Annotated in this window: 55 protein-coding genes (1 of these 55 running past the window's edge); 28 read left to right on the plus strand and 27 right to left on the minus strand. The window is 66.7% G+C overall.

Annotated features, from left to right (window positions below; all coding sequences use genetic code 11):
• Positions 1-413: 413 nt before the first annotated feature.
• From mnhG to ABZ827_RS28885, 9 genes are all read right to left on the minus strand, one after another.
• Entirely contained in the window at positions 414-761 is a 348-nt protein-coding gene (gene mnhG, locus ABZ827_RS28845; protein ID WP_357243334.1) for a monovalent cation/H(+) antiporter subunit G, read from the minus strand.
• Complete coding sequence (locus ABZ827_RS28850) at positions 758-1,018, minus strand: monovalent cation/H+ antiporter complex subunit F (protein WP_357243337.1); 261 nt, start codon at positions 1,016-1,018, stop codon at positions 758-760. Before ABZ827_RS28850 ends, mnhG begins: the two co-directional genes overlap by 4 nt.
• Positions 1,015-1,578, minus strand: coding sequence for a Na+/H+ antiporter subunit E (locus ABZ827_RS28855; protein ID WP_357243340.1), 564 nt, complete (start codon positions 1,576-1,578; stop codon positions 1,015-1,017). Before ABZ827_RS28855 ends, ABZ827_RS28850 begins: the two co-directional genes overlap by 4 nt.
• Positions 1,575-3,170 (minus strand): Na+/H+ antiporter subunit D, encoded by a 1,596-nt coding sequence (locus ABZ827_RS28860; protein ID WP_357243343.1) that lies wholly within the window; start codon positions 3,168-3,170, stop codon positions 1,575-1,577. Before ABZ827_RS28860 ends, ABZ827_RS28855 begins: the two co-directional genes overlap by 4 nt.
• On the minus strand, positions 3,167-3,547 hold the full coding sequence (locus ABZ827_RS28865; RefSeq protein ID WP_357243346.1) for a Na(+)/H(+) antiporter subunit C: 381 nt from the start codon (positions 3,545-3,547) through the stop codon (positions 3,167-3,169). Before ABZ827_RS28865 ends, ABZ827_RS28860 begins: the two co-directional genes overlap by 4 nt.
• A complete protein-coding gene (locus ABZ827_RS28870) occupies positions 3,544-6,333 on the minus strand; it encodes a Na+/H+ antiporter subunit A (protein ID WP_357243349.1) in 2,790 nt (929 codons plus the stop codon). The genes ABZ827_RS28865 and ABZ827_RS28870 overlap by 4 nt, the downstream gene beginning before the upstream one ends.
• 162 nt (positions 6,334-6,495) lie before the next feature.
• Positions 6,496-8,757: an AAA family ATPase gene (locus ABZ827_RS28875; protein WP_357243353.1), complete on the minus strand. Its 2,262-nt coding sequence runs from the start codon at positions 8,755-8,757 to the stop codon at positions 6,496-6,498.
• A gap of 53 nt (positions 8,758-8,810) precedes the next feature.
• On the minus strand, positions 8,811-9,266 hold the full coding sequence (locus ABZ827_RS28880; RefSeq protein ID WP_357243355.1) for a hypothetical protein: 456 nt from the start codon (positions 9,264-9,266) through the stop codon (positions 8,811-8,813).
• 131 nt (positions 9,267-9,397) lie between these two features.
• Positions 9,398-9,559 (minus strand): hypothetical protein, encoded by a 162-nt coding sequence (locus ABZ827_RS28885; RefSeq protein WP_357243358.1) that lies wholly within the window; start codon positions 9,557-9,559, stop codon positions 9,398-9,400.
• 200 nt (positions 9,560-9,759) lie between these two features.
• On the opposite strand from ABZ827_RS28885, the gene ABZ827_RS28890 reads away from it, so the two are divergent.
• Positions 9,760-10,212, plus strand: a complete 453-nt coding sequence (locus ABZ827_RS28890) for an SRPBCC family protein (protein WP_357243505.1) — start codon at positions 9,760-9,762, stop codon at positions 10,210-10,212.
• On the opposite strand, the gene ABZ827_RS28895 is transcribed toward ABZ827_RS28890, so the two are convergent.
• Entirely contained in the window at positions 10,187-11,233 is a 1,047-nt protein-coding gene (locus tag ABZ827_RS28895; protein WP_357243361.1) for a beta-ketoacyl-ACP synthase III, read from the minus strand. The genes ABZ827_RS28890 and ABZ827_RS28895 overlap by 26 nt on opposite strands.
• Positions 11,234-11,479: 246 nt before the next feature.
• Between ABZ827_RS28895 and ABZ827_RS28900 the strand changes: the two genes are divergently transcribed.
• From ABZ827_RS28900 to ABZ827_RS28950, 11 genes are all read left to right on the plus strand, one after another.
• Entirely contained in the window at positions 11,480-11,740 is a 261-nt protein-coding gene (locus ABZ827_RS28900; RefSeq protein WP_357243364.1) for a GlsB/YeaQ/YmgE family stress response membrane protein, read from the plus strand.
• A 141-nt stretch (positions 11,741-11,881) separates the two neighbouring features.
• Positions 11,882-12,607, plus strand: a complete 726-nt coding sequence (locus tag ABZ827_RS28905; RefSeq protein WP_357243367.1) for a phosphatidylserine decarboxylase — start codon at positions 11,882-11,884, stop codon at positions 12,605-12,607.
• Entirely contained in the window at positions 12,607-13,500 is an 894-nt protein-coding gene (locus ABZ827_RS28910) for a phosphatidylcholine/phosphatidylserine synthase (protein WP_357243370.1), read from the plus strand. The genes ABZ827_RS28905 and ABZ827_RS28910 overlap by 1 nt, the downstream gene beginning before the upstream one ends.
• 59 nt (positions 13,501-13,559) lie before the next feature.
• Positions 13,560-14,327 carry a Clp protease N-terminal domain-containing protein gene (locus ABZ827_RS28915; protein WP_357243373.1) on the plus strand — a complete coding sequence of 256 codons (768 nt, stop codon included), beginning with the start codon at positions 13,560-13,562 and terminating at the stop codon, positions 14,325-14,327.
• Positions 14,328-14,451: 124 nt separating this feature from the next.
• Positions 14,452-14,745 (plus strand): hypothetical protein, encoded by a 294-nt coding sequence (locus tag ABZ827_RS28920; protein WP_357243376.1) that lies wholly within the window; start codon positions 14,452-14,454, stop codon positions 14,743-14,745.
• 577 nt (positions 14,746-15,322) lie between these two features.
• Positions 15,323-16,948, plus strand: coding sequence for a chaperonin GroEL (gene groL, locus ABZ827_RS28925; protein ID WP_357243379.1), 1,626 nt, complete (start codon positions 15,323-15,325; stop codon positions 16,946-16,948).
• Positions 16,949-17,110: 162 nt separating this feature from the next.
• A complete protein-coding gene (locus ABZ827_RS28930) occupies positions 17,111-17,578 on the plus strand; it encodes a hypothetical protein (protein WP_357243382.1) in 468 nt (155 codons plus the stop codon).
• Positions 17,579-17,759: 181 nt separating this feature from the next.
• Positions 17,760-17,933, plus strand: coding sequence for a hypothetical protein (locus tag ABZ827_RS28935; protein ID WP_357243385.1), 174 nt, complete (start codon positions 17,760-17,762; stop codon positions 17,931-17,933).
• A gap of 208 nt (positions 17,934-18,141) precedes the next feature.
• Entirely contained in the window at positions 18,142-20,037 is a 1,896-nt protein-coding gene (locus ABZ827_RS28940) for a VWA domain-containing protein (RefSeq protein WP_357243508.1), read from the plus strand.
• 88 nt (positions 20,038-20,125) lie between these two features.
• Positions 20,126-21,001: a hypothetical protein gene (locus ABZ827_RS28945; RefSeq protein WP_357243388.1), complete on the plus strand. Its 876-nt coding sequence runs from the start codon at positions 20,126-20,128 to the stop codon at positions 20,999-21,001.
• Between the two features lie 138 nt (positions 21,002-21,139).
• Positions 21,140-23,212: a prolyl oligopeptidase family serine peptidase gene (locus ABZ827_RS28950; protein ID WP_357243391.1), complete on the plus strand. Its 2,073-nt coding sequence runs from the start codon at positions 21,140-21,142 to the stop codon at positions 23,210-23,212.
• A gap of 12 nt (positions 23,213-23,224) precedes the next feature.
• On the opposite strand, the gene ABZ827_RS28955 is transcribed toward ABZ827_RS28950, so the two are convergent.
• Both ABZ827_RS28955 and ABZ827_RS28960 read right to left on the minus strand, forming a co-directional pair.
• Positions 23,225-24,085, minus strand: a complete 861-nt coding sequence (locus ABZ827_RS28955) for an alpha/beta fold hydrolase (RefSeq protein WP_357243394.1) — start codon at positions 24,083-24,085, stop codon at positions 23,225-23,227.
• Positions 24,086-24,132: 47 nt separating this feature from the next.
• Complete coding sequence (locus ABZ827_RS28960) at positions 24,133-24,765, minus strand: TetR/AcrR family transcriptional regulator (protein WP_357243397.1); 633 nt, start codon at positions 24,763-24,765, stop codon at positions 24,133-24,135.
• Positions 24,766-25,011: 246 nt separating this feature from the next.
• Here ABZ827_RS28960 and ABZ827_RS28965 point away from each other — a divergent pair, with 246 nt between their 5' ends.
• Both ABZ827_RS28965 and lpdA read left to right on the plus strand, forming a co-directional pair.
• A complete protein-coding gene (locus ABZ827_RS28965; protein ID WP_357243400.1) occupies positions 25,012-25,698 on the plus strand; it encodes a ZIP family metal transporter in 687 nt (228 codons plus the stop codon).
• Positions 25,699-25,797: 99 nt separating this feature from the next.
• A complete protein-coding gene (lpdA, locus tag ABZ827_RS28970) occupies positions 25,798-27,201 on the plus strand; it encodes a dihydrolipoyl dehydrogenase (protein WP_357243403.1) in 1,404 nt (467 codons plus the stop codon).
• 821 nt (positions 27,202-28,022) lie between these two features.
• Here the strand turns inward: lpdA and ABZ827_RS28975 are convergent.
• From ABZ827_RS28975 to ABZ827_RS28990, 4 genes are all read right to left on the minus strand, one after another.
• Positions 28,023-28,568, minus strand: a complete 546-nt coding sequence (locus tag ABZ827_RS28975) for a carboxymuconolactone decarboxylase family protein (protein WP_357243406.1) — start codon at positions 28,566-28,568, stop codon at positions 28,023-28,025.
• A 113-nt stretch (positions 28,569-28,681) separates the two neighbouring features.
• Positions 28,682-29,380, minus strand: coding sequence for a polysaccharide deacetylase family protein (locus tag ABZ827_RS28980; RefSeq protein ID WP_357243511.1), 699 nt, complete (start codon positions 29,378-29,380; stop codon positions 28,682-28,684).
• Positions 29,381-29,494: 114 nt separating this feature from the next.
• On the minus strand, positions 29,495-29,896 hold the full coding sequence (locus ABZ827_RS28985; RefSeq protein ID WP_357243409.1) for a metalloregulator ArsR/SmtB family transcription factor: 402 nt from the start codon (positions 29,894-29,896) through the stop codon (positions 29,495-29,497).
• Complete coding sequence (locus ABZ827_RS28990; protein WP_357243412.1) at positions 29,896-30,552, minus strand: SRPBCC family protein; 657 nt, start codon at positions 30,550-30,552, stop codon at positions 29,896-29,898. Before ABZ827_RS28990 ends, ABZ827_RS28985 begins: the two co-directional genes overlap by 1 nt.
• Positions 30,553-30,832: 280 nt before the next feature.
• Here ABZ827_RS28990 and ABZ827_RS28995 point away from each other — a divergent pair, with 280 nt between their 5' ends.
• The gene (locus tag ABZ827_RS28995) at positions 30,833-32,101 is read left to right on the plus strand and encodes a helix-turn-helix transcriptional regulator (RefSeq protein ID WP_357243415.1); all 1,269 of its coding nucleotides are present in this window, start codon (positions 30,833-30,835) and stop codon (positions 32,099-32,101) included.
• An 18-nt stretch (positions 32,102-32,119) separates the two neighbouring features.
• Here the strand turns inward: ABZ827_RS28995 and ABZ827_RS29000 are convergent, their stop codons facing one another.
• Complete coding sequence (locus ABZ827_RS29000) at positions 32,120-32,959, minus strand: patatin-like phospholipase family protein (RefSeq protein WP_357243418.1); 840 nt, start codon at positions 32,957-32,959, stop codon at positions 32,120-32,122.
• A 222-nt stretch (positions 32,960-33,181) separates the two neighbouring features.
• Between ABZ827_RS29000 and ABZ827_RS29005 the strand changes: the two genes are divergently transcribed.
• Together ABZ827_RS29005 and ABZ827_RS29010 are read left to right on the plus strand one after the other, a co-directional pair.
• Positions 33,182-34,051: a nuclease-related domain-containing protein gene (locus ABZ827_RS29005; protein ID WP_357243421.1), complete on the plus strand. Its 870-nt coding sequence runs from the start codon at positions 33,182-33,184 to the stop codon at positions 34,049-34,051.
• Between the two features lie 172 nt (positions 34,052-34,223).
• A complete protein-coding gene (locus tag ABZ827_RS29010) occupies positions 34,224-36,050 on the plus strand; it encodes an acyl-CoA dehydrogenase (protein ID WP_357243425.1) in 1,827 nt (608 codons plus the stop codon).
• A 64-nt stretch (positions 36,051-36,114) separates the two neighbouring features.
• Here the strand turns inward: ABZ827_RS29010 and ABZ827_RS29015 are convergent, their stop codons facing one another.
• Positions 36,115-36,561 (minus strand): MarR family transcriptional regulator, encoded by a 447-nt coding sequence (locus ABZ827_RS29015; RefSeq protein WP_357243428.1) that lies wholly within the window; start codon positions 36,559-36,561, stop codon positions 36,115-36,117.
• A gap of 55 nt (positions 36,562-36,616) precedes the next feature.
• On the opposite strand from ABZ827_RS29015, the gene ABZ827_RS29020 reads away from it, so the two are divergent.
• The 6 genes from ABZ827_RS29020 to ramB all read left to right on the plus strand — a co-directional run bounded on the left by ABZ827_RS29020 (position 36,617) and on the right by ramB (position 41,592).
• Entirely contained in the window at positions 36,617-37,840 is a 1,224-nt protein-coding gene (locus ABZ827_RS29020) for a multidrug effflux MFS transporter (RefSeq protein ID WP_357243431.1), read from the plus strand.
• Between the two features lie 124 nt (positions 37,841-37,964).
• Entirely contained in the window at positions 37,965-39,209 is a 1,245-nt protein-coding gene (locus tag ABZ827_RS29025; RefSeq protein WP_357243434.1) for an inorganic phosphate transporter, read from the plus strand.
• Positions 39,209-39,490 carry a hypothetical protein gene (locus ABZ827_RS29030; RefSeq protein WP_357243437.1) on the plus strand — a complete coding sequence of 94 codons (282 nt, stop codon included), beginning with the start codon at positions 39,209-39,211 and terminating at the stop codon, positions 39,488-39,490. The genes ABZ827_RS29025 and ABZ827_RS29030 overlap by 1 nt, the downstream gene beginning before the upstream one ends.
• Before the next feature lies 1 nt (position 39,491).
• Positions 39,492-39,830, plus strand: a complete 339-nt coding sequence (locus ABZ827_RS29035; protein ID WP_357243439.1) for a DUF3349 domain-containing protein — start codon at positions 39,492-39,494, stop codon at positions 39,828-39,830.
• The gene (locus tag ABZ827_RS29040; protein WP_357243514.1) at positions 39,830-40,108 is read left to right on the plus strand and encodes a DUF3349 domain-containing protein; all 279 of its coding nucleotides are present in this window, start codon (positions 39,830-39,832) and stop codon (positions 40,106-40,108) included. The genes ABZ827_RS29035 and ABZ827_RS29040 overlap by 1 nt, the downstream gene beginning before the upstream one ends.
• Positions 40,109-40,185: 77 nt before the next feature.
• Positions 40,186-41,592: an acetate metabolism transcriptional regulator RamB gene (ramB, locus tag ABZ827_RS29045; protein WP_357243442.1), complete on the plus strand. Its 1,407-nt coding sequence runs from the start codon at positions 40,186-40,188 to the stop codon at positions 41,590-41,592.
• A gap of 6 nt (positions 41,593-41,598) precedes the next feature.
• On the opposite strand, the gene ABZ827_RS29050 is transcribed toward ramB, so the two are convergent.
• Together ABZ827_RS29050 and ABZ827_RS29055 are read right to left on the minus strand one after the other, a co-directional pair.
• Positions 41,599-42,561, minus strand: coding sequence for a hexose kinase (locus ABZ827_RS29050; protein ID WP_357243445.1), 963 nt, complete (start codon positions 42,559-42,561; stop codon positions 41,599-41,601).
• Positions 42,562-42,658: 97 nt separating this feature from the next.
• The gene (locus ABZ827_RS29055) at positions 42,659-43,660 is read right to left on the minus strand and encodes an XdhC family protein (protein WP_357243448.1); all 1,002 of its coding nucleotides are present in this window, start codon (positions 43,658-43,660) and stop codon (positions 42,659-42,661) included.
• Between the two features lie 841 nt (positions 43,661-44,501).
• Here ABZ827_RS29055 and aceA point away from each other — a divergent pair.
• From aceA to ABZ827_RS29080, 5 genes are all read left to right on the plus strand, one after another.
• The gene (gene aceA, locus ABZ827_RS29060) at positions 44,502-45,791 is read left to right on the plus strand and encodes an isocitrate lyase (protein WP_357243451.1); all 1,290 of its coding nucleotides are present in this window, start codon (positions 44,502-44,504) and stop codon (positions 45,789-45,791) included.
• A gap of 422 nt (positions 45,792-46,213) precedes the next feature.
• On the plus strand, positions 46,214-47,089 hold the full coding sequence (locus tag ABZ827_RS29065) for a 3-hydroxybutyryl-CoA dehydrogenase (protein ID WP_357243454.1): 876 nt from the start codon (positions 46,214-46,216) through the stop codon (positions 47,087-47,089).
• Positions 47,090-47,590: 501 nt separating this feature from the next.
• Complete coding sequence (gene metE / locus ABZ827_RS29070) at positions 47,591-49,897, plus strand: 5-methyltetrahydropteroyltriglutamate--homocysteine S-methyltransferase (protein WP_357243456.1); 2,307 nt, start codon at positions 47,591-47,593, stop codon at positions 49,895-49,897.
• A 69-nt stretch (positions 49,898-49,966) separates the two neighbouring features.
• On the plus strand, positions 49,967-51,019 hold the full coding sequence (locus tag ABZ827_RS29075) for an NAD(P)-dependent alcohol dehydrogenase (protein WP_357243459.1): 1,053 nt from the start codon (positions 49,967-49,969) through the stop codon (positions 51,017-51,019).
• A 571-nt stretch (positions 51,020-51,590) separates the two neighbouring features.
• A complete protein-coding gene (locus ABZ827_RS29080) occupies positions 51,591-52,661 on the plus strand; it encodes a trypsin-like peptidase domain-containing protein (RefSeq protein WP_357243462.1) in 1,071 nt (356 codons plus the stop codon).
• Between the two features lie 32 nt (positions 52,662-52,693).
• Here the strand turns inward: ABZ827_RS29080 and ABZ827_RS29085 are convergent, their stop codons facing one another.
• The 7 genes from ABZ827_RS29085 to ABZ827_RS29115 form a co-directional block, all read right to left on the minus strand.
• A complete protein-coding gene (locus tag ABZ827_RS29085) occupies positions 52,694-53,260 on the minus strand; it encodes a vitamin K epoxide reductase family protein (protein WP_357243465.1) in 567 nt (188 codons plus the stop codon).
• Positions 53,257-54,003 (minus strand): thioredoxin domain-containing protein, encoded by a 747-nt coding sequence (locus ABZ827_RS29090; protein ID WP_357243468.1) that lies wholly within the window; start codon positions 54,001-54,003, stop codon positions 53,257-53,259. Before ABZ827_RS29090 ends, ABZ827_RS29085 begins: the two co-directional genes overlap by 4 nt.
• A gap of 147 nt (positions 54,004-54,150) precedes the next feature.
• Positions 54,151-54,996: a polyphosphate kinase 2 family protein gene (locus ABZ827_RS29095; protein WP_357243471.1), complete on the minus strand. Its 846-nt coding sequence runs from the start codon at positions 54,994-54,996 to the stop codon at positions 54,151-54,153.
• 13 nt (positions 54,997-55,009) lie between these two features.
• Positions 55,010-55,750, minus strand: coding sequence for an ESX secretion-associated protein EspG (locus ABZ827_RS29100; protein WP_357243474.1), 741 nt, complete (start codon positions 55,748-55,750; stop codon positions 55,010-55,012).
• Positions 55,747-56,322: a hypothetical protein gene (locus tag ABZ827_RS29105; protein WP_357243477.1), complete on the minus strand. Its 576-nt coding sequence runs from the start codon at positions 56,320-56,322 to the stop codon at positions 55,747-55,749. The genes ABZ827_RS29100 and ABZ827_RS29105 overlap by 4 nt, the downstream gene beginning before the upstream one ends.
• Complete coding sequence (locus ABZ827_RS29110; protein WP_357243479.1) at positions 56,315-56,731, minus strand: hypothetical protein; 417 nt, start codon at positions 56,729-56,731, stop codon at positions 56,315-56,317. The genes ABZ827_RS29105 and ABZ827_RS29110 overlap by 8 nt, the downstream gene beginning before the upstream one ends.
• Before the next feature lie 176 nt (positions 56,732-56,907).
• On the minus strand, positions 56,908-57,248 hold the 3' end of the coding sequence (locus ABZ827_RS29115) for a methyltransferase domain-containing protein (RefSeq protein WP_357243481.1). 346 nt of this gene lie beyond the right edge of the window; the window shows 341 of its 687 coding nt (coding positions 347-687); the start codon falls outside the window, past its right edge; it ends in the stop codon at positions 56,908-56,910.

Consider the following 57,248-nt stretch of genomic DNA (forward strand, 5'->3'; position numbering starts at 1 on the left):
GTCCCAGCGGCCAAAACCAACGACTGACCAAAACCAACAGGGGTGGGTCCGGATTCCACCGGAACGACCGGGTCACGATTCAACCGAAGTTGACAACCTCGCCACCCGGCCGCACTCACCGTCGCCCCGGGCGCGTTTTGTTCCCCCTACCGCCCGTCCGTCCACATGCAATCCCACCCCAGTTTCCCGCATGCGACCAGTCCACCTTGGTGGTTCGGGGCCCGTCTCGTTCTGGAGCGACCAGAGCGAGGGAGCGCAGCGACTGAGCGCCGGGAGTGAAGAACGAGACCAAGGGGGCCCCGAACCCCGCGGCGCCGGAGGCGACGCCAAAAAACACAGAACCTTCGCGCGCCGGCCTGCTCATAACCTTCGCGAACCGGCCCTGCTCATCACCCTCGCCCCCTGGCGACACCTCACTGCTGCTCGTCGTCCATCTTGTCCCCCAGCTCGTTCACCGCCAGCGGTATCTTGCGGTGCCGCTGCTCCCGATACGCCGTCCGCCCGATCAGATGCGCGATCACCGGCGCCGTGAGCAGCGTGAACAGCCCGACCAGTACCAGCATCCAGACATTCGGATCGTCGTATACCCGCAGGCACGTGCCCGCCAGGACCAGGTTGAGACCGATCACCTGCGGTTTGGTCGCCGCGTGCATACGCAGCAGCGTGTCCGTGAACCGGACGATGCCGATCGCCGCCGTGAGTGCCAGTATCGCGCCCAGGATTATGAGAGTGCCCGAAACCCAGTCCAGTACCGTGCTCATCGGTCGTCCCGGACCCGGTAGCGGGTGACGGCGGCCGACCCCAGGAACCCCACCAGGGAGAGCGCGACGATCGCCGGGACCACACTCGTATCCCGGCTGTAGGCAGCCCACACCGCGAGACCGCAGATCGACATCGCGATGATCGAGTCGATCCCGACCACCCGGTCCAGCGTGTCCGGACCGGCGAGTATCCGGTATGCGGTGATCAACGCGGCCGCACCGAGCAGGACCGCGGCCACCACGGCAACGACGATCACGGCTGCACCTCCTGGGTGGGCTCGGGTGGTAGCGGGGTCGCGCGGCGCTGGAACGCCGCGATCAGTAGCGCCTCCACCTTCCGGATCGTGCGGTAGAAGCTGTCTACGGATTTCTGGCTGCCGATATCGATGACGTGGACGTAGACCTCGCACTGTTCCCGGTCGATTTCCAGCACCATTGTTCCCGGTATCAGGTTCAGCAGGTTGGTGCACAGCACCAGCACCAGATCGGATTTGAACGCGAAGCGCACCCGCAGTACACCCGATTCGGGTGGCGGGCCGGGTCGCAGGGCGAACCAGGCGAGTTGCAGACTCGATTCGATCGCGTAGTACACACTCACCGCGATCAGCTTCACCAGCGGCAGTATCCGCAACTGTCCCCGGACCGGTATCCGGGGCAGCGGCAGAGTCACCATGATCACCGCGCCGATCGCCAGGCCCGCCAGCACATTCGCGATGCTGATCCGTCCCCACAGAGCCACCCATACGACCATCAGCCAGATCAGGACGCCGATACGCAGTACGTTGTCGCGGTTGACCGCGTGGGAGAAACGGTTCATTTCGTTCCCCCGCCGAGTACGGCGCCGATGTAGATGCCGCGGTCCTGTAGTTCCGCCGCTGATCTGTCGGCGATACCCAATACCGGCCCGGCCCAGATCGTCAGCGAGAGCCCCACCGCGACCAGTGCGGCAGTCGGCAGCACCATCATCGTGGGGAGCCGGCCGGGGTCGGTGCGTTCGTCGTAGAGCATGTCGGTGTGGTCCTCCACCAGTGTCGGGAGGGTCGCGGCCACCAGGTGACCGTCCGGTGCCTGCTCGCGTGGCCGCCAGAACGCCTTACTCCAGACCCGCGCCATCACGTACAGCGTGAGCAGGCTGGTCACCACCGATCCGCCGACCAGGATCCAGGCCAGCGCGCTGCCGTCCGCCGCGCCGGCCTGCAGGAGGGTGACCTTGCCGATGAAGCCCGAGAACGGTGGTATACCGCCGAGGTTCAGCGCCGGGATCAGGAACAGTCCGGCCAGCAGCGGGCTCGCCGCCGCCATCCCGCCGACCCGGCGTAGCGAGGTCGAGCCCGCTTGTCGTTCGATAAGGCCGGCCACGAGGAAGAGTGCCGTCTGCACCAGAATGTGGTGCGCGATGTAGTAGATCGCGCCCGCCAGACCGATCTCGCTGGCGATCCCGACACCGAACATCATGTAGCCGATATGGCTGACCAGTGTGAACGACAGCAGCCGGCGGATATCGTTCTGTGCGATCGCGCCGAAGATACCGATCAGCATGGTGAGCAGGCCGGCGATCAGCAGCAGATTGTCGAAGCCGCCGTCCGGGAACATCAGGGTCTGGGTGCGCAGGATGGCGTATACACCCACCTTGGTGAGCAGGCCGGCGAAGACGGCGGTGACGGGTGCGGGTGCGGTCGGGTAGGAGTCGGGCAGCCAGTTCGACAGCGGGAACACCGCCGCTTTGATACCGAACGCGACCAGTAGGACGCCGTACACGGCCTGGCGGATACCGTCGGGAATCGTCTCCATCCGCATCGCGAGCTGGGCGAGGTTCAGCGTCCCGGTGGCGCCGTAGGTGACGGCGATACCGATCAGGAAGATCAGCGACGCCACCATGGACACCATCACATACGAAACACCCGCGCGGATACGTTCCGCGGTGGCGCCCAGGGTCAGCAGGACGAACGAGGCGACCAGCAGGATTTCGAAGCCGACGAAAAGATTGAACAGATCACCGGCCAGGAACGCCATCGCCACGCCGCCACTGAGCACTAGGTAGGTGGGCCAGAAGATCGAGGTGGGCTGACGTACGGTGCTGTCGCCGATATTCTGTCCGGCGCCGTAGACGGCGACCGCGAGCAGTACGATCGCCGAGACCAGCAGCATGGCGGCCGAGAGCCGGTCCACCACGATGGTGATCCCGATGGGCGTCTCCCAGCCGCCGACCTGCACGGCGACCGTGCCGTCGCGATCGGCCAGATACAGCATCACCCCGCAGACCGCGACCGCGGCGGTGAGCGCGACCATGACGACCACCCGCTGGATCCGGGGGCTGCGCCCGACGACGAGGGTCGCGGCGGCGGCCAGCAGCGGTATGAGTACCGGTAGCGGCGCGAGCGCGGGTAGTAGGTTCGCCGGCAGGGTCATTCTTCGGGTTCCTCCCGCTCGCGCGCGGCGATCCCGACATCCTCCGGGTCGTTCTCGACTTTTTCACTGGTGGTCAGGATGTAGGAGCGGTAGGCGAGTGCGAGTACGAACGCCGAGAGTCCCATGGTGATGACGATGGCGGTCAGAACCATGGCCTGGGCCAATGGGTCGGCCATCCGGTCGCGGACGGTATCGGCCGCGCCCTGGATCGGCGGCGCGCCGTCCGGCCCGCCCATGGTGAGGATGAGCAGGTTGACGGCATTGCTGAACAGCAGGATGCCGAGCAGCATTTTCGTCACAGTGCGCTCGAGCAGCAGGTAGACCCCGCAGGCGACCAGGACACCGACGACGATCAGCAGAGTCAGGTTCGCGCTCATGATTGCACCAGCTCGTCGTCCAGGCGCGCGCCGAGGCTGCGCAGTACGTCCAGGACCAGCCCCACGACGATCAGGTAGACGCCGAGATCGAAGAACAGCGAGGTCACCAATTTGATGTGGCCGAGCAGCGGCACCGTCGCCTCGACGATGACCGATTGCAGTGGCGGGGCGCCCAGTAGCAGCGATACGGTCGCGGTGCCGGCCGCCAGGATCAGGCCGGCGCCCAGGAGACGTCCGGCGTCCACCGGTAGTGCCTCGCCCAGTTCGTACTGCCCGCCCGCCAGATAGCGGAGCACCAGCGCCAGGCCGGCGATGAGTCCGCCGGCGAAACCGCCGCCGGGTGCGTTGTGGCCGGAGAAGAAGAAATACACCGACAGCACCATGATGGTGGGGAATACCAGGCGGGTGGTGATCTGCAGGACCATCGACCGTTCCCGGCGGTCCACCAGCCGCCCCGCGGGCAGCCAGCTCACCTTTCCGGGCCGGTAGTTCGGTGCGTCGGCGGCGCGCGGTGGCAGGCCGAAGCGGCGGCTGCGGAACACCAGCGATGCCACTCCGGTGGCAGCCACCACCAGCACCGATATCTCGCCGAGGGTATCCCAGGCGCGGATATCGACCAGCAGTACGTTGACCGCGTTCTTACCGCCGCCGAACTCGTAGGCGGCCGCGGGGATCCGTTCCCAGATCGGCTCGGTACTGCGGGCGGCGGTGGCGAACGCCGCGAGCACGGGCACCGCGATTCCGGCGGCGAGGGCGATCGCGGCTCGGCCGATCTGGAATCCGGCCTGCTGTTCGGGTCCGATTTCGGCGGGGAAGGCCCGCAGCACCAGGACGAACACCACCAGGGTCAGCGTTTCCACCAGGAACTGGGTCAGGGCCAGATCGGGTGCGCCGTGCAGGGCGAAGATCACGCCGCAGCCGTAGCCGGTGAGCCCGACCACCAGCACACTCGCCAGGCGGTTGCGCAGCACCGTGGCGCCCAGCGCCATGGCGATCATGATCGCGCCGATCACCAGCTGCATCGGGCGATCCCAGAGCCGCAGCTCGACGCCCGTGCGGGTGCCGACGGCCAGGACCACCGCCGGCAGGATCACCAGCGTGCCCAGGATGACGGCCTGGGTCAGCGGCAGCGAACCGCGCTGCACCGCGCCCGTCATCCGCAATGAGATCCGGTCCATCGCGCGCAGGGCGGCGTCGTATCCGCGGTCGGCGTTGCCCAGCAGGGTCGCCGATTGGCCGAACCGGTCACGCCATGCGAAGAAGGCGGCGCCGCAGGCGACGATCACCACGGTGAGCAGCAGCGGCCAGGTCAGACCGTGCCACAGTTGCAGATGCGCGGTCAGCGCGCCGGGCAGTGTCGCCGCATACGGCGCGAGCAGACCGTCCATCCAGGGCGCGGCGAGACCGGCGCCGAGCGAACCCAGGGCCAGTAGTGCCGGCGCGGCGATCAGCGCGACCCCGGGCGCGTGCCAATCCCGGACCGGGACGCCGGGTTTATCGGCGAAGGCGCCCCACAGGAAACGTGCGCTGTAGGCGACGGTGAGCATCGATCCCAGCACCACACCGATACAGAGCAGTGCACGGCCCGTACTGCTGAGCGGTTCGGCGTCCAGTACCGCGCTCAGTGCCGATTCCTTCGCCACGAAACCCCATAGCGGGGGTATACCGGCCATACTCAGCGCGGCCAGGCCCGCGGTCGCGAACAGTACCGGCGCGCGTCGGCCGAGTCCGGACAGTTCGCCGATATCCCGGGTCCCCGCACCGTGGTCGATGATCCCGACGACGAGGAACAAACATGCCTTGAACAGCGCGTGCGCGACGATCAGGCCGATACCGGCGAGGGCGGCGTCGGGTGTGCCGATGCCGACCATGATCACCAGGAAGCCCAGCTGGCTGACGGTACCGAAGGCCAGTACCAATTTCAGGTCGGTGACCTGCATGGCGCGTAGCCCGGCCAGCAGCATGGAGGCCAGCCCGAGGGTGAGTATCAGCGGCCGCCAGACCGGTTCTTCGGCGAAGGCGGGTGCGAGCCGGGCGATCAGATAGACACCGGCCTTCACCATGGCCGCCGCGTGCAGGTAGGCGCTGACCGGCGTGGGCGCGGCCATCGCGCCGGGCAGCCAGAAATGCAGTGGGACGATGGCCGATTTGCTCAGCGCGCCGACCAGTACCAGTACCAGGGCGACCTGGACGGCGATACCGCCCGGCGGCTCGGGAGCGGCCAGCAGGTCCGAGAGTAGATAGCTGCCGTAGCTCTGCCCGAGTACGACGATGCCGACGAGCATGGCCAGCCCGCCCGCGCCGGTGACCAGTAGCGCCTGCAGCGCGGCCCGGCGCCCGGCGGCGCTGTCGGAGTTGTGCCCCACCAGCAAGAAGGAAAGCACCGTGGTGATTTCCCAGAAGATGAACAGCAGCAACATATTGTCGCTGGTGACCAGCCCGAACATGGCTCCGGCGAAAGCGACCAGCCAGGCGGCGAAGGACCCCAGTTTGGCTTCGTCGTCGGTGAAATAGCGGGCGCAGTAGGCGAGTACGAGCGCACCGATGCCCAGTACCAGTGCGCTCATCACCGTGGCGAGCGAGTCGAACCGGAGCTGCAGGTAGAGATCGATGGTCGGCGCCCACGCGTAGCGGACCTGCTGGGTTTCGTTCCATCCCGCCATCACCCACACCAGCGATGCGAGCGGTACCAGTGCCAGTGGATAGAACGCGTTGCGGCCCATGACTCGCACGGCGGCGGGCGCGATCAGCGCGGCCAGACTGTGTGCGAGCAGGATGGCGAGCAAGCGTTACCTCCGTCGGGATTCAGGGGCGGCGGGGTATTGCGCGCTCATCATATGCGAGCACGAACTGGCACCATCGTACAGATATGCGGACCTCGGTCCGTATCCGGCTACCGTTCGGCAACGGTATGCCCAGGTCAGACATAACGGACAGGGGCTACCGGATCAGTCGCGGGCCTCCGCGTATCGGCGTAGCGCTTCGACCTGCCCGGGGTCCAGTGAAGGCCGGACCGCGCGGCGCGCGGCGTCGATATCGCCGGCAGTGACATCGGCCGCCATCACATCACGGCGCATCGCCGCCAGCGCGGCTTCGCGCAACAGCGCGGCGCAGTCGGCTGCGGAGAAACCGTCCAGGTCCGCGGCCAGCCGCGCCAGGTCGACCGATTCGTCCAGCGGCACCGCGCGCCCCGCGGTCCGCAGAATCGCCTCCCGGCCCTGCGCATCCGGCGGCGGGACGAAAACCAGACGCTCGAGCCGACCGGGCCGCAACAACGCCGGATCGATGAGATCGGGACGGTTCGTGGCGCCCAGGACCACTACGTCACGCAGCGGTTCCACCCCGTCCAACTCGGTCAGCAACGCGGCCACGACGCGATCGCCCACCCCGGAATCGGAGCTCTGCCCCCGCCGCGGCGCCAACGCGTCCACTTCGTCGAGGAAGATCAGCGACGGGGCGGAATCCCGGGCACGCTGGAACAGTTCCCGCACCGCGCGCTCGGACGAACCGACCCATTTGTCCATCAATTCGGCGCCCTTGACCGTATGCACGCTCAGCTGCCCGGTACCCGCCAGCGCGCGAACCAGAAAAGTCTTCCCGCATCCGGGCGGGCCGTACAGCAACACCCCGCGCGGCGGATCGATCCCCAGCCGGGCGAACGAATCGGGGTGCCGCAGCGGCCACAGCACCGCCTCGGTCAGCGACTGTTTGGTCTCGGCCATATCGCCCACATCGTCGAGTCCGAGGCTGCCGATCGCCGGCTCCTCGGTCCCCGAACGAGACAGCGGCCGGATCACCTCCAGTGCGCCCAGCAGGTCCTCCTGCTCCAGCCGGGGTTCCGAACTCTCCCGGCTCGCCCGCGCCGCCGCCCGCAATGCCGCCTCCCGGCACAGGGCGGCCAGATCGGCGACGACGAAACCGGGAGCACGTGCGGCGATCTCGTCGAGCCCGAGTTCACCCGTGGGCACTCTGTTCAGCAACTGCTCCAGGAATTCCTGCCGAATCGCCGCGGTGGGCAGTGCCAGGGCGAGTTCGCGGTCGCACAGGTCCGGCGCGCGCAACCGTTGATCGACCGCGGTGGGATGCGCGGTGGTGGCCAGTAGCGCCACGCACGGTTCGGCCACCGCCGCCCGCAACTGGTCCAGGATCAGAGTGGCGACCGGTTCGGCCGATTCGGGCAGCAGGGCATCGATATCGGTGACGAGCAGAACCCCGCCCTTACCCGACCCCGCCGCGGCGACAGCGGCGGCGACCTCACGCAACCGCGCGCCGCTCTCGGCGGCACCCACGGACGGGCCGTCCAGCTCGACCACCCGCCGCGGCGCTGCCACCGCGCGCGCCAGCGTGGCCTTGCCCACCCCGGCCGGACCTGTGATGAGCACACCCAGGTGCGGGGCGGCACCCAGCGCTTGTAACAACTCGGGTTCGTCCAGCGCGAGACTCAGCCATTCGCCGAGCTTCGCGGCCTGCTGCCGGGCCCCGGCCAATTCCTCCACCCTGACCTCGGTGGCGGGGGCGTTCGTAACGGGAACCGACCCCGGTAGATCGGATTCGCAGACGGTATCGAGATGACTCGGCACCAGCAGCTGATCCGGTGAGCCCGGTGCGCCCTGCCCGTTGACCCGGACTGTTGCCGGCTGGTTGCCGGTGGCCGCCCCGGCCGTCCACTGGACCGCCGTATTCGGCTGCACACTGACCGCACCGCCGGCCGGATCGGTAGCCACCACGGTGAGTAGTTCCGAGGTCCAGGCGATCCCGAACGTCCGGGACAGCGCCTGGCTCGCCTGTGAAGACGGAATATCCGGGCCCAGATCCCGCGGCAGCAGCGATACGGTGTCGCCGACGGTCACCACTTTGCCGAGCAGCGCCTGCCGCAGGGTCGCGGCCGGGATGGACTGAGTGGCGTGCCGGGATCCGCTCACCGAGATATTCCGGGCGCCCTGCACCGGCGCGGGCGAGACGACCACGGTGGTGTTCTCCCGCAGCCCGGCATTGGAAAGGGTCACATCGTCGAGAAGCGCGGTGCCCGCCGGGGTGCCGGCCGGGGCCAGGCCCGCCACCGCGGCCGTGCGGCGTGCGCCGACCAGCGCGATACCGTCCCATTCACGTAGGCCCAGCGCGGTCAGCACCTCCGGGTGCAGCCGGATCACCCCACGCCGGGCATCCGCGGCGGACGGGTTCAGTCGGACGGTCAAAGCCAGTTCAGCCACGTTGTTTATTCTGCGCGTCTTCGGCGCGCGATGCCGGGGCCCGAGGCGGTGGGTTATCCGTCGACGATGATCCCGGAGGCCACGGCGACCTTCTGGTCTGCGAGGTTGCTGGAGTTGCAGACCAGTTTCGCGGTGCCGAGCGCGGCGTTGGGGTTGCCGACGAATGCGCTGTCGGGGTTCTCGCCGAGGATCGCGTGGACCAGTTGCTGCTGTTCCGGTTCGTCGAGCTCGGCGAACTGGGCGCAGGTGGTGTCGGAGGCCCGGGTGGGTGAATCCTCGGCGGGACTGCTGGTCTGCGCCGGGGTCTCGGTGGAATCGGTATCCGACTCCGGGGCGGGGGTCTCGCCGGTGGCGCCGGTATCCGCTCCGGTTTCCGGCGCGTTCTGCGTGGTCGCGGTGTTCTTCCGGAGCCCGGACGATTCGGCCGGATCCTCCTCCGACGAGCAACCGGACAGCGCCAGCGCCGTGAGAGCGGCAGCGGCTACGACAACAGTTGAGATTCGCTTCATAACGCATTCCCCGGGGTCAGCCGCGCCGGAGCCTCCGGCGCGCACTGTAATTCTGGCGTCGCCTCCGGGGCCTCGGGGTTCGGGGGCCCCTTGGTCGGCGATATACCGCGCCGCCTGCGGTGACCTGGGGATCAGACCCGGTGTTCGCGGACCATATCGAGTTCGGAGGGGGTGAGTAGACGTTCCAGTCGTTCGTCGACGCGATCGTCCGCGGTCGCGTCATCCGGGTCGAGGGCGGGGAGCTTGGGTAGTCCCTCGGAGTTGTCGCGGCGCAATAGCGAGCGAAGGTTCACGGCCCATCACCTTACCGTAGCTGAGTGTTTGCTGGCGTCGTGTCTTGCTTGCGGTGGCGTATACGGAACCGGTTTGTCTTCCTCCTCGATTCTGCTTCCGGAACGACGATATCGATACGCGGCCGGGGAAAATGTGACCGAGCCGTCGCCAATCGCTACCCTTCCTGATACTTGAAGTCTCAGCTACCCCGGAGGCAATGTTGCCGAAGAATCTGGAAACCAGCATCGACATCGCTGCCGCGCCGGAGCGTGTCTGGTCCGTAATCGCCGATCCGCGCCGGATGCCGGAGTTCAGTCCGCAATGTGTGCGGATGATCCCCATCGGCAAGCCGAAGGCGGGCGTACTCACGGTCAACCTCAACCGGGCCGGCTGGAAATTCTGGCCGACCACCTCCCGCATCCTGCGTTACGAGAAGAACAGCTCCCTGGCGTTCCGGGTCACCCAGAACCGCACGATCTGGACCTACACCCTGGAACCGACCGAGGACGGGACCCGGCTGGTCGAACGCCGGGACGTCCCCAACGGCACCACTTGGGTCTCGAGCACGCTGGTCAACGCCCTGCTCGGCGGCGAAACCGCGTTCGAGGAGGATCTGGTGCGCGGGATGAACGAATCCCTGGCGAAGATCAAGACAGCGGTAGAGGCGGGCTGAACTCCGGCAGCGTCACCACCTGTGCCGCGTAGGACAGCCCGGCGCCGAAGGCGATGAGCAGGGCGGTATCGCCCGGTTTCGATTGCCCGGTGCGCAGCAGTGTCTCCATGGCCAGCGGAATCGAGGCTGCCGAGGTGTTGCCGGCTTCCTCGATATCGTTGGCCAGCGCGCAGTCCTCGGGAAGTTTCAGGACCCGGGCCATGATCTCGATGATCCGGCCGTTGGCCTGATGCGGGATCATCGCATTCAGATCGTCGATGGTCAGCCCGGAGCGGTCGACAGCGTCGCGGCAGACCTTCTCCAGCGAGTGGGCCGCCCACCGGAACACCGCTGTTCCCTCCATCGCGAGATAGGGGCGAACGGCGTCGAGCCCCTTCTCCTCGATCTCGGTGAAGAATTCGACCCAGTCCTTGTCCTGGCGGATCGCTTGGTGTTGCGTACCGTCCGACCCCCAGACGACCGGTCCGATTCCCGTTTCCGGGGCCGGCCCGACGACTACGGCGCCGGCGCCGTCCGCGAACAGGAACGCTGTGCCACGATCGGCCGGGTTCACCGTATCGGACAGTTTCTCCACGCCGATGACCAGGACATATGACGAGGTTCCCGCTCGCACCAGATCCGAGGCCATTGCCAAGCCGTGGCAGAAGCCGGCACATCCGGCCGAGATATCGAAGGCGGCGGCACCGTTGGTGCCGAGTTCGGTGGCGATACGTGGTGCGGCGGCGGGAGTCAGCAGCAGGTGGGTGGAGGTGGCGACGATAACGCAATCGATCTGGTCGCCGGCGATCTCGGCGGATGCCAGGGCGCCGCGGGCGGCCGCGACGCTCATCGACCGGATGGTTTCGGAATCGTCGGCGAACCGGCGCGTGCGAATACCGGAACGGGTGCGGATCCACTCATCGCTCGAGTCGATCGGCCCGGCTACTTCGTCGTTGGTGACGACGCGTGCCGGGCGGTAGACGCCCAGTCCCAGGATCGCGGTGAACTGCGCCCCGGTCGTCTGGGCGAGCTGAGTAGCCATGGTGCTTCTCCTATGTACCTGCGGCGCCGCCGCGAGGGGTGACCCGATTTCGATGTGATTCCCCACCCGGCTGGACGGCCGAGCGGCAATCCGAAGACATGAGGCACCCTCATATTAGCTCGGAGTTCGCGTGTCGGCAGCTCATATCTGATTTTCGCCGGTGGTTATGCCACCGGTACCCGGGTATGGCCGGGGTACGGGTTCGCTACCGCGAGCCCGCCACCGGAGAGATAAGCGAGGAACACCATGCTCGGTCTCGGCATCATCGGCTGGATCATCATCGGCGGTATAGCCGGATGGATCGCCAGTAAGATCATGAAAACCGATGCGCAACAGGGAATCCTGCTGAATATTGTGGTGGGTGTCGTCGGCGGCCTGCTCGGTGGCTTCCTGCTCGCGGCCCTCGGCGTCGATGTCGCGGGCGGCGGCTGGTGGTTCAGCTTCTTCACCTGCCTGGCCGGCGCCGTCATCCTGTTGTTCCTGGTGAAGTTGGTCGTGCGGAGGTAGCGCACGACCGACGCCCGGCGGCCGGTGCCCTGTTCGGCGTAAGGTGTGAACGCTTGCGCCGACAGGTTCGCACCCGGTCGTCGCGGGTGTCCGATTGCACATCGGTCCGAGTGGATCGAACCGAGTTCGAAAGAGGAATCAGTGGCACGCCGTCCCACCCCGCCCGGTACCCCGGAACGTACCGGTCCGGGCCATCTGGCCGATCTGGTGCGCAACGCGATCCCGCCGATCCATCCGGCCGGGTTGCCCTTTGTGGCCGTGCCACTGGCCGTGGCTGTACTGGGTGGCCGGCGGCGCTGGGTCCGCCGCGCCGGGCTCGCCGCCGCCGCCGCGAGTGCCACCTTCTTCCGGCATCCGCATCGGGTCCCGCCGAACCGGGTGGGTGTGGTCGTGGCGCCCGCGGACGGCGAGGTGGCACTCGTCGATACGGCGGCCCCGCCCGCTGAGCTCGGTCTCGGCGAAGACCCGCTGCCCCGGGTGAGTATCTTCCTGTCGGTCCTGGACGTGCACGTTCAGCGCACTCCGGTCTCCGGAGTCGTCCGTGAGGTGCGTTATCAGCCGGGTAGCTTCAAATCCGCCGATCTGCCCGAGGCGAGTGCGGCCAACGAGCGCAACAGCATGCTGATCGACACCGAATCCGGGGAACAGGTGGTCGTTGTCCAGATCGCGGGGCTGCTCGCGCGGCGCATCGTCTGCGACGCCGTGGCCGGCGATCGGATCACCATCGGCGACACCTACGGCCTGATCCGGTTCGGCTCCCGGGTCGATACGTATTTCCCGGCCGGTACCGAACTACTGGTGAACAACGGGCAGCGGACGATCGGGGGGGAGACGGTGCTGGCGGTTCTGCCGTCCGCCGAATCGTGATGGAGCAGGTCATCGAAGGCAGGCGTCGCCGCTCGATCCGGCTACTGCCCAGTATCGTCACGATCCTTGCCCTGTGCTCGGGGCTTTCCGCGGTCAAGTTCGGTCTCGAGGGTGAGCTGAAGATAGCCCTGGCCATGATCGGCGCCGCCGCGGTACTGGATACCCTCGACGGCCGGCTCGCTCGCCTGTTGTCGGCCACCACCAAGATCGGCGCGGAACTGGATTCGCTCTCCGACGCCATCTCCTTCGGGGTAGCGCCCGCGCTCGTTCTCTATATCGTGCTGTTCGATGGGGAGAGCAGCGGTGCGGGCTGGATCATCGCCCTGTTGTTCGCGGTGAGCATCGTGCTGCGACTGGCGCGGTTCAATACGCTGCTGGACGACGATACTCGGCCGGAGTGGGAGCGGGAGTACTTCGTCGGAGTGCCGGCGCCGGCCGGTGCGCTGATCGCCATGGCGCCGATCGCGCTGTATGTGCAGTTCGGTGACGGCTGGTGGACGAGTTTTCCGATCGTCGCGGCGTGGACCGTGTTCACCGCCGCGCTCTGTGTGAGCACCATCCCGACGCTGGCGATGAAATCGGTTTCGGTGGCGCCGCAGGCGGCCGCGGGCCTGCTGGTTCTGGTGGCGCTGGCCGGAGCCGCGCTGATCACCTACCCGATCGTGCTGTTGCTGGTGCTGATCGTGCTGTATCTGGGGCATATCCCGTTCGCCTGGTATTCGCAGCGCTGGGTGGCCGCCCGGCCCGAGACCTGGCAGTACAAACCCGCCGAACGCCGCGCTCAGCGCCGGGCCGACCGGCGGCTGCCGGTGCTGCGCCGCCCCGATATCCGCCGCCCGGCGCTGCGCGGGGATTCGCGGCTGCGATTGCGGCGTCCGGGTGGGCGGAACTGAAATCGCCCTATCGTCAACTCCCGGTTGACGATAATCATGCGTCAACTTATAGTTGACGCATGAACTCTCCAGTGCGATTGGACGACCTCATCGAGGTCATCAAAAAAGCCCGTCCCGACAATGCCCTCGAACAGCTCTCGGACGCGGTGGTCGCCGCCGGTCACCTCGGAGACGTGGCCGACCATCTGATCGGTCATTTCGTCGATCAGGCCCGCCGTTCGGGGGCTTCCTGGACCGATATCGGCGCGAGTATGGGTGTCAGCAAACAGGCGGCCCAGAAGCGATTCGTGCCCAAGGGTCCCGGTGACCCGTCCGCCGAAATGGACCCGAACGCGGGATTCGCGAAATTCACCGACCGCGCTCGCGCCATGGTGGTGGCCGCGCAGGAGGCGGCCAGTGCCGCCGGCGCCGATCAGATCACCCTCGCCCACCTGATCCTGGGCCTGCTCAGCGAGGCCGACAGTCTGGCGGTGCGGCTGATCGCCGACCAAGGTATCGCGCCCGCGGATATCGCCGCGGCGGCGATAGCGGCCTCGGGTGCGGCGCCCGGCGCGGCGATCTCGCCCGAGGATCTGAAGGCAGCCACCTCCGCGGGCAAGATGAGCGGGCTCGTTCCCTTCGACGCCGAATCCAAGAAAGCGCTGGAACTGACGTTCCGGGAAGCGTTGCGCCTCGGACACAATTACATCGGCACCGAACACGTCCTGCTGGCGATCCTGGAACAGGAGAACGGTTCGGGGATTCTGTCCGGCTCGGGCCTGCGGAAGGATGCGCTCGAAACGCGCCTGCTGGAAATTCTCCAGCAGATCGTGGCCGGTCGGCAGTAGATCCCCGCGGGCAGCCGGGACTCCGCGTTTTGTGCGAAAGGATCGTGGGTGCGACGGGTGGAACCGGGCGGGCGTTCGTTCGCAGTGCTCCCGGTGCGGGCGATTGTCCCGGTAATCTATAGCAATGGCGGATGAAACGGACCCCGATCTGGTCGCTGGGGAGACCCGGGACGATCTGCTACACGCGCTGACCTATGTGTCCACCGAATCTCTGTCCGATGGGAGTTACGTGGTGAACGGGGACCTCCCACCGGAGGTGGCACCGCCGTTCATCCGGGCGATCATGCGGGTCGAGGCGGAGCTGCTACTGCACGACGCCGAATTCGTCACGGTGGACGAGGGGGAGCCCCGGACGCCGGAAGAGCGACGGGCGGACGCGTTCCTGGCCTTGGCTCTGAGGGTCACCGACAGCCTGTGAGTTGTGTTTTTTGCGCCGCCTCCGGAGATGCGGGTCCGTGAAGGTGACAAGGCGGGCAGTCCGCTGAGGTTCTGTGTTTTTGGCGCCGCCTCCGGCGTCGCGGGGTTCGGGGCCCCCTTGGTCTCGTTCTTCACTCCCGCCGGTCGGTCGCTGCGCTCCCTTCCTCTGGTCGCTCCAGAACGAGACGGGCCCCGAACCACCAAGGCCGACAGACCGCATGCGGGGAAACGGGGTGAAGAAGTATGCAGACACCATCACGGCTAGTGAACCCATGCCTCCTCGAGTCCCGCCCTCTTTGCTTCTCCTCTCGGTCTACCTTCGCGGCAGGGGCGGGCCCCGACCCCGCGCCGCCGGAGGCGGCGCCATAGACACTGCTTGCACTCGGCACCGGCGAGTGCTAAAAATGGCTTTGGCACTCTCGATCGGTGAGTGCCAGGTCGGGACGGTGAGATCGGGTTACAACGACACCCCTGGTCGTCCGTCGCGGGCACCGAGCCTGGCCACAGCGTAACTAAGGGTGGCCCGACAATGCGGTCATCCTGTGTGTCAGCCTCATTACTTGGAGGATCTCACCGCAATGGCCAAGACAATTGCGTACGACGAAGAGGCCCGTCGCGGCCTCGAGCGGGGTCTGAACGCCCTCGCCGACGCGGTCAAGGTGACGCTGGGGCCGAAGGGCCGCAACGTCGTGCTCGAGAAGAAGTGGGGCGCCCCCACGATCACCAACGATGGTGTGTCCATCGCCAAGGAGATCGAACTCGAGGACCCGTACGAGAAGATCGGCGCCGAGCTGGTCAAGGAAGTCGCCAAGAAGACCGACGATGTCGCGGGCGACGGCACCACCACCGCCACCGTGCTCGCCCAGGCGCTGGTGCGCGAGGGTCTGCGCAACGTCGCGGCCGGCGCGAACCCGCTGGGCCTGAAGCGCGGCATCGAGAAGGCCGTCGAGGCCGTCACCGCCAAGCTGCTCGACTCCGCCAAGGAGATCGACACCAAGGAGCAGATCGCCGCCACCGCCGGTATCTCCGCGGGCGACTCGTCCATCGGTGAGCTCATCGCCGAGGCCATGGACAAGGTCGGCAAAGAAGGCGTCATCACCGTCGAAGAGGCGCAGACCTTCGGTCTGTCGCTGGAACTCACCGAGGGTATGCGCTTCGACAAGGGCTACATCTCGGGTTACTTCGTCACCGACCCCGAGCGTCAGGAAGCGGTCCTCGAGGATCCGTACATCCTGCTGGTCGGCTCGAAGATCTCGACCGTCAAGGACCTGCTGCCGCTGCTGGAGAAGGTCATCCAGGCCGGTAAGCCGCTGCTGATCATCGCCGAGGACGTCGAGGGCGAAGCCCTGTCGACCCTGGTCGTGAACAAGATCCGTGGCACCTTCAAGTCCGTCGCCGTCAAGGCCCCGGGCTTCGGTGACCGCCGCAAGGCCCAGCTCGCCGATATCGCCATCCTCACCGGTGGCGAGGTCATCAGCGAAGAGGTCGGCCTCTCCCTGGAGACCGCCGGTATCGAGCTGCTCGGCCAGGCGCGCAAGGTCGTCGTCACCAAGGACGAGACCACCATCGTCGAGGGCGCGGGCGACGCGGATGCCATCCAGGGCCGCGTTGCGCAGATCCGCTCCGAGATCGAGAACTCGGATTCGGATTACGACCGTGAGAAGCTGCAGGAGCGCCTGGCCAAGCTGGCCGGCGGTGTTGCGGTGATCAAGGCCGGTGCCGCGACCGAGGTCGAGCTCAAGGAGCGTAAGCACCGCATCGAAGATGCTGTGCGCAACGCCAAGGCCGCCGTCGAAGAGGGCATCGTCGCCGGTGGTGGCGTGGCCCTGCTGCAGTCGGCTCCGGCTCTGGACGATCTGAAGCTCGAGGGTGACGAGGCGACCGGCGCGAATATCGTCCGTGTCGCGCTGTCGGCTCCGCTGAAGCAGATCGCCTTCAACGCCGGCCTCGAGCCCGGCGTGGTGGCGGAGAAGGTTTCCAACCTTCCGGCCGGCCAGGGCCTCAACGCCCAGTCCGGTGATTACGAGGACCTGCTCGGCGCCGGTGTCGCCGACCCGGTCAAGGTCACCCGCTCGGCCCTGCAGAACGCGGCCTCCATCGCGGCCCTGTTCCTGACCACCGAGGCCGTTGTCGCCGATAAGCCGGAGAAGGCGGGCGCCGCCCCGGCCGATCCGACCGGCGGCATGGGCGGCATGGACTTCTGAGTCCTGCCTCCCGGCAACTTTTTCAACCGAGGGCCGGTCCACCGCAAGGTGGGCCGGCCCTCGGCCTGTCTCCACGGTGCCCGCCGACGTTTCCTCCGGCGGACCGATGCGCAGTCCAGCAGGTTAACTGAACTACTTTCGAAGTCTTGCTAGGATGATGGCATGGCTACCCGGACCTTCGCTTTTTCGACTCTGATCAACAAGCAGACCAGTGTTTTCCCCGCCCTCGATGATTCGGATGTGATCCTCGAACGCCGCGATGCGGAGAATCTGGTGCTCATGCGCTCGGAACGATTCGATGCCCTGGTCCAGGGGCTCGGTCTGGCTGCTCGGTCGCTGGCAATCATTGCCAAGAGCAACCGATCTCTCGCCGAGGAAGTCTTCGCGGAAGAGCTACCGTGGCTGACTTGGCTACCTGCCGACGCTCGGCAAGAATGCGTCACCGAACTCCTGGACCAACTCCTGGCCGGGGCTGCCACGGGCCTGTTGCTGCCCTTCGCGCGCGCTTTCGGTGAATGGCAGTCGACCGCCGAGATCTACTCCGACCCGGAGCTGGCCGCACGTCTTCGTGGGCCGTTCGACACCGCCGATGCGCAGGAAGTCGAGCGTCCTGGCGGTGGAGATGCCTGACAAACTGGGGCGAGGTGACGAGGTCCGACGACCGACCGGATGGATGGTCCGACTCGTCGACCGGCAGGCGGCGGTCGGCTGGGCGACCCTCCGGTCCCAGGTTCCGGAAAACTTGGACCGAGCTTGGCTGGCTATCACCGGAGATCCGCGGTGTCGCGACGAACCCGCTCGACAGCACCCGTTGAAGTACGACTTGGCCAGAGTGAAAGTCGATGCTGCCGAACTCGAGCAATGGCAGTACGAGGTCACCGGCGGCGGCCGCATCTGGTACGCGATCGACGACGCAAGCCGGACCTTGTGGATCACTCAGGCCGGGCCGGGTCATCCGAAGCGAACGGACAAGCGGCGGCGCTGAGGTCGCATCTCCTACCTCCGGTGATCGGAGGTCAGTCACCCGAGGCCGGTTCCGGACAGCCGGTTGTCCGACACCTGCGTGCCGGTCGAGTCCTGCCTGTTCGGGCCCGGACTCTCTCGTATGGCGATACCGTCGGAGATTCCGTACTGTCCGTAGGTCACGTTGTGCCGGACGTGGCGTTTGCGGATGGAGGTCCGGCAGCGTGTCGATGGTGAAGAGGGCTTTGGTCGCGGCTGCCGTGGGGGTGATCGGCCTGGTGCCGGGCGCGATGCCCGCACTGGCTCAGCAAACACCGGAATCGAGCGGAACCGAGTACGCGCCGACCATGCTGGTGCTGGACGCATCCGGGTCGATGCTGGCCGCCGACCCCAGCGGCGGCAGCAAAATGGACGCCGCCAAGAACGCCGTCCGCAGCTTCGTCACCGCCGCACCCGACGCCGCGAAGGTCGGACTCACCGCCTACGGCACCGGCACCGGCAACACCGACGCCGAGAAAACCGCGGGCTGCCAGGACGTGAAAGTCCTGCACCCCGCCGGCACCATCGACAAACCCGCACTCACCACCGCGACCGACCGGATCGCGCCCCGCGGCTACACCCCGATCGGCACCTCGCTGCGCACCGCGGCCGCCGCACTGCCCCAGGAAGGCCCGCGCTCGATCGTGCTGGTCTCCGACGGCCTCGACACCTGCGCACCACCCGACCCCTGCGAGGTCGCCCGCGAACTCAGCGCCCAGGGCAACGAGATCGTCGTACACGCCATCGGCTTCGGCGTCGACGACCCCTCCCGCGCGCAGCTGACCTGCATCGCGCAAACCACCGGCGGCACCTACACCGACGCCGCCGACGGTAAAACCCTCGAACAGGTACTGCCCCGCGTCAGCGCCGCCGCCCTGCGCACCTACGCCGCGACCGGCACCCCGATCACCGGGACACCCGAGTACCGCGACGCACCGGTCGCCGCCCCCGGGCAGTACGTGGACGTGCTGGACCAGAAGAAGCAGCGGTACTACGCCGTGGATGTCCCCGAGGGTGCGACCGCGTATTTCAGTGGCACGGTGTCGTTTCCGCGGGTCTACGGCACCGATCGTTCGAACAACCAACTCGATCTGCACGTCTACGGGACCGACGGTCAGGACTGCTACGCCTACGAGTACGACGCGACCACCGGGTCGTCCGACGGGATGACCCTGACGGTCGGGGACGTATGGGCGGGCGCGACCGAACCGGAAACCGGCACAGAGAACACCGATAAGTGCAGAGGCGGGGGACGCTACTACTTCTCGCTGGAATGGGTCACCGTCGCGGCGGACGCCCCGGCACAGCTGCCCCTGGAAGTATCGGTCGGCCTGGAGTCCGGAGTCGCCGATCCAGGGGCTGAGGCCGAGCCCGCTCCAGTGGTATTCACCGAACCGAGCGGACCGCCGGCGCCGGTGGTGGGCGGCGGGTCGTTCAATGTCGCGGCCGATCTGCCGGGGTCCGGCCGATACTCGGATACGTTGCAGCGTGGCGAGTACGTCTTCTATCGGGTGAAGCTGGACTGGGGCCAGGGGCTGGCATACCGGGTGCGATTCGGTGAGAGCCCGCTACGCGGTGTCGACAATCTCTCGAATGTGTGGACGACGCTATACACGCCGTACCGGGTGAAATTCGACTCCGATTTCTCCTCCTACAACGGCACCGAGAACGTACTGCCCGCCGGTGACGCGGCGATGGCGACCGTCCCGATCCGCTATGCGAATCGGGAGAATACCGACGGTGATATCGCAAACCAGGCACTCGCGGGTTGGTACTACATCGCGGTCAAACTCAGCCCGACGCTCAACGGCGAGCGCACGGCGGGGCCGGTCCCGATCGAACTGGAAATCGATGTCACCGGTGACCCGGAGCCCGGGCCGCGCTACCGGGACAGCGCCGGAGACGACTCGGTGTTCGGCGAGGCCGGGAAATCACGCGACGTACCGGACGGGGCCGGGCAGACAGCTGGCGCGAGCGAGGCGGAAGGTATATCGCCGGTGATCTGGGTGGTGATCGCCGCCGGAGTCGTTCTCGTCGCCGGTGTGGTCGTGGCGGCGTGCCTGGGCGTTCGCCGGGCCGGACGCTGAGGAAGAAACGAATCACGATCTATCCTGTTGGCATATTCTGAGGGCGTACCCAGCTCGTCGACATCGGAGGATCGCACTGCGGGGTAGGGTGGTTCCCGAGCTGGTCGAAAGGCTCCTCGGGGTGACAAAGGGGATGGCCGGAGTTATCGAGGGCCCACTGAGAGATGGCAGCCACGGACTCCGCCGGGCCTCGGGGATCGGACAAACCGACGAAGAGATCGCACAGTCAGTGCGGGGAATCGATTCCCGGGAAATCGACCGCAACCGGATCAATTCCTATGATTATCGTGAGCTCTATCTCGAAGCTAAGCGTTTCGACGATAGCGATGCGGCGATGGCGGCGGATATCGAGCCCGGTCGAACCGTCTCCGAGGGAGATCCGGCGTTGGCGCGGATACTCAGCAGCCAAGGATTCGACGGCCCGCCCCTTCTCGTGGACGCCGCGGGTATGCGCAGGGCCATCGATTCTGGTTGGGAGGAAATGTTCCGCGGCGTGCACGGAGAACAGCGCGTAGCGGATTTCAAAATCGGCCCCCTCCGTACGGGCCGGGATGAGACAGGTAGGGGCAACGGTATTTGGGTTTGGGGGCGCGCACCCAGTTGGAGCGAATATGGTTCGCCTGAATTGCGGGAGACTTCGGCCGAGCTCCGGGATCTGGCCGAGGACTGTACGGGTCAGGGCCGCAATCCGCGCGGTGTGATCCGAATGGCGATGCATCCCGATGCCCTGGTGACCGATCTGGATTCCCTGGCCGCAAAACAACGTGCGGAACTGCGTTCGATCGACGTGGAGTTGGGTAAGGAACCCGAAGGCTCCGCAAGACGAACGGAGCTGGAAGCGCGCTCATATGTACTGCAGGATGTGGGACGGTTCGGTGCCGCTTCGGGCTACGACGGTTATTGGGTCAATGGCACGCCTGCCTGGGTATTTCTGAATCGCACCGTATTCGTAGTCGAGCGGTGAGTGCCGGACTGATCCGGCAGACAGCGGCGCCGGCGGATCGTTACTGCCCGCGTGGCAAATCGTAGTGTCCGTTGTCACACCGCGGATCACGGCGACCACGGTTCCGCACCGGCCGGTCGGCTGGGTGACAATGGTCGGATGAGTGGTGCACAGGACAGCGGAACCGACCCCTACCTCTGGCTCGAAGAGGTCACCGGCGAGCGGGCGCTGGATTTCGCCCGGGCGCACAACGAGGTGGTCGGGCAGCGTTTCGCCGCGGATGACCGGTTCGACGTGTTGCGGCGGCGGATCCTGGACATGCTCGATACCGATGCCAAGATCGCGTTTCCGGGCCGGCGCGGGAAATGGCTGTACAACTTCTGGCGCGACGCGCAGCATCCGCGGGGGCTGTGGCGGCGGACCACTTTCGCCGAGTACGAGAAACCCCGGCCCGAGTGGGATGTTCTCCTCGATCTCGACGCGGTCGCCGCGGCCGAGGACGAGAACTGGGTGTGGGGCGGCGCCGCGGTGTTGCGGCCGGAACAGTCCCGCGCGCTGATCAGCCTCTCCCGGGGTGGGGCGGATGCCAAGGTTGTGCGCGAATTCGATATCGAGGCAAGGGAATTCGTAGCGCCCGAGGCCGGCGGCTACTTCCTGCCCGAAGCGAAATCGCAGGTCAGCTGGATAGATATCGATTCGGTTTATGTCGGAACGGATTTCGGGCCCGGATCGCTGACCGATTCCGGATACCCGCGGATCGCGAAACGCTGGCGCCGTGGCACCGAGTTGGGTACTGCCGAAACGGTATTCGAGGGTTCGGCTACGGATATCGCGATCTCCGCCGGGTACGATCGCACGCCCGGATATGAGCGGCATTATATCGGCCAGGCCACCGATTTCTTCAACGAAGAGGTGTACCTGCTCGACTCCGACGGCTCCCGGGTCCATCTCGAGACACCGTCCGACGCCAGTGAATCGTGGTACAAGGACTGGCTGCTGGTCCGGCTGAAATCGCCGTGGGAGGTCGGTGGCCGGACCTATCCGGCAGGCTCCCTGATCGTAACGAATTTCGACCGGTTCCTTTCCGGAGAACGCGAATTCGAGGTCCTGTTCGAACCCGACGCGCACACCTCGCTGCACGGTTACGGCTGGACCGAGAACCATCTGCTGCTGACGACTCTGCGGGATGTGCAGACCAGACTGTATGTCCTCACGCCGGGATCCGAAGGCTGGCGTACCGAACCGCTCGCCGATGCCCCGGCCATGTCCACCACGAGCGTCATGAATCTCGACCCGCTCGACGGTGGAGACGATTTCATGCTGATGACCAGTGGTTTCACCACTCCGACGACCCTGCTGGCCGGTACGGTCGGGGCATCGGCGACCGAGCTGAAGCAGGAACCCGCCTTCTTCGACGCATCCGGTATCGAAACCGAGCAATTCTTCGCCCGCTCCGACGACGGAACCATGGTCCCGTACTTCGTCATCCGGCACCGGGACAACCGGGGCGGTCCGGCGCCCACGATCATGTCCGGCTACGGCGGGTTCGAGATCTCCCGGACCCCCGGGTACAACGGGGCATCCGGTATCGGCTGGCTCGAGCAGGGCGGCACCCATGTGATGACAAATATCCGTGGCGGCGGGGAGTACGGGCCCGAATGGCATACCTCGGTGCAGAAGAAGAATCGCTACAAGGTGTACGAGGATTTCTCTTCGATCGCACGCGATCTGGTGGATCGGGGGATCACCACGGCACCTCAGCTGGGCGCGGTGGGTGGCAGTAACGGCGGTCTGCTGATGGGCGTGATGCTCACCCGCTATCCGGAGTTGTTCGGGGCCATTGTCTGCCAGGTACCGCTGCTCGATATGCGCCGGTATCACCTGCTGCTGGCCGGGGCATCGTGGGTCGCGGAATACGGTGACCCCGAGGTACCCGAGGAGTGGGCGTATATCAGCCGTTACTCGCCCTATCAGAGGGCGATGGAAACCGGTGCCGGCGCGACGTATCCACCGATACTGCTCACCACCTCCACCCGGGACGATCGTGTGCATCCCGGGCATGCGCGGAAAATGGCGGCGCTGCTCGAGGAACAGGGGCACCGCGTCTGGTACCACGAGAACATCGAGGGCGGGCACGGCGGTGCCGCGGATAACAAGCAGTCGGCGTTCCAGGTGGCGTTGAACTACGAATTCTTCACCCAGATGCTCATCGAGGGTCGTACGTCGAAATAGGCGGATGCCCGGTCAGCGATCACGGAGCCATTTCTCGATCGTGTCGAGCACCGGGCCGGGATCGGGGATCCACCCGTTGTGGCCGAGCGGGCGCGGTTCGTGCCGGCTGGTCTTGTCCGCCGCGGGCAGTTTGTCCAATAGGTGGCGGGCCGATGCCGGTGGGGTCAGTTCGTCGCCGGTCATGGTGATCGACAGAATGGGCAGTTTCAGCCGGGAGATCCGCTCCTCGTAGTCGATATCCGCACCGGCCGGGGCGAACCGGCCGGTGCGGGCCAGTCGTGCCCAATCCGATATCAAGACCTTGGACTGGCGGCCGAACCCGTTGGGGCCGAGTTTGTCACCGGGCCAGACACCGGCCAGGTTGGCGGTGAGCGAGACCGCGGCGGTGCCGAGCAGCAGCCCGGTGCCCATGATTCCGCGGAAGCCGCGGTAATAGGGGGTACCGGAGGCGATCAGGATCAGCCCGCCGAGACGCCCCCGGACCCTGGCCGCGTAGAGCACCGAGAGATGCCCGCCCATACTGTGGCCCAGCAGGTACGGCGTGCTGTCCGGGAACCGGGTGCGTACCACCTCGAAAATCGCCGGGAAATCGACCGCGGCCAGTTCGTGGTACCCGTACGCGCTGGCCGTGCTCGGTTTCGGGGTGCTGTCGCCGTTACCGCGCAGTTCGCCCACCGCGACGTCGACCCCGCGCCGGGCGAGTTCCCGGGCGAAATACAGGTAGTACTCACCGGGTACGCCGAGTCCTGGGATGAGCACGATCACCGGCCGCGGCCGGTCGAGGGTGATCGGGTGCCGGTGCGGGCCGGTGGCCGGGAGCAGCCGGACCGGCACGGTGCTACCGTCCGGCATCTGGATGGCAACGGTTTCCACCGTGCCCACGCTAGCCCCGGAAATGTACCGGGGGAGCAGCCGACGCGTCAGGCCCGGATGGCGCCGATGATGATCCGGCTCAGCACCCGGACCACCTCGTCGAGCGGTTGCCGGGGTTCGGTCCCGCTCCACTCGTCGATCACGTAGTTCACCGCGCCGATGATCGCGAGCATGCGCAGGTCGTAATCGCCGGTCGGGATCTCGCCGTGCAGGGCCGCGTCCTCTGCCGCGCGGGCCAGGACGGCACTCCAGGAGCGGCGCGATTCCGTGCGCATCTTCTCCACCTTGGTGCCCGCGCCGACGACTTCGACCAGGACGACCCGGGCCCGCCGCATATCGGATCCGATGGAATGTACGTACGCGCGGATCGCCGCGTCGATGCGTTGTAGCGCGCTCGAATCGGCACTGTGGTCCAGCGATGCCAGCACCGCCGCCCGGGATTCCCGGTCGATGAGACCGAAGAGTTCCAGAAGTAAGGATTCGCGACCGGTGAACTCCTCGTAGAACTGGCGCGAGGACAACCCCGCATCCTTGCAAATGGCACCGACCGAACTATTGGCATACCCGTCGCGGGCAAAAACCGTCAGGCCGGATTCGAGAAAACGCGCGCGCCGCTCGCGTTGCCGATCTTCTACGGGCTGGCCGGCGTACCTGCGTCCCGAATTCGCTTCCTGTGACATCGCGCAGAACAATACCGAAAAGCCCGATCCCCTCGTCATCGATCGGGCCTTTCGTAGCGCACCGGTCGCATGCAGCGGGTTTGCCGAAAGTTGGCTGCTCGCAGTCACGGTCACCGGTAAAACTGTCAAATCGGACAGTGCCGGGACGCGGTGCGCTTTGTGTGATTTTAGAGGGAAATTATAGAATTATTTCGATACGCCACGCGAGGCCGAACCAATAACCGCGCAACACATAGTGTTCACCTTATGGGAACCGCACTGCTGTACGGGCTCGGCACGGCAATTCCATTGGTGATCGGCGCGGCCATCGGGTTACGCACCACATTGCCCAAACCATTGCTCGCCTCACTTATGGCTTTCGGCGCGGGCACCATGATCGCCGCGGTCTCGAACGAGTTGTTCGAACCGGCGTTCGTGCAGGCCGGAGCGTTCACCGCGGGCGTCGCACTGTTCCTCGGCGCCATCGTCTACGTGAGTGCCAACCATCTTCTCGAACGGCGGGTGGGAGCGTCCGCCGTCGGCTGGGCCCTCATGCTCGGCACTGTCCTGGACGGTGTCCCGGAGAACACCGCGCTCGGGGTTTCGCTGGGGTCGGCCGGTGGGCTGGTGCTGCTGGTGGCCATCGCGGTGGGCAACGTTCCGGAGGCGATCGGGGGATCCGCGCTGCTGCATCGACAGCGAAATGTCGCCACCGGCAGGGTGTTCCTCCTATGGGTGCTGACCGGGCTGGTGCTCGTCGCGGTGACCGTCGCCGGGCGCGTGCTGTCGGATCATCTCGGCGCGACCCCGATCAGCACCGTTCAGGCATTCGCGGGCGGCGCCACCATCGCCGTACTCGCCGACTCGCTCATGCCGGAGGCCTACCGCGAGGGCGGTTGGTGGGTCGGTATCGCGACCGCGGCAGGATTCCTGGTCGCTTTCCTGCTCCGCTGAAACCGGGGCCGTGGCCGGGACCGGACGCCGGTGATCCGGCTCACCAGCGAGGGCGGGTGGGGTGGGCCCCGCCACCCGGGGAGAGTTAGGCTCGACAACGTGACTTCCCACTACGATGTCGTCGTTCTCGGTGCTGGTCCCGGCGGTTACGTCGCCGCGATCCGCGCCGCTCAACTCGGCCTGCGAACAGCAATTGTCGAGCAGAAATACTGGGGTGGCGTATGCCTGAACGTGGGCTGCATCCCGTCCAAGGCGCTGCTGCGCAACGCGGAACTGGCCCATATCTTCACCAAGGAAGCGAAAACCTTCGGTATCACCGGGGAGGCGTCGTTCGATTTCGGCGCGGCCTTCGACCGGAGCCGTAAGGTCGCGGACGGCCGGGTCAAGGGCGTCCACTTCCTGATGAAGAAGAACAAGATCACCGAATACGACGGCACGGGGACCTTCACCGATGCCAACACGATCTCGGTGGGGCTCAGCAAAGGTGGCACGGAGTCGATCACCTTCGACAACGCCATCATCGCCACCGGCACCAACACCAAACTGCTGCCGGGCACCTCGCTGAGCGCGAATGTGGTCACCTACGAGGAACAGATCCTCACCCGCGATCTGCCCGGTTCGATCCTGATCGTCGGCGCCGGCGCCATCGGGATGGAGTTCGGCTACGTCCTGCGCAACTACGGCGTGGACGTGCGGATCGTGGAGTTCCTGGACCGCGCGCTGCCCAACGAGGACGCCGATGTCTCCAAGGAGATCACCAAGGCGTACAAGAAGCTGGGGATCACCATCAGCACCGGCGCGGCCGTGCAGTCGATCGACGACGACGGCGCCAAGGTCACCGTGGCGATCAAGGACAACAAGTCCGGTTCGGTCGAAACGGTCACCGTCGACAAGGTGCTGCAGGCTGTCGGCTTCGCCCCCCGGGTCGAGGGCTTCGGGCTGGAGAACACCGGGGTCGCGCTCACCGACCGCGGCGCGATCGCGATCGACGACAATATGCGCACCAACGTGCCGCATATCTACGCCATCGGTGATGTCACCGCGAAACTGCAGCTCGCGCACGTCGCGGAGGCTCAGGGCGTGGTCGCGGCCGAGACCATCGGCGGTGCGGAGACCCTGACCCTGGGCGACTACCGGATGATGCCGCGCGCCACCTTCTGTCAGCCGCAGGTAGCCAGCTTCGGCCTCACCGAACAGCAGGCACGCGACGAGGGCTACGACGTGAAGGTCGCGACTTTCCCGTTCACCGCCAACGGCAAGGCGCACGGCCTGGGCGATGCCACCGGTTTCGTCAAGCTGATCTCGGACAACAAGTACGGTGAGCTGATCGGCGGCCATCTGATCGGCCCGGATGTCTCCGAACTGCTGCCGGAGCTGACCCTTGCGCAGAAGTGGGACCTCACGGTCAACGAACTGGCCCGCAATGTGCACACGCACCCGACTCTGAGTGAGGCGTTGCAGGAGGCGATCCACGGCCTGGCCGGGCACATGATCAACTTCTGAGCTGTGTTTTTGGCGCCGCCTGCGGCGTCGCGGGTTCGGGGCCCCCCTTGGTCTCGTTCTTCACTCCCGGCGATCGGTCGCTGCGCTCCTTCGCTCTGGTCGCTCCAGAACGAGACGGGCCCCGAACCGCCAAGGTGGACCGGTCGCATGCGGGGAATCGGGGCAGGGGCGCATGCTGGCTGACGCGGGTTTGTGGGCACGGCTGACGGTCCGGGAAGGTGCTGTATTTTTGGCGCGCTGGCGCGCGCGGGTTCGGGGCCCCCTTGGTCTCGTTCTTCACTCCCGGCGCTCAGTCGCTGCGCTCCTTCGCTCTGGTCGCTCCAGAACGAGACGGGCCCCGAACCACCAAGGCGGACCGGTCGCATGCGGGGAATCGGGGCAGGGGCGCATGCTGGCTGACGCGAGTTGTGGGGCGGGGTTCGCAGACTGTGGTGTGCTTGTTGGCGCGCCTGTGGCGGCGCGGGTTTTGGGCCGTTGGTTGATGCCGTCGGGTCTCGAGGCTCGCGCCTGGGGCGTATGCGCTTCGAGGACTGACGGTATCGCCGGGTCGAAACCCTTTTAGGGTTCGGTGCCACCGCTGGGGTGCGTTCGATCGGGGGGTGGCGGCCCTGCGGGGCTTCGTTGAACTCGGCGTTGCCGCTGGGCGTTTCGAGTAGCGCGGGCGGCCGAGGCTTCAGCGGTGCCGCCGGATTCGGTGGAGCTGCTCGTTGCGGCCGGTACGGAGGGGCTCGGGTGAGGCAGCGCGTCGCCGATCGCCACCCGGCGTGCCGGTGGGGCGGACCGATCCGTGCGACGGCGGCTCGAGCTCCGCGTGCGAGCGCTCAGAACTCGTCGCGGCGGATGCGCAGGGTGTTGATGGTGGCGGCGAGGCCCTCGTACTGGTTGACCAGGAGCACGATTTCGATCAGCCGGCGATCGTCGTAGTAGGTGGCCAGATGTTCCCAGGCCGCGTCGTCGATATCGCGGGTCGCGACCAGTTGGTCGACCGCGGTGAGCAGGGCGCGGTGTTTGTCCGTCCACCCCTCGGCGGCTGCGCCTTCGCGGATCCGCTCCAGAATCTCCGGAGTCACCCCGGCTCGGCGGCCGAGGCGGATGTGATGGTCGGTTTCGTACTCACAATCGCGCAGGTGCGCGACGCGCAGGATCACCAGTTCGGAGTCGTGGCGCCGTAACTGTCCGGCCGGCATCAGCATTCCGGAGAAATGCAGCCAGCCGCGGAACAGCCGGCCGGCCCGCCCGAGGGTGCTGAACAGCTGCGCGTCCCGGGTGCCCGACGCCCGGGACAGCACCTGCCACGCCGCCCAGTTGAACGGACCCAGTTCGCGCAGGCGGCCGGGGGTTATCCGTGGTTGCGACGCCGAAGCCATCGATCTGCCCCTCTCGGGTGGAAGCCGTTTTCTTGCCGCGGGCTCGATCACAGTTTTGGCGACGCGCGGCGCTGCCCTGAACCTACCCGCCCGTGGGTACCGGTGCCGCCGGATCATGGCGGCCCGGCGCGACCGATCAGATCGGAGACCGTGACGAATCGGTAGCCGTCGGCCCGCAGTTTGTCGACGATCGGCCCTATCGCGGCCCGTGCGGCCGCGCCGCTGCCGAACATGGTGTGCAGCAGGATTATCGAACCGGGCCGGACCTGCTCGGTGGTGGCTTCCACGATTTCGGCGGCCGAACTGTTGCCGGTATCCGGTTCGACATCCCAGGTGACCGTCGTGCGGTCGTGATCGGACAGATAGTCGGGCAGGGTCCACAGTTTCTTGCAGTACGGCGGGCGGAAGGTGATCTCGCCCAGATAACCGGTCCGGCGGATCTCGGTATCGGTGCGTTCCACTTCATCGGCCACCGTCTCGGGGGAGACCAGCACCATCCGGCGGTGGTTGTAGGTGTGGTTGCCGATCTCGTGGCCGGCGGCGGCGATCGCCCGGCCCAGTTCGGGCCGCGCGGCCAGATCGTGTCCGTTGAGGTAGAAGGTCGCGGGGATATCGGCGGTGGAGAGGATGTCGAGTACTTCGCGGGCGTGGTCGGTGGGGCCGTCGTCGAGGGTCAGCGCGACTACCTTCTCGCTCGTCGCCACTCGATCCACCAGTCGACCGGCCAACTGGTAGGTGCGGGAGTTCATCAGGAAGTACCCGCCGGCCAGCACGACCAGCACCATCACCAGCCCACAGGCCGCACCGATCATCCACCGCCGCACAACAGCTGTATATCAGGTGGGGGTGTCTCGGACGTACCGGCTTCCGCGAGTAGCCGAGGAGGCGCCTGAGCCGCGCCGGGCACGTTCGGGGACTGGAGGAACTCAGGCTGTCCGGGTGTCGCGGGATGTTCCGTCCTGCTGTGGCTGCTGCCGGCGGCGCTCGCGTTTACCGCGCGCGACCTCGGTGGCGAGGGCGTCGAGCGGCTGGGTGAACTGCGCCATCGGGTCCAGTAGGGCGGCCAGCCACTCCTGGGCAGCGGCGATACCGTCCGGGTCGAGGGTGTACATCCGCTGAACCCCCACCGACCGAACACGCACCAGCCCGGCCGTGCGCAGCACCTCGAGGTGCTGGGAGACCGCGGGCTGGGAGATCGGCGTATGTGCCCGGACACCGGCGACGAGCGCTCCGGCCGATTGCTCGTCGTTCGCGGCCAGGCGCAGGATTTCGCGGCGGACCGGACTGGCGAGCGCCTCGAACACTTTTTCCGGAGTCGAACCGGGCATCAGGATTGTGGGCCCTCTTCCGGGACCGTCGTGTAGAACGCCACGGTGGTCTCCGCGGCCGGATTCGCGAACGCCGGATCGTCGCCGTCGGCGATCGAGGCAGCCGCCCAGCCCGCGGCCGCGGCACGGACGAAGGACAGACCGTCCGGGGTGGTCGGGAACTCCAGGGCCGCGGCCTGATCCACGCCCGCGCCGGTTTCCAGGTGCAGGCCCAAGCCCATGAGACCCAGATCCCAGCCCACGCCCACCGCGCCGGGGCCGAATTGTTTCCACATATCCGGGTCGACGGGCGCTTCGTGCACCAATTCCAAGGTGGTTCCCTCGGCGGCCGGATCGAGCCGGATTTCGAGCCAGGAGATCATCGGGCCCATTTCCCAAGTGACGGCGAACCGTTTGGGCGGTTCGCATTCTTCGACGACGCCACCCGCATTTCCTTCGAGTTGATACCTGCCGCCGACGCTCAGTTCCCCGCTGACCGGCAGGAACCAGCGCGGTATCCGGCCGGCGTCGGTGAGCGCATTCCAGAGATCGTCCGGATCGGTGGCGTAGGAGCGCCGGGCGACGGCGATCTTGGTCGGCATTCCCTGCCGCTCGCCCGTTCGGATCTCCCGGGAAACCAGTCCGGCGATGGCGACGGGATCGGTGAGCAAACCCATCTCTTCCTCCTTTGATAAGTTTCTTCTTATATTAGATGGCGGGGCGGTAGGACGCCAGCTCTCCCGGTCGCGCGACCCTCGACGCGTCAGGAACCTTCGTGACCAGGAGGCGCATCGCGGCTGCCGGACCGATACTCCGTGAGCGTGAGCGCTATCGGCGAACCGGTGATCCCGATCCGCGAAAACATGTACTGCCGACCTCTACGAACGGCCGGTTGTCGTCCTACTATCGGGCGAGGCCGGAGATACATCCGGTCGCGGCGAAAGGCGCATCGCACTGATGGCAGATGACGAATCCGGGGTCGGGCGGAAGATCGCTTACTACCGAGCCCGAAAAGGATTGTCCCAACGTGATTTCGCGCCACTGATAAAACGTTCCGAAGCCTGGGTGTCACAGGTGGAGCGCGGGGTCCGCCCGGTCAAGGCGCTCGATGTGCTCGAACGGATCGCGGAGGTTCTGGAAATACCCGTTGCGGAATTGGCGCCCACCGCGCCCACCGCGCAGGCCGAACCTGTCCCGGCGTATGTCCTCGCCCTGCGCCTGCTGCTGGCCCGCGATCATGCCCTCCGGGCGGCGGTGTCCGAGGTCCGGGAAGGGTTCGATCTGGACCTGCTCGCCGACCAGGTCGAATCCGCCTGGGCACTCACCCGGCAGGCGCGCTACGCCGATCTGCGCACGCTGCTGCAATCGCTCGTGCCCGACCTGGAAGCGGCGGCGGGCGCCGGCCTCACACGAGCCGATACTCTGCTGGCCGACACCTACCAGGTATGGGCGGTAGCGCTGGCCGAGTTGCGGCAGTTCGATGCCGCCTGGGCCGCCGCGGAACGCGCGATGGGCAAGGCGCAGCGCAGTGCGGACCCGATCCTCATGGCGGCCTGTGCGTTCCGGCGCACAATCATCTTCCAGCGGGCGCAGCACCTCGACCTGGCCCGGCAGACTGCGGATTCCGCCCGGGCGGCGCTGGAAACACTCCTGGATCAGTCGGCGCCACGGGCGCTGACGGTCTACGGCGGGCTGACTCTGCAGTCCGCGATCATCGCCGCCCGAATCGAGGATGCCGAGCGAGCCCGCGAGATGCTGACGCGGGCGCGCAAAGTGGCGAGCGCTCTCGGTGCGGACCGTGAGGAATACCGCATAGCATTCGGGCCGACCGCGGTCGATCTGCACGAGGTCGCCGCGGCGGTGGAACTGGGTGACGCCGGCACCGCGATACGGCTGGCCGGCCGGATCGACGGGAAGAACCTGCCGGATTTCGATCGCGTGCGGCTCGTCGTCGATACGGCCCGCGCCTGGACGCAGCGGCGCAATCCGGAGCGAGCGCTGTCACTGCTGCTCGAGGCCGAGGCGCTCGCACCTGAACAAGTGCGCCGGCACCTGTCGGTGCGCTCGGCGACCGCGGATCTGCTCAGCATGGATCAGCGCACGCCCGGTCTCGCGGAGTTCGCGCGGCGTATCGGGGTGGACGCACCGTTCGTCCCGTCGCCGGGTGGCCGCCCCGCCGCCCCGCGCGCGGTGCTGCGGGCCGCGCGCGGTCCGCGCACCATCTGAGATCCGGTGGGAAACCCGTCAGGCGGCAGGCCAGAACTCCTGCAGTTCCGCCGCGGCCGCGACCGCTTGGCGCAGACCGGATTCGTAGGCGGGTCCGAGTGCGGCCTCGGCGAACAGGTCGCCACCGAAGGCGGCGACGGCGGTTTCGTCCGGTCCGATCGAGACCTCTCGGGCGTCCAGGCTCCGGTCGGCGCGGGTGCGGGGATAGACGTGGGCGAGCGGTTCCAGGATCACCACCGAGTCATAGCCGGCGGCGAGGTCGGCATTGATGGTGGACCGCACGCCGCCGTCGATGTAGTGCCTGCCGCCGATCTCGATCGGCGGGAAGACCCCGGGGACCGAGGTGCTGGCGGCCAGCGCCTGAACGAGGGTGGCCGCGTCGTCGCGGGTCCAGGCGCGCAGCGCCCCCGACCCGATATCGATCGAGGTGATCAGCAGATCGTGCTCGGGCCAGTCGGCGAAACCCACCAGGGATCCGATCCGTTCGAGGTGCACTGCCTGGTCGCCGGTATCCGCGCCGAGTGCCAGTTCACCCACTCGCCGCAGGACCTGATCGCGGTCCTTGTCGACGGTGCGCAACAGTGAGGCGATTTCCAGGAGCGGCCCGTAATCGTGCGCCGGCGGCTCGGCGGGCGTCGGGCGGGGGGTCAGCAGGGTGGACAGGTCCGCGCGAGTGGCGATGGCGGTGCCCACCACCGCGCCGGCGGAGGTTCCGATGATTCGGTCGGCGCGTGCCAGGTCGATCCCCGCCGTCCGCAAGCCCTGGGTCAGACCGGCCAGCCAGGCGATCCCGACGGGTCCCCCGCCTCCCAGTACCAGTGCGATTGTCGGTTCTCGATGCGTTGCGGCGTCGGGCATGACAGCAGGTTAACCAACGCGGGGGCATCCCGCGCGGTTCGGCGGATCTGTCCGCAGCGCCGCGCCGGGGCCGCCGTGAACGCCGGGTTTCCGCTCGCTGATCGCTGATTCGCCTGAACCGCAGGTCATATCAGTGGTACGAAAGGGGCAGGCGGGTCATGATCGACACCGGGGGTCAGTGGTGGCAGAGGGCGTAACGGCACACAGCAGAGGTAGAGAACGATGCTGGTGAAAGTCGACGATCGGGCGGAGCTTTCCGCTGCCGAATCGGAGTTCGTGGAATGTCTGCGGCAGCTCCCGTCTACCGGGCTGGCCATCGTGGATCTGCGAATCGGCACCCGGCGGGGTACCAGGCAGGTCGGTGCGGTCATCTGGACTCCGCAGGGCATCCTCGTGGTCGAGGTGATCGGGTTCCGAACGAAACAGAGCGGGATGCTGACGGTATCCACCGAGCGGCCGTGGCGGGTGGGCGAGGCGACCGCCGATCTGGACGTCGGATTGGGTGGCGATCCGGTGAACCGGGTGGAGAGTGCGGTGCGGGAGGTGCAGGTGGCGTTCGAACGCGCCACCTACGATCCCGGTCAGCTGTGCGGTGCGGTGGTTCTGGTGCCGATGCGGGGCGCGGTGGTGCGACCGGCCCGGGAGACCTTGCGGCCGGGACTCGACGTGGTGGTGGGAAATGCCGCGGATCCCACCGAGCTACGGATCTTTCTGGAGAATTTCGCCCCCGGTCCCCCGCGCTGGACGCTGGGCCGGGTCTGCGCGGCCACCCGGGCACTCACCGGCTGGGCGCCGGAGCGTGGTGAACTGATCACCGCGGGCTTCGAGGACAAGCTGCCGGAACCGGCGAAAAGCCCGCGGCGACGGATACCTCTGCGGCGCCCGGACTCGCGGCGGGTCCACGATGTGATCGGCTGGTCCGTCCTGACGGTCGCGGTGGTGGGTGTGCTGGTCGTGCTGGTCGCGATCATCGGATCCCTGCTCGCCGATGGGCCCGCCGCCGAGCCGGCGGCGCCCAGTAGCAGTACCCAACCGGCAGCGCCGCCGCCGGCCGGTCCGTCGGAGTGCTGGCCGCTGCAGCCGGACTGCTGACCAGGGGCGTCGCTTGCTCGTCCCGTGGGCTGGTCGGGCCCAGCGATACGGCGGCCGAGGCTACGGTTGCGTACCCGTGTGCGGGTCCGGCATCCTGCTGTTCGTACGATGTCCAAAAGCCTGTCACCACGCGGTCTGCCCGGCCGCCAGGGAACCGACCAGGAGGACGACCGTGGGTCACTACCAGGCGAATCTGCGCGATATCGAATTCAACCTGTTCGAAGTGTTCGAACTCGGCAAGATTCTCGATACCGGCGCATACGGCGATCTCGATACCGATACCGCACGCGAGATCCTGGCCGAAGTGAAACGGCTGGCCGAGGGGCCGGTCGCGGAATCCTTCGCCGCCGCCGACCGGGAACCGGTGGAATTCCGGCCGGAATCGCATTCGATCAGCGTCGGCGAACCGCTCACCAAAACCATTCTGGCCATCCGCGAAGCGGGCTGGAACCGGCTCGGCAAACCCGAGGAAATGGGCGGTATGCCCGCTCCCGCGGCGCTGACCTGGGCGGTCAGCGAGATGATCACCTGTGCCAATCCGGCGGCCATCTTCTTCGATATGGGCGCCGTGATGGCGCAGGTGCTGTACGGAATCGGGAACGAGCAGCAGAAGCATTGGGCCGCGGCGGGTTTCGAAAGACACTGGCAGGGCACCATGGTGCTCACCGAACCCGACGCCGGATCGGATGTCGGCGCGGGCCGCGCCAAGGCGACCGAACAGGCCGACGGTACCTGGCATATCGAGGGTGTGAAGCGGTTCATCTCCGGCGCGGATGTCGGTGATACCGCGGAGAATGTCTTCCACCTCGTGCTGGCCCGGCCCGAGGGCGCCGGTCCCGGTACCAAGGGACTGTCGCTGTTCTATGTGCCGAAATACCTGTTCGACCCGCAGACGCTGGAATTGGGTGAGCGTAACGGTGTGTACGTCACCAATGTGGAACACAAGATGGGCCTGAAATCCTCGCCGACCTGTGAGCTCACCTTCGGCGGCGACAATCCGGCCGTCGGCTGGCTGGTCGGTGATACCCACAACGGGATCGCCCAGATGTTCAAGGTGATCGAGAACGCGCGCATGATGGTGGGCGTCAAATCGAGCGGCACCTTGTCCACCGGCTATCTGAATGCGCTGGAGTATGCCAAACAGCGTGTCCAGGGCGCCGATCTGACCCAGATGTCGGATAAGGCCGCACCGCGGGTCGCCATCACCAACCACCCGGACGTACGTCGTAGTCTGGCCACCCAGAAGGCGTACGCCGAGGGGCTGCGCGCGGTCTACCTGTACACCGCTGTGCATCAGAATGCCGATGTCGCGGAACTGGTTTCGGGGGTGGATGCCGAAACCGCGCATCGGGTGGACGATTTCCTCCTGCCCATCGTCAAAGGTGTGGGCTCCGAGCGCGCCTACCAGTACCTGACCGAATCGCTGCAGACCCTGGGCGGCTCCGGATATCTGCAGGACTACCCGATCGAGCAGTACATCCGCGACGCCAAGATCGACTCGCTGTACGAGGGCACCACCGCCATCCAGGCGCAGGACTTCTTCTTCCGCAAGATCATCCGGGACAAGGGGGCCGCGGCGGGCCATATCTTCGCCGAGATCACCGCGTTCCTGGACACGCCCACGGGGCGCCTGGAAACCGAACGCGCGCTGCTGCGTACCGCACTGTCCGATGTACAGGCCATGGCCGGCGCCCTCAGCGGCTACGCGATGGCGGCCCAGTCCGAACCCTCGGAACTGTACAAAGTGGGTCTCGGATCGGTGCGCTTCCTGCTGGCGGTCGGCGATCTGCTCATCGGCTGGCTGCTGCTGCGGCAGGCGGAGGTGGCCGCCGCGGCACTGGCCGCCGACGCCGCAGACCGCGACCGGCCGTTCTATACGGGCAAGGTCGGAGTGGCGAGCTTCTTCGCGAAGAACGTCCTGCCGACGCTCAGCGCCACCCGGGAGATCGTGGCCGCGATCGATACCGACATCATGAACCTGCCGGAAGAGGCGTTCTGAGCTGATCGCCGCGAGCAGTGCGGAACCGGGTCCGCGCGGTGGAAAGCCGTGCGGGCCCGGGAGATCAGCCCTTCGCGCCGAGCGCGGCGGCGAGGGCGCGTAATCCCCCCACCGCGGCAACCAGTTTGTCCTGCTCTGCCGGGTCGATCTCGGCGAGGGCATCCAGCACGAGAGCAGTGCGAACCGTTTCCATCTCACGAGCGTGCGCGACGGCCTTGTCGGTCGGGTGGACGCGGTTGCAGCGGCGGTCACCGGGATCGCGTTCCCGGACGATCAATCCGTATTCGGCCAACTGCCGCAGTGCCACGCTCATATTGCTCGGCTGCATACCGGCCAGCGCCGCGAGTTCGCCCGGCGCCGCACCCGGGTTGTGCACGATGAAGCGGAGCGCTTCGAACTGGGTATCGGTGAGCGCCTCGGCTCCGGTGAGCCGAGGTGTCGCCTTACGGACGGCCCGGGCCACCTCGCGCAGCGCGTGATCGAGGTCGCGGAGGTCGGCGGGGTTGCTCATATCGCCATGATAGCTTATGTATTAATAAATAAGTATCTTGGAGGAGGTGCCCTGAATGCCGATCACAACCCGGCCCGGAGTGTCGGGATCACTCTTGGTGGTGCTGGCCCTGTTGTCGGCCGCGGCACCGTTCGCGGTGGATATGTACCTGCCGGCCTTCACCGACCTCGCCGACGATCTGGGAACCAGCGCGACGAACGTGCAACTCACGCTGACCGCCTTCCTGGTCGGTCTGGCGGCCGGGCAGTTGTTCATCGGGCCGCTGTCGGACCGGTTCGGGCGCCGCCGCCCGCTCGTCCTCGCCACCGCGATCACCGTGATCGTGACGGTGATCTGCGCCCTGGCCCCGACCATCTGGTTGCTCATCGCCATGCGGTTCGTTCAGGGGCTGACGGCTTCCTCGGGTCTGGTCATCGGGCGAGCGGTCGGCGCGGATCGCACCGAGGGCGCCGCCACGGCCAAGATCTTCACGCTGTTCTCGGCCATCGGCGGTATCGCACCGGTCGTCGCGCCGCTACTCGGCGGGGTGCTGGTGTCCGCGGGCTGGCGGGCGGAATTCTGGGCGTTGAGCGGGATCTTCCTGCTGATGTTCCTGGGTGCGCTGGCCGTGGTGCCCGAATCGCTGCCACCGGGCGAGCGGCACACCGCCGGATTCGGCGCGACCGTGCGTGGGATCCGGCAGATCGCCTCGGATCGGGGCTACCTCGGCTATATCTTCGCGTTCGCTCTCGGGTTCGCCGGAATGATGGCCTATATCTCGGCCTCACCGTTCGTGGTCGAGGACGTGCTCGGAATGTCCAACCGGGTGTACACGCTGATCTTCGCGAGCAACGCCGCGGGCATGGTGGTCGCCGGCGTTGTGATCTCCCGGTTGGTCGGACGGTTCGGGCCGGGGCCGATCCTGCGAATCGGGCAGGCGGTGATCCTGGTGGCCGCGCTCGCGCTGCTCGGTCTGCTCATCGCCGGCGCTTCCGCGGCGCTGGTACTGCCGGTGCTCTTCGTGATGGTCGCGTCCACGCCGACGGTTATGGGCACGGCGAGCGCACTGGCCATAGACCGTGCCCGGCACGCCGCCGGGACCGCCTCGGCCCTGATGGGTTCGCTGCAGTTCACCCTGGGCGCGGTGGTTTCACCGCTGGTCGGGCTCGGCGGTTCCGGAACCGGTGTTCCGATGGCGGTGGTGATCGTGGTGTGCGCGTGCCTGGGGATGATCGCGCGGCGCTGGGCGGTGACCGCGAGCGCGGCCGTGCGCCCCCAGCTCGACCCGGCCGACGTCTGACCACGGATATTCCGATTACAGACCTGTTCCGCCACCTGGGTAACCCGGCTGCCGGAAATCGGTTCCGCAACCATGCGGCGAACCCCCGTCGGGCACCGCCACCCGGTGCCGCACAATGCAGGGTGTGACAGTTGAGCTACTGATACTGCTGATCGTCATTGTCACCGCGCTGGCTTTCGACTTCACCAACGGTTTCCACGACACCGCCAACGCGATGGCCACGTCGATCGCTACCGGTGCGCTACGCCCCAAGGTGGCCGTGGGTTTATCGGCATTTCTCAACCTGGTGGGCGCTTTCCTGTCAGTGGCGGTCGCGGCGACCGTGGCCGAGGGAATCGTCCGGCTCGACGAGGTGTCCGGGCACGAACTCCTGATCATCGTGTATGCCGGGCTGGTGGGCGGGATTCTCTGGAATCTGCTCACCTGGTTGTTCGGGCTGCCGTCGAGTTCGTCGCATGCGCTGTTCGGCGGGTTGATCGGCGCCACCCTGGCTTCGCTCGGCTGGAGCGGAGTGGTCTGGGGCGGCGACGACGGCGGGGTGCTCTACAAGATCGTGCTCCCCGCTCTGCTCTCGCCGGTTATCGCGGCGCTGGTGACGGCCATCGGGACCTGGTCGGTGTACCGGATCACTCGCGGTGCCGATCATGGCAAGGTCACCACCGGTTTCCGCTGGGGACAGATCGGCTCGGCATCGCTGGTATCGCTGGCCCACGGCACGAACGACGCCCAGAAGACCATGGGGGTCATATTCCTGGCGCTGGTCGCCCACGGCAGTATCACCGCCGATGAGATCATGCCGATCTGGGTGATGGCGGCCTGCGCGTTCGCCATCGCGGCCGGCACATATCTCGGTGGCTGGCGGATCATCCGCACCCTGGGCAAAGGGCTGGTGGAGATCGAATCCCCGCAGGGTTTCTCGGCCGAATCGGCGTCCGCGGCCATCATCTTGACCTCCGCGCATTTCGGGCTCCCGCTGTCGACCACGCAGACCGTCACCGGCGCGATTCTCGGAACCGGTCTCGGCCGGGGAGCCGAAGTGCGGTGGGGTGTGATGGGACGGATGGCGGTCGCCTGGCTGCTGACGCTGCCCGCGGCGGGGATCGCGGGCGCTCTGTGCTGGGCGCTGGCACACTATATCGGCGGACTGGCGGGCGTCCTGGTCGTTTTCGCGCTGCTGGCGGCGCTGGCGGGCCAGATCTACCGGCGCTCGCTGCGCGATAAGGTATCCAGCCACAACGTCAACGATCCGCCGGACCACTCGCAGACCACTTCGCCGCCGGATCCGCCGGGGGCGTCCGATTCCGCCGGCCCCCCGCCGGCGGCCGGGTCGCCGGCCGCGCTCCGGTCCACTCCTGGCGAGGAGGCATGATGTCGACTCTGCTGACCCACCTGCGGTCGCTGTGGGACGTATCGCTGGCTGCCCTGATCCTGGGCGCGGGGGTGCCCATGCTCTTCGCGCTCGGGGTGCGGTGGTGGTCGGCCGCCGAGGTGGCCGCCGCCGACGGCTCCATCCGGCGGAACCCGGCCGCGCTGGCCGGTGCTTGTGTATGCCTGCTGGTCGTAGTCACGGTGGTCGTCGCCGGGGTACTTTTCGTCGCCAAGGGTTTCCTCGCGGACCGGTTCGGTATCCACCTGTTCGGGGAGGGCTGAGATGACCCCGGGCGAGGAGCCGCCGCAACGGCAGGGCTTGCTGACGCGGATCGTCGCGTGGCTGCGGGCCGGGTATCCGCAAGGCGTGCCGCGGACGGATTATGTCGCGCTCTTCGCGGTCCTGCATCGAGATCTGACCGAACACGAGGTCATGCTGGTGGCGGAGGAGGTGTTGCGGGACCGCCTGGAACAGGAAGATATAACCCACGCGGAGATCGAGGCGGCGGTGAAACGGGTGGCCAAGGAGCAGGCCGGTCCCGAAGATACCGCGCGCGTGGCCGCGCATCTGGCTGCCGGCGGCTGGCCGCTGGCCTCACCTTTGTCCGAGGAGGGGTCGTGATGCCCCGAGTTCTGTACGCGGTGATCGACTGGTTGCGCCGGGGATATCCCGACGGGGTGCCGGAATCGGATTACATCCCGCTGGTCGCCCTGCTGCGGCGGCGGCTCACCGATGACGAGGTCGAACAGATCGCGGCCGAGGTGCTGAATTCCCCCGCGCATCGACTCGACCCCACCGATATCCAGGTGATGATAACCGAGGTCACCGACGAGATGCCGTCCGAATCCGATGTAGAACGGGTGCTGTCGCGGTTGGGGCCGCCGGACTGGCCGGAATGAAACCCGGCGGCGGCCGCGGCTCGCATTTTCTGCTAACCCTGTTATGGCAGCTTGCGAAGACGGCCTAAACTGGACGCATGGCCAAGACCTACGTCGGCGCCCGGCTCCGGCAATTACGGACCGAACGCGGGCTGAGCCAGGTGGCGCTGGCCCAGCAGCTGGAGATATCGGCCAGTTATCTCAATCAGATCGAGCACGATGTCCGGCCGCTCACCGTGCCGGTTCTGCTGCGGATCAGTGAGGTATTCGGAGTCGAGGCGACCTTCTTCTCGCCGCAGGACGACACCCGGCTGATCGCCGAACTACAAGAAGTCGTGATGGATCAGGAACTGGGTATCGAGGCCGATGCCCGGGAGATCGCGGAAATGGTCTCCGCCCACCCGAGCATGGCCCGGGCCCTGGTCAATATGCACAACCGCTACCGCAACACCAGCGCCCAGCTGGCCGCGGCCACCGAGGACCGGTTCGCCGACGGCGCGGGCAGTGCCACCATCAGCAAACCGCACGAGGAAGTGCGCGACTACTTCTACCAGCGGCAGAACTATATTCATCCGCTCGATACGGCGGCCGAGGAACTGGCCAACCGCATCCGATTCCATGGCGGCGACGCGCACAGCGAGATCCCCAAGGTGCTGCGCACGCACGGCGTGCGGATCATGGAGCGGATCGATCTCGGCGAAGGCGTCCTGCACCGCTACGACCCGGACGATCAAGTACTCGAAATCGCCCCGCATCTCTCCGGCGGACAGCGCCTGTTCAAACTGGCCGCGGAACTGGCCTACTTCGAATGCGGCCCACTCCTGGAAAAACTCGTGGACGAGGGGAACTTCTCCGGCCCGGACGCGCGCCGGCTGGCAATGCTGGGCCTGGCGAACTATTTCGCGGCCGCGACTGTTCTGCCCTATACCTACTTCCATGAGGTCGCGGAGGATTTCCGCTACGACATCGAACGGTTGTCGGCCTTCTTCGCCCAGAGCTACGAGACGATCTGCCACCGGCTGTCCACGCTGCAGCGGCCGGAATTACGGGGCGTGCCTTTTTCTTTCGTCCGGGTGGATCGCGCCGGCAATATGTCGAAACGACAGTCCGCCACTGGTTTCCATTTCTCCTCCAGCGGCGGCACCTGCCCACTCTGGAATGTGTACGAAACCTTCGCCTACCCCGGAAAAATCATGACGCAGATCGCGCAGATGCCGGACGGCCGCAAATATCTGTGGGTCGCCCGCACGGTCGAACGCCGCGCGACTCGTTTCGGGCAGCCGAGCAAAACGTTCGCCATCGGGCTGGGTTGCGAAATCCGGCACGCGACACGAGTCGTGTACGCGGACGGAATCGACCTGCGGGAAGTGAACGCGACACCGATCGGCGCGGGTTGCCGCGTATGCGACCGCACCAACTGCCCGCAACGCGCTTTCCCGCCATTGGGTAAAACGCTGGATATCAGCGAGCACCGGAGCTCGGTATCGCCGTACGTTCTGAAGTGACCGGTTTCAGGCCGATTCGGATCCTGATGTGGGTGTGTCCAGCTCGGAGACGACAACGGTGGGGGTGAGATGCCCACGCAACCGGCGGTCTATTTCGCCGGCGACGGGAATGACCACCGAAGCGGCCGAGGTAGCCACCGCGTCGACCAGGATCGAAGGCCAATCGGGGGCGTTCGTGCTCGCGAGCGCCGCGACCACCGCGGCGGATACGGGATCGCCGGCGCCGGTCGGGTTCCCGGTGAGCGGTTCGGGCAGATGAGCGTCCCAGGCGCCGTCGGGGGTGACCGCGACCATGCCGAGTGGGCCGCGGGTGATGATCACCGCGCCGGCCCCGCGATCCACCAGCGGCCGGGCCGCCGCGGTCAGCGTGGCCGGTGTATCGGCGTTCGACCGGGTCAGTGACCCGAATTCGCCGAGCCCCGGTAGCAAAACCACTCCGGGGACCCGGGAGGCCATCCGCAAGGCGGGTCCGTCCAGGTCACACACGGTAGGGACACCGGCTTCGAGGGCGGCATGGGCGATCCGCGCGGGCAAGCCGGGATCGATCCCCTCGGGCAGCGAGCCCGCGATCACCAAACCGGAGATATGCGGCAGCATTCCCGAGACCCGGACCTCGAGCTGTTCGGAAGCATGCGGGTTGGCCACCCGTGCACCGGGTTCGCGAAGGGCGGTCGCGGTACCGGTATCGGATTCGCTGATCACCACCGTGCGCCGGACCCACGGCAGGGCGTGGACGAAATCCACCGGCATCTCGGATTCGGCGGCCGCGGCGAAGGCATGATCGGCGAATCCGGTGGCCCGGGCATAGCGCCCCAGCTGGTTCAGCACCCGCGTCACATTGATGCCTTTACCGCCGAGACGTTGCTCGACCGAGCGAACCCTATGCGTCTGACCGGGGGTGAATTTCTCGACCCGGTAGGTCACATCGTATGCGGGATTCATTGTCACGGTGAGGATCACGAGAACCACTGTCCACGAGTGTCGGCCCACCGCAAATCCGGACGGTCGGTGTGCGGGGGTGATTTCGGTCGCCGGGCGGAGAGAACGGGCTCGAGGTATGGCGGACTCAGATCGCTGCCTCCGCGGGGAAGGGGACGGATATCCGGCCGAGCCGGCCGTTACGCGCCGCCACCAGCTCCGCCGCGACAGCCAGCGCGGTCTCGGTGGCGGTGGCGGCACCGATATCCATTCCGGCCGGTGTGTGCAGCCGGGCCAGCATCGTCTCGTCGAACCCGCTGGAACGCAGTTCGTCGAGGCGGCGGGCACTGGTGATGGCCGAGCCCACCGCCCCGATATAGCCGACCTCGGGAAGTCGCAGGGCCACGGTGAGCAGCGGAATCTCGAATTGCGGATCGTGGGTGGCCAGCACGATTCCGGTCGACGAGTCCACCTCGCCCTCGGAAACCAGCATGTTCAGATACCGGTGCGGCCAATCGCAGACCACCTCCGCGCCCGGGAACGATTCCGGTACGGCGAAGGACGGCCGGGGATCACAGATGGCGACCCGGTGGCCGAGCAGTTGGGCCTGCGCCGACAGCGCGGCGGTCGTCGTCGTGGCACCGAAGATCACCAGCAGCGGGGGCGGGGCGAACGAGGCCACGAAAATATCGGATTGCGGTAGCGAGACGAGCTCGGTCGCATGCCGCTTATCGGTTATCAGATGCTGCCCGATCATTCCCGGTTCGGGATTCCAGACGACAGTGAAAACCGTAATCCGCCGATGCGCGGCGATTTCTGTGGCAATTGTCGGGAATTCCGGGAAATGGCCACGGGAGAACGGCTCGGTGAACACGTCGATGACCCCGCCGTCACCGCCCGAATCGGGGCCGGGCACGGTGAGCCGATGTAATGCGCGCTGCCCGGTCCGGGCCGACTCCACGGTGGCCTCGTACACGGTGTCCTCGATACCGGTGGACGCCATGGATCCGTAGATCATCCCGTCCGGGTCGACCAGCATCGCCGTACCCACCGGGGTATCCACCAGCCCCCCGGTACGCACGATGGTGGCCAGCCCGCCCGTCCGGCCCGAACGCCATACCTGCAGCAGGTCGTCGACGATGTCGCGCATCAACAGCTCCGATCCCACCGTGCGACGGAGGGCAGGCGCTCACCATCGGCACCCGTCACCGATGACCGCGCACGTGACGGTCACCCTAGCGCTGTTCCGTGAGAATTTGGCACGCCTGCGAAAATCTTGTCGGACCGGCACATGAATGCTGTGTTTTTTGGCGCCGCCTCCGGCGGCGCGGGGTTCGGGGCCCCCTTGGTCTCGTTCTTCACTCCCGCCGGTCGGTCGCTGCGCTCCCTTCCTCTGGTCGCTCCAGAACGAGACGGGCCCCGAACCGCCGAGGTGGACCGGCCGCATGCGGAGAAACGGGTGGGGTCGCATGCGGACCGAATGGTTGTAGGGGAATAAGACGCGCCCAGCGGCGGCGGCTGAGCCCGGCGAGTCGTGGAAGGCCTGCACCCGCGTCCCACCCCGCACCTCCCGCACCCGCGTTTCCCTCCGCATCTTCACAATCAGGCCCGCCCCGCCCCAAACTGAAGGCACCCAACCTCAGTTATGAACGTGCTCACAGCCCCCATCCCGTGTCCGCGAGTCGAGCCGGGGTCGCTGCCTCCGCTAACAGTACGAGCGTTACGCTAAAATCCCATGTCAGAGCTACTCGCCAGTAGATTAACTCATGGCAATGCCATGGCTATTTTTGCAGGCTTAACAATCTTGTAGCTGATCCTAGCTCGGATTCACAGAAGCAACAGGTAGACGACGTTTTGATCGTGTGCCAAGGTGTGGAAGTACACCCGCTGGGCATTGCAAGCCTGCAAATCGCCGATCCAGCAGTGCGGGGCGGCAACACCCCGTCGACGCAGACCGGCGGACCGACCGAACAAGGAAGTGGAGTCCCACGATGTCGACCACCGGCACCCCGAAGACCCCCGAGGAAATCCAGCAGGATTGGGACACCAACCCCCGCTGGAAGGGCGTCACCCGCAACTACACCCCCGAGCAGGTGTCGAAGCTGCAGGGAAGCGTCGTCGAGGAGCACACCCTCGCGCGGCGTGGCTCGGAGATCCTCTGGGATCTGGTGAACAACGAGGACTACATCAACTCCCTGGGCGCCCTCACCGGCAATATGGCGGTCCAGCAGGTCCGCGCCGGCCTCAAGGCCATCTACCTGTCGGGCTGGCAGGTCGCCGGTGACGCGAACCTCTCCGGTCACACATACCCCGACCAGAGCCTCTACCCGGCCAACTCGGTGCCCGCCGTGGTCCGTCGCATCAACAACGCGCTGCTGCGCGCCGACGAGATCGCCAAGGTCGAAGGCGACACCTCCGTCGAGAACTGGCTGGCCCCGATCGTGGCCGACGCCGAAGCCGGCTTCGGTGGCGCGCTGAACGCCTACGAACTGCAGAAGGCCATGATCGCCGCCGGTGCCGCCGGTGTGCACTGGGAAGATCAGCTGGCCTCGGAGAAGAAATGTGGCCACCTCGGTGGCAAGGTGCTCATCCCCACCCAGCAGCACATCCGCACCCTGACCTCCGCGCGCCTGGCCGCCGACGTCGCCGAGGTCCCCTCGGTGATCATCGCCCGCACCGACGCCGAAGCCGCCACCCTCATCACCTCCGATGTGGACGAGCGCGACCGTGAGTTCCTGGACGGCACCCGCACCGCCGAGGGCTTCTTCGGTGTGAAGAACGGCATCGAGCCCTGCATCGCGCGCGCCAAGGCCTACGCCCCCTACGCCGACCTCATCTGGATGGAGACCGGTATCCCGGACCTCGAGGTCGCCCGCAAGTTCGCGGAGTCCGTGCGCAGCGAGTTCCCGGACCAGCTGCTGGCCTACAACTGCTCGCCGTCCTTCAACTGGAAGGCGCACCTGGACGACGCCACCATCGCGAAGTTCCAGCGTGAACTCGGCGCCATGGGCTTCAAGTTCCAGTTCATCACCCTGGCGGGCTTCCACTCGCTCAACTACGGCATGTTCGACTTGGCCTACGGCTACGCCCGCGAGGGTATGACCGCCTTCGTCGACCTGCAGGAGCGCGAGTTCAAGGCCGCCGCCGAGCGTGGCTTCACCGCCATCAAGCACCAGCGTGAGGTCGGCGCCGGCTACTTCGACACCATCGCCACCACCGTCGACCCCAACACCTCGACCGCGGCGCTCAAGGGCTCCACCGAAGAGGGCCAGTTCCACTGAGTTATGCGCCACTCCGGCGACGCCGGGTTGCGGTTCCCTGGAAACGGGAGCCGCAACCCCACCGGCCCGGTTCCGGGTTCGCCCGAGCCGGACGTGGTATCCGTAACGGATACCGGCAACCACTACTTCGGTAGGGGTGTACCCGCCGCCCCCTCGCAACAGCCCGGCGAGGGGGCTTCGGTGCCTCTACCGTGGATCACAGAAGCACAAGCCTCCGAAGTACATTCGGCACACCCTCCTCTCACCTCCCGACCTGGTGAAACGTTTTCCACAGGCTCACCTTCACGGTTCGGGGCCCGTCTCGTTCTGGAGCGACCAGAGCGAAGGAGCGCAGCGACTGAGCGTCGGGAGTGAAGAACGAGACCAAGGGGGCCCCGAACCACGCGACGCCGGAGGCGGCGCCAAAAGATACAGGAGCGGACGTGAGCAGCAGCAGCGAAAAGATTCAGCGCGTCGGTGTTATCGGCGCCGGACAGATGGGCGCCGGCATCGCGGAGGTGTGTGCTCGCGCGCATGTCGATGTGCTGGTGTACGAGCAGACCCGCGAGCTCGCGGCGGCCGGCCGGTCGCGCATCCTGCGATCGCTGGACCGCGGCGTGAGCAGCGGCAAGATCACCGAGCGGGAGCGTGAACAGACGGCCTGGCGGCTGCGGTTCACCTCCGACCTGGGCGATTTCGCCGACCGCCAGCTCGTCGTCGAGGCCGTGCTGGAAGACGAGAAGGTCAAGACCTCCATCTTCGCCGAACTCGACAAGGTGGTCACCGACCCGGCCGCGGTGCTCGCCTCCAACACCTCGTCGATCCCGATCATGAAGATCGCGGTCGCCACCAACAACCCCGAGCGGGTCGTCGGTATGCACTTCTTCAACCCGGTGCCGGTGCTGCCGCTGGTCGAATTGGTGACCACGCTCAAGACCGGCGCCGCGGTCTCCGAACGCGCCGAGAAGTTCGCCGCCGAGATCCTGGGCAAAGAGGTCGTCCGTTCCTCCGACCGCTCCGGTTTCGTGGTGAACGCACTGCTGGTGCCGTACCTGCTCTCGGCCATCCGCATGGTCGAATCGGGTTTCGCCACCAAGGAAGATGTCGACAAGGCGATGGTCCTCGGCTGCGCCCACCCGATGGGCCCGCTGGCGCTCACCGACCTGGTCGGCCTGGACACCGTGAAATCCATCGCCGACTCGATGTACGGCGAATTCAAGGAACCGCTCTACTCGGCCCCGCCGCTGCTCATGCGCATGGTGGAAGCCGGACTCCTGGGCAAGAAGACCGGCGCGGGCTTCTACCAGTACAGCAAGTAAGAACGTGCCGGACATACGTACGGCGCTGCGCGCTCAGCTCGTACGGAGCTCGGTAAGACCTCGCTGAGGCTGCATAGATGCGACGCTCTTCCGCGGACCCCGTAGCTACGTTCCTTCGACGGTCCACACTCCTGGGCGGGGCCCGCCCGGTTCTGGAGCGACCAGAGCGAAGGAGCGCAGCGACTGAGCGCCGGGAGTGAAGAACCGGGTTAATAGGGCCCCGCCCTCGAGCCGCGGAGCGGCTCCAAAATTACAGCCCGCCCCTTCGCGGATGGTATGCCCGAGACCAGGATCAGCAGAGTCTCGACACCGCAACGCAAGAGGCGGCGCCAAGAAATGGCGCCCGGAAATGGCGCCAAGAAATACAGCAGCGGAGGAAACTGCGGACGGACCCGAGATCGGAAGACCCGTGATCGAGGGAACCGACCCGCGGCGCCGGAGCCGGCGCCGGAAATACAGCCCCGCGGCGCCGGAAGCGGCGCCAAAAACACGGAGGTCGACATGGTCAACGTCAGTGAAGGATTCGGGTCGAGTGTGCTCGGATATCCCCGGATCGGTCCGCACCGCGAGCTCAAACGCGCGCTCGAGGCCTACTGGCGGAAGGCGATCACGCAGGAGGAACTGCGCGCGGTCGGGCGGGATATCCAGGAACAGCAGTTCAACGAACTCGCCGCAACCGGGCTCACCCAGGTTCCCGGTAACACCTTTTCCTTCTACGACCATGTCCTGGACAACGCGCTGCTGTTCGGGGCCGTCCCGGCGCGGTTCGAGGAGTTCCGCGCGGATCTGGATCCGCTGGACCTCTATTTCCTGATGGCCCGCGGCCGGCCCGATGTGCCGCCGCTGGAGCTGGTGCGTTTCTTCGGGACGAACTACCACTACCGGCAGCCGGAACTCGACGCCGATACCGAATTCTCCCTGCACCCCGAGGCGCTGCTGGACGAATGGGATCGCGCGATGGCCGCGGGCATCGAACAGCGCCCGGTGGTGCTGGGGCCGGTGTCGCTGCTGCTGCTGTCCAAAGCGGGCAGTGTGCCCGGTGAATCGGCAGGCTTCGACACCATCGAGCTGCTGGACCGGCTGCTGCCCGTCTATGAGCAGTTGTTCGAGATCCTCGCGCGGCGCGGCGCGACCTGTGTGCAGCTCGACGAGCCGTGTTTCACCGCCGAGCGATCCGACGCGGAGCTCGCGGCGTTCGAACGTGTCTACGACCGGCTCTCGAAGGCTCCGCTGCGGCCCCGCCTCCTGGTCACCGGGCAATACGGCGATTTCGGTGAGGCGCTGCGCATTCTGGCCGGTACCGCCGTGGAGGCGATCGGCCTGGATCTGGCGTCGTACCGGATCCGCCCGGAGGATCTGGCGGCGGTTCCGGGTATCCGGCGCAAACGGCTGTATGCGGGCGTGATCAGCGGCACCAATGTGTGGCGGGCCGACCGCTACGTCACCCTGGAATACCTGAACGAACTCGCGAAGGTGTGCCCCGACCTCGTGGTTTCCACCGGGACCACATTGCTGCACGTGCCCTACGATGTGCTCGCCGAATACGATATCGACGGTAATGTGGCCGACCGGCTGGCTTTCGCGAAACAGAAGGTCGGTGAGGTCGTCTCGCTGGCGAAAGCACTGACCGAGGGTCCGTCGGACAAATGGCGGAAACGTCCCGGCGAAGTGCATTTCAAGCAGAAGCACGCGGTGCGCCAGCGCGTCTATGCGATTACTCCGCAGATGCGTGAGCGCGAACCCTATTCGGTGCGCCGGGCCGCGCAGCAGGAAAAGCTGCAATTGCCGATGGTGCCCGCGACCACTCTGGGGTCGTACCCGCAGAGCGCCGAAGCCCGGCAGGCCCGCCATCATCTCGGTGAGGGGCGGATCTCCTACGACGAATACCGCAAGAAGATCGAGGCCGAAATCGGGGCGACAATTGCCCTGCAGGAAGATATCGGGCTCGATGTGCTGGTGCACGGCGAGCACGAACGCAACGATATGATCCAGTACTTCGCCGAGCTGCTGGACGGTTTCGCGACCACGCATTTCGGCTGGGTGCAGGTGTACGGATCGCGCTGTGTGCGGCCGCCGATCATCTACGGCGACGTGTCCCGGCCGGCGCCCATGTCCGTCGACTGGATCACCTACGCACAGTCGCTGACCGACAAACCCGTCAAAGGTATGGTCACCGGCCCGGTCACCATGGTGGCGCGCTCGTTCGTCCGTCAGGATCAGCCGCTGTACGAAACGGCGGATCAGGTGGCGCTGGCCATCCGTGACGAGGTCGTCGATCTGGAACGCGCCGGCATCGGCATCATCCAGGTCGACGAGCCGGCCCTGCGGGAGCTGTGGCCGGCCCGTCCGGAAGGCCGCGCCGAGTATCTGCGCTGGGCGATCGGCGCGTTCCGGCTGGCGACCTCGGGCGTCCGTCCGGATACCCAGATCCACACGCATATCCCGTACTCGGGCCGTACCGAGATCGTCGAGGCCATCGATCAGCTGGACGCCGATGTCACGGCGATCGTCGCGACCCGGTCCATCGAATGGGTGCTCAAGGCGCTGGAGGAGGACTATGCCTCCGGGCACGGTCTGAGCCACGGCGTCGGCCCGGGAGTCTACGAGAGCCGTTCGGCCCGGATTCCCGATATCGACGAACTGGACGAGTCGCTCACCGCCGCGGCGGCCGCGGTCGGGCCCGAGCGGCTGTGGGCCAATCCCGACGGGGGTCTCAAGACTCGCCACCACTGGCAACTGGACCCTGCGCTGCGCAATATGGTGGCCGCCGCCCGCCGGGTCCGCCGGCGCTTGGCGGCAGCCGAGTAAGCGCTGTCACTGTGAGTTGTCCCGCCCGGACGTTGGCAAACCCGAGCATGCGACGGTAGGCATTAACGCATGAGTAGTGCTGCCGCATACGCCATGGCCGGTCCGGACGCCGCGTTCGAGAAGGTCACCATCGAGCGCCGGGCGCTCGGCCCACAGGATGTCCTGATCGATATCGCCTATGCCGGAATCTGTCATTCCGATATCCACACCGCGCGCAATGAATGGGGCGGTGCTGCCTACCCGTGCGTACCGGGGCACGAGATCGCGGGCACGGTGGCGGCTGTCGGGTCCGCCGTGACCCGTCATCGCGTCGGTGATCGGGTGGGCGTGGGTTGTATGGTCGATTCCTGCGGGGTGTGTGAGTCGTGCCTCGAGGGGGAGGAGCAGTACTGCGCGCGCGGTGCCGTGATGACCTACAACAGTCGTGTTCCCGAGGACGTGCAGTCGGGCGGCCATACGCTGGGCGGCTATGCCACCCAGATCGTGGTAACCGAGAACTTCGTGCTCGGTATTCCGGAGGGTATCGACCTGTCGGTGGCCGCGCCGCTGCTGTGCGCGGGTATCACCGTGTATTCACCGCTGCGGCATTGGGGCGCGGCACCGGGTAAACAGGTCGCGATTATCGGAATGGGCGGGCTCGGGCATATGGCCGTGAAAATCGCCGCGGCGCTGGGCGCCGAGGTCACTGTTCTCAGCCATTCCCTGAGCAAGCAGGAAGACGGGAAACGTTTCGGCGCCGATCACTACTACGCCACCAGCGATAAACAGAACTTCCGCGAACTGCGCGGCCGGTTCGACCTCATCATCAACACGGTTTCCGCCGATCTGCCGATCAACGACTATATGAAGCTGCTCCGCCTCGACGGCACGCTGGTCATTCTGGGCCTGCCCGAGCAGCCCCTGACGGTACAGCCGAAGGTGCTGGCCGGTCGCCGGCGCTCGCTGGCGGGTTCGATGATCGGCGGTATAGAGCAGACTCAGGAAATGTTGAATTTCTGTGCCGAACACGGAATTGGTGCGGAAATCGAGCTCATTTCCGCGGACGAGATCGATGGGGCTTACGAGCGGGTTGTGGCCAGTGATGTGCGGTATCGATTCGTGATCGATACCGCGACCATATGAGCCCGGATCGCCCGGTGAATCCGCCCGGCGATCCGGGTGGATCGACCGGCATCGAACAATAGATACTGCCCCGGCAGATTCCTTCTCCACACTGTGGAGAAGGCTGTGGATCAACCCGGATGGACTTGTGGATGGGTGCCCACACCTGGGGATGAATTTCCGGGGTTCGGCGGGCCGGTGCCGTATATCTATTGATTCGGTGTCCGATGGATAACGAATGGGAGCGATTTCCGGCCGGGTGCGGGATTTCGATCTCCATGCGTAAAGCGAACCGTCAGCGACGGTTTTCGCGGGTTCGGACGTCCGTACCGGGATCGGACGCTGTGACGCGGGTGTGACCGTGGCGGATCCGGATAACGAATCCACAGGTGAGACGGTGTGTACTCCCCAGGTTCCGACCGGCCTGTGGATAACTGGGGATACCTGTGGATAACTTTCCGGTCCGCAGGAAAACGGATGGCGAGGCCGCCTTCCGGGCGACAATGGTGTAGTTCGGTCGTGGCGGTGGGAGGGCTCGTTGGACAACCAGTGGCAGGGCACCGGTCCGGATGGGCCGAGCGGCGGAGGACGGGTGCTCATAACCGTCTTCGCCGCGGTGCTGGCGCTCGGCGCCCTCTTCGGTTACCGGGGCGAACTCCCCGGGTTGGGCCGGCCCGGCCCGGATGTGGCGGTCGCGCCGGTCCGGCCCGTGCCGCGGCCCCCGCTGGACGCGGGTGAGGTCACCCGGGATATCTCTCCGGTACTCGTGAACATCACCGCGGCCGCCCGGCCGTTCGGTGCCGCGGCGGCCGGCTCCGGCATCGTGCTCACCCGGGACGGCCAAGTATTGACCAGCCACCATGTGGTCAAAGGCGCGAAAACCGTCCGGGTCACCCGGGTCACCGACGGGGCGGTGTACGCCGCGGAGGTACTCGGCTACGACGTCCGCGCCGATATCGCCCTGCTCTCCCTGACCGGAGCCGCTGATCTGGCATCGGCCCGGATCGGCAGCTCCGCGGGCCTGCGGGTCCGGGACGAGGTCCTGGCCGTCGGCAATGCGGGCGGGAGCGGCACCGCCACCGCGGTCCCCGGGCGGATAAGCGACCTGGACAGCACGATCATGGCCTTCAACGAACAAGACCTTTCCCATCAGGCGCTCACCGGAATGCTGGAGATCGAGGCCCCGGTCAGTTCCGGGCAGTCCGGGGGTGCGCTGACCGATCACACCGGGGCAGTTGTCGGGGTGATCGCGGCCGCTTCCGGGGAACGGGATCCGCCGCCGGGCCGCACCACCGACCCGCCCAACGGTTACGCGGTGCCGATCGACTCCGCTATGCGGATCGTGCGCCAGATCCGCTCCGGCACCCCGACGGAATCCGTCCACATCGGCCCCACCGCGACCCTCGGCGTGCTGATCTCCGATGCCAGTCCCCGCGGTGCGCGGATCGATATGGCGATCCACGGGCTGCCGGCGCAAACGGCGGGCCTGGCCAGTGGGGAGATCGTCACCTCGATCGACGGGCGGTCCGTCACGAGTGCCCGTGCCCTGCGCGCGGCGATCGATACCCGCCGGCCCGCCGAGGTCGTGCGATTGGGTGTGCTGGGGACGAACGGCGGCGAGCGGATCGTTTCGGTGCGGCTGGTGATGGGCACGCCGGGCTGAGGATCCCCGCGGCGGCCAGGGGGAACCGTGGGTCAGAAAAGCGACAGCCAGTAGTCCTGGAACCGTAGGAACACCAGTACCAGCACCACCGCGTAGAAGATCGCGACGAACGTCCAGCGCCATTCCGCGACCACCCGCAGCGCGCCCCGGTCGCTACCCCACAGCTGTTCCGTGAGCACCGCGAGGACCGGCGTGATAATCGCCCAGACGACCATGCAGTACGGGCACAGTGCGCCGATCCGGTACAGACTCTGGAAGATCAGCCAGCAGATGAACAGGGTTCCCGCGGCCGTTCCCAGCCACAACCCGGCCCAGATCCAGCGCGGCAGGCCGATACCCGCGACCGACAGAACGGCCAGCGTGACCAGTACGGAAAATCCGGCCAGCCCGATGATCGGGTTCGGGAAGCCCAGTACCTGCGCCTGATCGGTCGCCATCACCGATCCACAGGACAGCACCGGATTGAGACTGCACGACGGAACGTACCCGGGTTCGCTCAGCAGTTTGAAATCTTCGACCAGCAGGGTGAGCGAGGCGATCCAGCCGGCCAGACCGCCCAGCAGCAGAATCCAGGCGGCCCGCGGTGAGGTCGTGATCACCGGCCCGCAGCCGCCTGGATCGCAGTGGTCAGCGGGGCGGTATCGAAACCGGTCTTCGCCTGGTTGATGGTCAGGTTCACCTTCTCACCGTTGACGAACACCGTGGGTGTTCCGTCGATGCCCTCGGCCAGCGATTTATCCGACATCTCCTTGACGTACCCCTCATAGGTGCCGTCGGTGATGCATTTGTCGACCGCCGGGTCGGTGTAACCGGCATCGTGCGCGATGGAGATCAGCTCCTCGTCCGACAGGCCGGCTCCGCCCTCGCGCGGCTGCTTCTGGAACATCAGCTCCAGCCAGTCCGGGTACTTATCGGTACCGCTGTCGGCGACACAGTAGGAAGCGTTGGCTCCCCTGGTGGAGTAGTTGGTGCTGGACTGCTTGTCCAGATAGCCCACGATGTTGTACTCGATCACGGCATCACCGTCGGATACCGATTGCCGGAGCAGCTCGCTGTGATCGGCTTCGAACTGTTTGCAGACGGGGCACTGCATATCGGCGACGATGCGCACCTTCGCCGGAGCGTCGGGCTGTCCGACCCGGATAGCGCCGTTATCGGTGGCGGCCGCCGGCACCGGCCCGTCGTAATCGGAACCGGAGTTGCGCACGGCCAAGCTGATCCCGATCGCGGCGACCAGCGCCACCAGGACCGCGGTGACACCCACCTGTATCGCGATCTTGCGCTTGCGTTCCGCGCGTTGGGCCGCCGCCAGCGGATTCGGCCGCCCGGGTTGCTTGCTCACCGTGCGTTCACCACGCCTTTCGCTCACCTGGGGGTGCCCCGGCGGGTGGTAATCGGCCCCGCCGGGGGCGGCCGGGGTATCCGGCTCACCGCCCCCATCATTGCCCGGCTTGCTGAGAGTTTCCACAACCGCCGTATGTCGGACCGGTCAGGAACGGTCGAGCCGGCGCAGTTCGGCCGCCGGGTCGAACGTGGCGGCCGGCCACCGCAGATCCAGATTCACCAGGGCCTCGATCAGCAGTTCGGTGACGGCCAACCGGGAGAACCATTTCGCGTCGGCGGGTATGACGTACCAGGGTGCGTACCCGGTGCAGGTGCGGTCCACGACCGCCTGATATGCCCGCTGATAGTCGGGCCAGTACTCGCGTTCGTCGATATCGGCGGGGTTGAACTTCCAATACTTCTCCGGCCGCTCCAACCGCTCCCGCAGCCGTTTCTTCTGTTCGTCCAGTGAGACGAACAGCGCCACTTTCACCAGCGTTGTGCCCGTGTCGGCCAGTTCCCGTTCGAATTGATTGATCTCGTCGTAGCGCTGCTGCCAGACCTCTTCCGGGACCAGCCGATGCACACGGGCGACGAGAACATCCTCGTAATGGGACCGGTCGAATACGCCCAGCTGCCCGCCGCGGGGCAGGGCTCGGCGGATCCGCCACAGAAAATGGTGCTGTTTCTCCTCGTCGGTGGGGACGCCGAAGGCCGCGTGATCGACGCCCTGCGGGTCCACCGAACCGATCACATGCCGCACGATCCCGCCCTTGCCCGCGGTGTCCATACCCTGCAGCACCAGCAGTACACGGCGCCGATCCCCGGACCGGCCGTTGGCATAGAGCTTCTCCTGCAGACCGGCCAGCACCCGGCCGCGTTCGGTGAGCAGCCGCTGCCCGTCCGATTTGCCGCCGCGAAATCCGGGACGGGCCGATGTGTCTATATCGGCGATACGCAGACCGTCGGCGCGCAGCGCCCGGCTCGCGGGGACTTTCCAGTGCTCGGCCATCGATGAAGAATTATCACAGGCCGGGCGTGTTACCGCGGATACGTGCCAGGGCGAGCAGTTTGTCGGCGAATTCGGTATCGCTGACCGGGGCCAGTACCAGCACATCGGCAGTGGTGAGCAGATAGCGGCCGTCGCCCCGGATATCCAGCCAGCTGCGATGCCGGGTGGGCGGGGACATCGGATCGTCCGGGGCCACCGTGACGGTGATGAAACCGCGGGAGTCCACCGGTTCGCGCAGGGTTTTCCGGAACCGGTCGGCATCGCCGGCTTCCCGGCAGGAGGGGATGGGCGCATCGGTGAGCACGGCTTCCTGCGGCTCGTGCAGCGGTCCGTGGCAGCCGCGGCGGGCGGAACCGATCAGCGCGACCAACCGGCTCCCGAGGTCCTGGGCCTGGCACATGTGCACGGTGACCCGGCCGGCTGTGGCGTGCAGGACGGCGGCGTGGTGATCGATGAGGGCGGCGAAGCCGAGAATCTGCTCGGTATTCGGCTGGTCACCGTTACGGGGGAGCACCGAGCGTTCTCCGGAGATGGTGACGGCGGTGGCGTCCGGGCGGGCGCAGAGCATGAGTGCGGCTGCCAGATCCGGGTCGGCCTGTCTGGCGAACCGCTGCGGTAATCGTAGGGCTGCCAGTTCGGATTCGGTCCGGACCGCGCTGGCCGGTGCCAGGTTCACCGGATACGGGCGCCGGTCCAGGCTCGTCTCATTGGCCCAGACGTAACTGAATTCGTCCGGGGTGAATATCCATTTCACCGGCGTGGGCTCCCACGGTCGCCGCCGGTGGACGTATCGGGGAATCTCGGGACCCGATCCCCGGAAGCCGGGAGAGTGGGGAGATAGATGGTGGTCATCGCGTCCTGCGCGTCGGCGGTGGCGGCCGCCGAGGCGATATCGTGGTCCATCCGGCGCCGGCCGCCGTGGACGGCCTCGGCCGCCGGGTCGTCGAGCGGGCGATACGGTTGCGGGGCGGCGAGCGCGGCTCGAAGCGTCTGAGCCGCGTCCGAATTCCCCTCCATGATCCGCTGGACCGCCCGGCACACATCGTGGGTCGCCTCGCCGATACTGATGAAGTTCGACGTGGCATGCCAGGCCGCGCCGGCGGTATGGCCGGACCAGCCCTCGAACTCCCGGCGCGCGGTATCGGCGAATGCCGCGAATGCCGCGGCCACCGCGTCGGCGTTCGATTTCCAGGTAGCGGCCGCCGCGCCGAGGGCAGCCGGGTCGAGTACTTCGTGCACGCGATCCCAGATTTCCTGATGGGTGAAACTGCCGAAACATTCGCGTTCCGGCGCATATGGCGGATCGATATCGGCGGATTCAGCCATATTCGCCGCCTTCTTCGTAAACGGTTTCTCCCGCGACCACGGCGAGCGCGGCCCGGTTGGCGAGATCGGCCTCGGTGAGCCGGCCGGCGGCTGCCAGGTAGGCCGCCTTGAAACGGAGCGCGGCCTCCTGTAGTGCGGTGAGGGTATCGAGGTACTCGACGCCCTTACCGATGAAACCGGCGGCCAGCGCGTGTCCGGTGGGCAGGTCGGGGAAGCCGCCGCTTCCGGTCGTCATGGCGATCCGCCGGCCACCGGCCCGGGCGGCTTCCAGATCGGCGACCAGGGTGTCGCAGGCCGCGGCCAGGCGGAGAGCGACATCCTCGGCGAGTGTGAAGGAATCCGGGCCGCCGGCTGTGGCCGCGGTGTACAACCGGCGGGCCGCGCTCTGGCCGAGATCCGGGACCGGCATCTGGAATCCCCCTTCCGGACCGTTGGCTCGACCGACGACTCTACCGGCCGGTAGCAACGACTGCGCACGAATTCCCGGCGGACCCGGGGACTCGACTGTGAAATGGCGCACGCTACAGGAGATCCGCACAGGAGCAGGTCGGCGGGCATCGGCAGGACGGGTACGTGTGGGGCGGGTCAGTGCGCGTGATTCGCGGCGGCTGGACGGCCGTTACCGCGCTCGGCCGCGTTCGTCTCCGGCCGGGACGCGGTGATGTACTGGAAGAAGCGGTGCGTCTGCTGATCTATATCGACCAGTCCGGCCGAGGCGAACAATTCAGGGAAGATCCGGCCGTCGAACATGCGCAAACCACTGACGGCGGCAGTGTGGCGGGTGAGTTCGCCGATCGGGTTGTCGGGCCGATAGCTGGTGGTGACGGCGAGCCGGCCGCCCGGCGCCAGCACCCGGACCATTTCCCGGGCCGCGACCAGTGGATCGGGGATCAGATACAGCGCACCGAAACAGCAGACAGCGTCGA

Source organism: Nocardia sp. NPDC019395, assembly GCF_040632335.1.
In the GTDB taxonomy this organism is placed as follows: domain Bacteria; phylum Actinomycetota; class Actinomycetes; order Mycobacteriales; family Mycobacteriaceae; genus Nocardia.

Coding starts and splice junctions, on each gene's coding strand:
- mnhG (WP_357243334.1), bottom strand. CDS start 761: ATGAGCACGGTACTGGACTGGGTTTCGGGCACTCTCATAATCCTGGGC.
- ABZ827_RS29110 (WP_357243479.1), bottom strand. CDS start 56,731: ATGCCGGTCCCGGATCTCGGCCAGAGCGCGGCCCGCCGGTTGTACACC.
- ABZ827_RS29020 (WP_357243431.1), top strand. CDS start 36,617: ATGCCGATCACAACCCGGCCCGGAGTGTCGGGATCACTCTTGGTGGTG.
- ABZ827_RS28915 (WP_357243373.1), top strand. CDS start 13,560: ATGAACTCTCCAGTGCGATTGGACGACCTCATCGAGGTCATCAAAAAA.
- ABZ827_RS29075 (WP_357243459.1), top strand. CDS start 49,967: ATGAGTAGTGCTGCCGCATACGCCATGGCCGGTCCGGACGCCGCGTTC.
- ABZ827_RS28980 (WP_357243511.1), bottom strand. CDS start 29,380: ATGATCGGTGCGGCCTGTGGGCTGGTGATGGTGCTGGTCGTGCTGGCC.
- ABZ827_RS29095 (WP_357243471.1), bottom strand. CDS start 54,996: ATGGCCGAGCACTGGAAAGTCCCCGCGAGCCGGGCGCTGCGCGCCGAC.
- ABZ827_RS28985 (WP_357243409.1), bottom strand. CDS start 29,896: ATGCCCGGTTCGACTCCGGAAAAAGTGTTCGAGGCGCTCGCCAGTCCG.
- ABZ827_RS28910 (WP_357243370.1), top strand. CDS start 12,607: ATGGAGCAGGTCATCGAAGGCAGGCGTCGCCGCTCGATCCGGCTACTG.
- ABZ827_RS28855 (WP_357243340.1), bottom strand. CDS start 1,578: ATGAACCGTTTCTCCCACGCGGTCAACCGCGACAACGTACTGCGTATC.
- ABZ827_RS28940 (WP_357243508.1), top strand. CDS start 18,142: ATGGTGAAGAGGGCTTTGGTCGCGGCTGCCGTGGGGGTGATCGGCCTG.
- ABZ827_RS28975 (WP_357243406.1), bottom strand. CDS start 28,568: ATGGCTTCGGCGTCGCAACCACGGATAACCCCCGGCCGCCTGCGCGAA.
- ABZ827_RS28965 (WP_357243400.1), top strand. CDS start 25,012: ATGGGAACCGCACTGCTGTACGGGCTCGGCACGGCAATTCCATTGGTG.
- ABZ827_RS28930 (WP_357243382.1), top strand. CDS start 17,111: ATGGCTACCCGGACCTTCGCTTTTTCGACTCTGATCAACAAGCAGACC.
- metE (WP_357243456.1), top strand. CDS start 47,591: ATGGTCAACGTCAGTGAAGGATTCGGGTCGAGTGTGCTCGGATATCCC.
- ABZ827_RS29035 (WP_357243439.1), top strand. CDS start 39,492: ATGACCCCGGGCGAGGAGCCGCCGCAACGGCAGGGCTTGCTGACGCGG.
- ABZ827_RS29040 (WP_357243514.1), top strand. CDS start 39,830: ATGCCCCGAGTTCTGTACGCGGTGATCGACTGGTTGCGCCGGGGATAT.
- ABZ827_RS29105 (WP_357243477.1), bottom strand. CDS start 56,322: ATGGCTGAATCCGCCGATATCGATCCGCCATATGCGCCGGAACGCGAA.
- ramB (WP_357243442.1), top strand. CDS start 40,186: ATGGCCAAGACCTACGTCGGCGCCCGGCTCCGGCAATTACGGACCGAA.
- ABZ827_RS29005 (WP_357243421.1), top strand. CDS start 33,182: ATGCTGGTGAAAGTCGACGATCGGGCGGAGCTTTCCGCTGCCGAATCG.
- groL (WP_357243379.1), top strand. CDS start 15,323: ATGGCCAAGACAATTGCGTACGACGAAGAGGCCCGTCGCGGCCTCGAG.
- ABZ827_RS28880 (WP_357243355.1), bottom strand. CDS start 9,266: ATGAAGCGAATCTCAACTGTTGTCGTAGCCGCTGCCGCTCTCACGGCG.
- aceA (WP_357243451.1), top strand. CDS start 44,502: ATGTCGACCACCGGCACCCCGAAGACCCCCGAGGAAATCCAGCAGGAT.
- ABZ827_RS29030 (WP_357243437.1), top strand. CDS start 39,209: ATGTCGACTCTGCTGACCCACCTGCGGTCGCTGTGGGACGTATCGCTG.
- ABZ827_RS29055 (WP_357243448.1), bottom strand. CDS start 43,660: ATGCGCGACATCGTCGACGACCTGCTGCAGGTATGGCGTTCGGGCCGG.
- ABZ827_RS28865 (WP_357243346.1), bottom strand. CDS start 3,547: ATGAGCGCGAACCTGACTCTGCTGATCGTCGTCGGTGTCCTGGTCGCC.
- ABZ827_RS28860 (WP_357243343.1), bottom strand. CDS start 3,170: ATGACCCTGCCGGCGAACCTACTACCCGCGCTCGCGCCGCTACCGGTA.
- ABZ827_RS29000 (WP_357243418.1), bottom strand. CDS start 32,959: ATGCCCGACGCCGCAACGCATCGAGAACCGACAATCGCACTGGTACTG.
- ABZ827_RS28895 (WP_357243361.1), bottom strand. CDS start 11,233: ATGGCTACTCAGCTCGCCCAGACGACCGGGGCGCAGTTCACCGCGATC.
- ABZ827_RS28920 (WP_357243376.1), top strand. CDS start 14,452: ATGGCGGATGAAACGGACCCCGATCTGGTCGCTGGGGAGACCCGGGAC.
- ABZ827_RS28990 (WP_357243412.1), bottom strand. CDS start 30,552: ATGGGTTTGCTCACCGATCCCGTCGCCATCGCCGGACTGGTTTCCCGG.
- ABZ827_RS28900 (WP_357243364.1), top strand. CDS start 11,480: ATGCTCGGTCTCGGCATCATCGGCTGGATCATCATCGGCGGTATAGCC.
- ABZ827_RS29015 (WP_357243428.1), bottom strand. CDS start 36,561: ATGAGCAACCCCGCCGACCTCCGCGACCTCGATCACGCGCTGCGCGAG.
- ABZ827_RS28960 (WP_357243397.1), bottom strand. CDS start 24,765: ATGTCACAGGAAGCGAATTCGGGACGCAGGTACGCCGGCCAGCCCGTA.
- ABZ827_RS28995 (WP_357243415.1), top strand. CDS start 30,833: ATGGCAGATGACGAATCCGGGGTCGGGCGGAAGATCGCTTACTACCGA.
- ABZ827_RS28950 (WP_357243391.1), top strand. CDS start 21,140: ATGAGTGGTGCACAGGACAGCGGAACCGACCCCTACCTCTGGCTCGAA.